This is a genomic window from Caproiciproducens galactitolivorans (genome assembly GCF_026672255.1).
Taxonomy (GTDB): Bacteria; Bacillota; Clostridia; order Oscillospirales; family Acutalibacteraceae; genus Caproiciproducens; species Caproiciproducens galactitolivorans_A.
Window position 1 is genome coordinate 1 of the sequence record NZ_JAPOHA010000001.1, and the last position, 57671, is coordinate 57671.

The following is a 57671-nucleotide window of genomic DNA, read 5'->3' on the forward strand; positions in this document are numbered from 1 at the left end:
AATATATACAGGAGCTTTATTTTTGTCCATATCTAAAGATTTTTATCCACCAGCAGAGCTGGTGGATTTTATACCATGAAAAAACAACCGGCTCGCTGAATTTCAGTGAGCCGGTTGTAATTTATTTCATCTATGTTATAATTTTATTTGGAATCTTTCTTTGCGCCCATGCGCGTTTCGGCATTTTGAATCAAATTAAAAAGCGATGAAGCGAACAGCGGGTATTCTTCGGAAATCTTTTCGGGGGAAAGCTCCGGAAGCTTGTCCTTTTCCAGCCCTTTCAGGTTTTCAACGCTTTCACCGTCCGCAACGCATCCGGCGTTCGAGAGCGCGATATCCTGCGCGGCGCTGGAACGTCCGTCGCTCAGTTTCTGTGGAACCGAGAACATCCCCTGCGGGTTTTTGGAATTTGCGGAATACAGCAGGCGGAAGCTCTTGTAAATGGACAGGTTCAGGTATGCGGATACTTCGGAGGTCAGGGACTTGTTGCCTGCCTTTTGAAGAATCCCAAATATAATATTCAGCGAATTGGCAATCAGCTTTTTATTCAGTACCGGCAGAAGGCTGCCCTTTAATACGTTTTCCTTGCCGACGGAATCCGGCTCCGGAATATCTTCCACCTTAATGGTTGCCCCGCTGCGGTGCGGAGACCTTCCGAGCAGATAATCACAGGAGACATCATAAAAATTCGCCGCTTTCACGACGAAATCCAACCCGCATTCACGAATCCCTTTTTCATAGTGGGAGAGCAATGCCTGTGAAACATCCAGTTCCTCGGCTGCTTTTTTCTGGCTTAATCCGCGTTCCTTACGCAGCAAAGTTATAATTCTTGGAAAACTATTATTCATATCGATATCCCCTGTCGAATCGTGGAAAAAATTAACACCTTGTAAAGTATATACCCAATATAACGCTTTGTAAAGCCGCTAGATATCGTGTTGATTTGGCGAATCCTTTCATTATGTATGAATTTTGAGATTATTAATCGAATTTTGGAAATAAAAGGAGACTGATTATGAAGTCCTATACCATCCATTTCATCCGCCACGGAATTACAAACGGAAATCTTCTGAGGCAGTATATCGGCAGCACAGACCTGCCGCTTGCACCGGAGGGCGTGGAACAGCTCGAAAAGCTGAAGCAGATTTGTGCGTATCCGAAGGCGCAGGTTTACTATTGCAGTCCGCTGTTACGCTGCGTTCAGACCCTTCGCATTTTGTACCCGGAGGCGCAGCCGGTGCTGGTGGACGACCTGCGGGAATGTGATTTCGGGGACTGGGAAGAAAAAACCGCCGAGGAAATCGCGGCGCAGGACGAACGCTTTTCCGAATGGATGGCGGGCGGGAAAGCGGTAACCCCGCCGAACGGCGAATCGGGCGGCGTATTTATGCAGCGTGTGTGCGCCGCGTTTGAAAAGATTGTGGAGGGCATGCTGCGTTCCGGCACGGACAGCGCCGTGATTGTTGCCCACGGCGGCACAATTATGTCGATTCTTTCCGCCTACGGGCTTCCAAAGGCCAGCTTTTACGATTGGCTGACGGAGAGCGGATGCGGCTATTCTCTGCGTATTACGCCGGGTCTGTGGATGCGTTCCATGGTTGCCGAAGTGTACGAAACCATTCCTCCAAGGGGAAATTCCGAGCAGGGCGACGGTAAGCTGGTTCTGGATTTGGCCCGCGAAGCCGCAGAAAGGGCATACGGCAGGAAGAAGGAAAAATAAAAAAGTCCTTGACAAGGGCAGCCGCATAAAATATAATAGTAAATAATTTAATATATTGCAAAGGCAATGAAGGGAATAAGACACAGGCGGAAGCATTGCAGAGAACCGGCGGATGGTGCGAGCCGGCGTGAAGTCCTTGTGTGTATAGCTCATCCCGGAGCCTCCGGCTTTGATGGAAATTAGAAGCGGACGCAGCGGCAGCGTTACAGGCCGGAGCCTTGTTGGAGGCTGCAGAGGGTTCCTTTCCGGAACTGAATTTGGGTGGTACCGCGGATAAGTTTATTCGCCCCGAACACAGAATGACTGTGTTCGGGGCTTTTTTTATTTCCCGAAGATGGGCTTCAGTTGCTTTTTTGACGAAAATGCGAATAAAACGGACAAAGGAGTGTTTGACGATGTATGAAGGCTGCAAAAAGTATATTCCGTTTCAGCCAATCCGCCTGCCGGACCGTGAATGGCCCGACAAAGTCATAGGGGAAGCGCCGGTTTGGTGCAGTGTTGACCTGCGCGACGGCAACCAGGCGCTGATCGATCCGATGAACCTGGAGGAAAAGCTGCTGTTTTTCCAAACCCTTGTGGATATCGGTTTTAAAGAGATCGAGATCGGATTCCCTTCCGCTTCGGAAACGGAATATGAAATCCTGCGCACGCTGATTGAGCGCGACTTGATCCCGGACGATGTGGCCATCCAGGTGCTGGTGCAGGCCAGGCCGCATCTGATACAGAAAACCTTTGAGGCGATTAAGGGCGCGAAGAATGTTATTGTGCATTTTTATAATTCCACGTCAACCCTCCAGCGCAAGGTCGTTTTCAAGACCGATATGCAGGGCGTGATCGATATCGCCGTGGAAGGCGCGAAGCTGGTTAAGGAACTGACCGAAGCGGAAATTAAGGAGAGCGGGGCGAATATCCGCTTTGAATATTCACCGGAAAGCTTTTCCGGTACCGAAATCGAGAATTCCGTTCGGATTTGTGAAAAGGTAATGGATGCGCTCGGCTCCACCCCTCAAAACAAGCTGATTCTGAATCTTCCCAATACGGTGGAAATGGCAACCCCGAACTGCTACGCCGACCAGATCGAATATTTCTGCCGCCATCTGAAAAACCGGGAAAGCGCGATCATCAGCATTCATCCGCACAATGACCGCGGAACCGCCACGGCGGCGACCGAATTCGGCATGATGGCCGGAGCGGAGCGGGTAGAGGGGACGCTGTTCGGCAACGGGGAACGCACCGGAAACGCGGATATCATGGTCGTTGCCATGAATCTGTATTCCCAGGGCGTTGACCCGAAACTCGATTTTTCCCATATTCACGACGTCCGCGAAGTATTTGAGAGATGCACAAAGATGAAAGTGCATGAGCGCCACCCCTACGCGGGCGATCTGGTGTTTACGGCGTTTTCCGGCTCCCATCAGGACGCAATCAAAAAGGGCGTGGACTACATGGCGAAAAGCGGTACCCCGTTCTGGGAGGTGCCGTACCTGCCGATCGATCCGGCCGACGTCGGGCGCGAATACGAGCCGATTATCCGCATCAACAGCCAGTCCGGAAAGGGCGGCGCGGCGTTTGTCATGCAGCAGTATTTCGGCTACGAGCTGCCGAAAGCAATGCATCCGGAGTTCGGCGCGATGGTCAAGGCTGCCTGCGACGAAGCGGGACGCGAGCTTCATCCGCAGGAGGTTTTCGATATTTTCCGCCGCGAATATCTGGAAATCAATTACCCTTATAATCTGAAGAAATATAAGCTTTATGAAGAAAATGACATCAGCGGCGATACGCAGGTGCATTTTGAAGGGGTCATCCGCTTTAAGCATGAGGATCATCCCATCAGCGCCGCAGGAAACGGCCCGGTCAGCGCCTTCTTCCACGCGCTGGAGACGGTCGGCATAACGGAGTATCAGTTCGTTTCCTACCGCGAACACGCCGTTTCCGGCGGCGCCGACTCCAAGGCGGTTTCCTATATCCAGCTGACCGGGCCGGACGGCAAGCCGCTGTTCGGCGTCGGTATGGACAATAATATCAGCCTTGCTTCCATTAAGGGAATTATCTGTGCCATTAACCGCGCAAAAAGCGCAAAAGAATCAGGAGGGAATACCGATGAAAACATATAAAATTGTCTTGTTAAAAGGGGACGGAATCGGGCCGGAAATCGTAACGCAGGCGGTAAAGGTTTTAAACCGCGCCGCAGAAAAATTCGGCTTTGCGGTTGCCTATGACGAGGCGCTGCTGGGCGGCAGCGCAATTGATGCGACCGGCGTTCCGCTTCCGCAGGAAACCATTGAGAAATGCAAAGCGGCGGATTCCACGCTGCTGGGAGCGGTCGGCGGGCCGAAGTGGGATGCCATGCCCGGCCATTTAAGGCCGGAAGCGGGCCTTTTAGGCATCCGAGGTGCGCTGGGATTGTACGCGAACCTTCGCCCGGCTGTTATTTTTAAGCCCCTGCGGGACGCTTCCCCGCTCAAAACCGAGATTATCGGCGACAACCTTGACATCATGGTCGTGCGTGAGCTGACCGGCGGCATTTACTTCGGAGAGCGCGGCGAAAAGACGGTAAACGGCGCACAGGCCGCCTACGACACCGAGATGTACTCCGTTCCGGAAATCGAGCGCATCGCGCGGGTAGGCTTTGAAATGGCTGCAAAACGCGACGGGAAGCTTTGCAGCGTGGATAAGGCGAATGTTCTGGAATCCTCCCGGCTTTGGAGAAAAACGGTTGCGCGGATCGGAAAAGAGGAGTATCCTAATATAGAGTTGTCCAATTTATATGTCGATAATTGCGCCATGCAGCTTGTACGCAACCCGAAGCAGTTCGATGTGATTGTAACTTCCAATATCTTCGGGGATATCCTTTCCGACGAAGCTTCCATGATCAGCGGCTCCATCGGGATGCTGCCTTCGGCAAGCCTCGGTTCCGGGAAAGCCGGGCTGTATGAACCCGTGCATGGTTCCGCGCCGGACATCGCCGGGACGGGCACCGCGAACCCGCTCGCGACCATTCTTTCCGCCGCGATGATGCTCCGCTATTCGCTGGAGGAGCCTGAAGCCGCCGACAGCATTGAAAACGCCGTTTGCGAAATTCTAAAAACCGTCCGTACGCCGGACATCTATACCGACGGAATGCAGAAGGTAACCTGCGAAGAAATGGGAGATTTCGTGTGCAGATTACTCTAAATTAGTATATTATAACAGAGATTATACAAATAGTATTACAACTGGGAGAGAAAGATGCAGCAAAATGAAGCTCTAACCTTTCAAAAAGGATTAAAAGACGGTTTACCCATTTGCCTTGGCTATGTCAGCGTATCGTTTGCGTTCGGTATGATGGCGACGCAGGGGGGGCTGCCGGTTTGGGTCGCACTCCTGATATCCATGACCAATCTGACAAGTGCCGGGCAGTTTGCGGGATTGCAGCTGATTTTAACGGGCGGTCTGTACATAGAAATCGCCGTAACCACTTTTGTGATTAATATCCGCTATATGCTGATGTCGCTTTCCCTCTTCCAAAAGGTGGACGAAGCCATGTCCTCCTTACAGCGGTTTGTGCTTTCCTTCGGCGTGACCGACGAGGTTTTCGCGGTTGCCATGCAGCAGAAGGGCAGCATCAACGCGCGGTACTTTTCCGGCCTGATTGTTACCCCCTATATCGGCTGGGCGGTCGGAACGTTTTTGGGCGCGACCGCGACCGGCCTTTTGCCGGGGAGCGTGCGCACGGCGCTGGGAATCGCCATTTACGGCATGTTCATCGCCATCATCATTCCGCCTGCTATAAAGGCAAAGCCGGTTGCGAAAGTGATCCTGATTTCGGTCGTCCTGAGCTGCTTTTTTAAATGGACTCCGTATTTAAACCGGATTTCCAGCGGCTGGGTGATTATTGTGTGCGCGGTGATCGCTTCGGCCTATGCCGCCTTACGCTATCCGGTGCAGGAAGCGGAGGTGCAGGAATGAATTATCCGCGGATTTTGACCTGCATTTTCATTATGGCGTTCGTGACGTATGTCATCCGCATGCTGCCGCTTGCGATCTTTAAGAAGAAAATCAACAACCGTTTTATCAAGTCTTTTTTAGCGTATGTTCCGTACGCCGTGCTTGCGGCAATGACTTTTCCCGAAATCCTGTATTCCACCGCAAACCTGTACTCGGCCTGCATCGGACTTGCCGCCGCGCTTTTCCTCGCTTACCGCGGGCGCGGGCTGTTGACCGTTGCTTTGGGCTCCGCCGGTGCGGTTTTTGTTGCGGAACAAATTCTCCGCGTTGTAATGAAATAAACGATAAGAAAAAGGGCGCCGCTGCAAACGCAGCGGCGCCCTTTTTCGTTAATAACCGAATTTGCCGGTCAGCGATTCGTCGTTTTCCACCCATTCATCCACATAAACCGAGGAAAAACTGCCTTTCGTATTCCGTGCTACCACACGCGCGATTCCCGCGTTGATAATCAGCCGTTTGCACATGGAGCAGGGGGAAGCGTTTTCCACATAATCGCCGGTTTTCATATCCCGGCCCACGAGGTAGAGCGTACTGCCGATCATATCGCGCCGGGAAGCGCTGATGATGGCGTTAGCTTCCGCATGGACGGAACGGCAAAGCTCGTAGCGCTCGCCGCGGGGAATATTTAACGATTCACGCACGCAAACCCCTTTGTCAATGCAGTTGCTGCGGCCGCGCGGAGCGCCGGTGTAGCCGGAAGATACAATTTCGTCATGCTTTACAATTATGGCGCCGAAATTCCGGCGCAGGCAGGTGCCGCGTTCCAGTACGGTTTCCGCAATATCAAGGTAATAATTTTCTTTATCTGTTCGAGTCATTTGAATACCTCCCGCTCTTTTTTAACCAATCTTATCATATTGTATTTTCGATGGATAATCAATGGAATTGTGTGAATTTATATGATATAATCATAAATTGAGGAAATGAAAGGGATTTTCCGGTATGAAGTATCGTGCCGATCGGATGATCTCTTTATAATCTTATAGATACGGAGAAATAAAATGAATTTATGGGATATGAATACAATAAAGGGCGTGCTGTCGCGCCATGGGTTTCATTTTTCCAAATCACTGGGCCAGAATTTTCTGATTAATCCGGATGTCTGCCCGCACATGGCCGCCGAATGCCGCGCGGACGGAGGCGGCGTGCTGGAAGTTGGGCCGGGAGTCGGCATTCTGACGGCGGAACTCGCCAAAAGGGCCGGGAAAGTCGTTTCCGTCGAACTGGATAAGCGGCTGATTCCCGTTTTGGACGAAACGCTGGCGGATTTCAGCAATGTGAAAATCGTTCTTGACGATATCCTGAAAACCGATTTAAAAACGCTGATGGAAACCGAATTTCCGGGACAGGAGATTGCCGTCTGCGCCAATCTTCCGTATTATATTACCTCGCCCGTGATTATGCGGCTTTTGGAAGAACGGCTGCCCATTCATTCCATCACAGTGATGGTGCAGAAGGAAGCGGCGGAACGCCTCTGCGCGCAGCCCGGCAGCCGCGCCTGCGGCGCCGTCAGCGCGGCGGTCCGGTATTTTGCGGAACCGGAAATCCTTTTTCAGGTGGGACGCGAAAACTTTTATCCGCAGCCGAATGTGGATTCCACGGTAATCCGTCTGAACGTATTGAAGGAACCGCCCGTCCGCGTTGACGAGGAAAAGGATTTCTTCCGGGTGGTTAAGGCCGCTTTCGGCCAGCGCCGGAAAACGGTTCTCAATGCGTTGTCGTCCGGATTATCGTTTCATCGTGAAACCATTGCCTTGGCGCTGGAGCGGGCGGGAATCGCCTCCAACGCGCGGGCCGAACAGCTTACGATGGATCAGCTTGCAGCTTTATGTAATGAATTATCATCGGAAAATGAATGAAACGGGGGATTCGAATGAGCGACGGAAAACTGGCCGTTCTGTTTTTTGAAGTAGCAATGGTATTGACGCTGATTTCCATGGTGCTCGGCCCGTTCGAAATTACCGGCTGGGCGCTGGCCACGGCGGCGGTAGCCTGCGTTGTGTCTTTCAGCGGGATGTTCCTTGCGTTTGAAAGCTGGAAAGAACCGATCGAGGAAGAAACTCCGAAGGCGGCGAAGGAATCGGAAGATCAGAAAAAAGAATAAAAAAGACCGGTCGGGGCGATAAAGCTTCCGACCGGTTTCTTATTAATAAATGATTGCACCGTATTTTGCGGCGAGCGGTTCCATCAGTTCGGTCTCAATGGAGCAGGCGGAGTCAATAATGAGCCTGCCCTGAAAATAGCGAAGCGCCGCGTCGAGTACCGGAAGGCTGTTGCAGTGAACGGCGATCGGCAGCCGCGTCATGGTGCTGTTTTCGCAGAGCAGCATCGCGTCGTCCAGGCTGTTCACTTCCACTAAAGCGGCGTTTGCCCGCTCGTCGTCCAGATCAATCAGATCGTCTCCCAGAGAACTGGTGCATTCAATGGGTTCGCTGAATAGGATGTCGTCGCCCAGGAAGAACGCTTCGCGTTCATTTGCGGCGGCATAGCAGTCGGGTTCGGACAATTCCAACAAAGGCGCAAATTCCTTCATTACCTCCGCCAGGGCTTTCAAGTGCTCCGGCGTCGTGCCGCAGCAGCCGCCGACGATTCTTGCGCCCGCCTTCATGATTTCGCGCATTTCTTCGGCAAAATCCTCGGGCGAAAGGGCGTTTTCGCCGCCGGGAGAATTCCACATGGCAAGGCCGGTGCTTGGCTTTGCAAGGATCGGAACGCTTACGTGAGGAAGGATTTCTTCAATATATTCCAGCATGGACTTCGGCCCGAAAGAGCAGTTTAGCCCAATAGCGTCCGCGCCCATCGCCTGCAGGGTAATCACCGTTGGAAGAAGGCTTCCGCCCGTCAGCGTGTGGCCGCTTTCGTCGATGGTAATGGTAACGAATACGGGCAGATTGGTGGTTCGCGCCGCTAAGACGGCCGCGCGCATATCCGCAAGCGAGGTCTGTGTTTCAATGATAAAGAAATCGACGCCCGCATCATCCAGAGCGCGGACTTGTTCACGGTAGATATCATAGATATCGTCAAAGTCCGCTTCACCGAACGGCGGTACAAACAGCCCGGTAGGGCACAGATCCCCGCCGACCAGCACACCGGCCGGTTTCGCGATGCTTAAAGACAGCTCGGCCAGCTTTTTGTTCAGTTCGGCGGTTTCCTTTTCCAGTCCGTAGTTTGCAAGGCAGGCGCGGTTTGCGCCGAAAGTCGGCGCATAAACGGCCTGCGCGCCTGCGGCGATAAAATCGCTTTGCAGTTTTAACAGCTTCTGCGGGTTTTCCGAAATCCATTTTTCCGGGCAAACGCCCTTCGGCATACCGGCCGCGGTCAGGTTGGTGGCCGTCGCGCCGTCCAGCAGCATGGGCAGTTTAAAAGGGAAACTCATTGCTCTTCATTGCTCCTATCGTATAACCGGTTACATGCTTTCCGGCGCCGATATTTTAAACATGGAAAGCACGTTGCAGATCACAATGGATACCGTATTGCATAAATACAACCTTGCGGCGGCGAGGCTTTCGTTTTCGCCCTTTACGCGGCAGGTGTTGTAAAATTTGTGGAACAGTGTCGCCAGCGTAATGACATAACGCGTAATCCGTGCGGGATCGTAGTCCTGCGCGGCGGCGACGATTTCGCCCGTGAAGGCGGAGAGATGACGGATAAGCTCGATTTCTTCCGGTGCGGTCAGAAGCGCCAGTTCCTCGTCGGTGCAGTCGCGCAGGTGAATCCCTTCGGAAGCAAGCATTTTAAAAATGCTGCAAATCCGGGCATGAGCGTACTGCACGTAATAAACCGGGTTCTGCGAATCCTGCTGTACCGCAAGGTCAAGGTCGAAATCCATTTGCGAGGTGGCCTCGCGCATGTTGAAGTAGAACCTTGCCGCGTCCACCGGAACCTCGTCCAACAAATCGGCAAGCTGAATTGCTTTTCCGGTACGTTTGCTCATGCGAACCACTTCGCCGGCTTTCACCAGACGGACAAGCTGGATTAAAACAACGTCGAGCTTGCTGCCGTCCAGACCGATCGCGTCCATCGCGCCCTTCATACGGGCCACGTGTCCGTGGTGGTCGGCGCCCCAGACGTCGATGCAGCGGCTGAATCCGCGTTTCTCGAACTTATTACGATGATACGCGATATCCGCCGTAAAATAAGTCGGATTTCCGTTCTGGCGGACAAGAACTTCATCTTTTTCCGCGCCGAACTTTGTCGCGCTGTACCAGACGGCGCCGTCCTTTTCGTAGGTTAATCCCTTGTCCTTCAAAATCTGAATGGTTTCGGTGAGTTCGCCGTCGTTGTGCAGGCGGCTTTCAAGGAACCATTCGTCGTATTCGATTCCGTATTTTTTCAGGTCGGACTTCATCTTGTCGATATTTTTCGGCAGTGCGAAATCAATCAGCGCTTTTTCCCGCTCCTTTTGTTCCGCATTGACGTATTTGTCGCCGTAAACCGCTGCGAACTCGGAAGCGCGCTCTTTTATGTCGTCGCCCTGATATCCGTCCTCCGGAAATTCCACCGCGCCCTCGCCTTTGAAAATCTGAAGATAGCGCGCGGAAAGGGAATTGCCGAATTTTTCAATCTGGTTGCCCGCGTCGTTTACATAGAATTCGCGCCACACGTCGTAGCCCGCCGCGTCGAGCACGGAGGCAAGGCAGTCGCCCAGAGCGCCGCCGCGCGCGTTTCCCATATGCATGGGGCCGGTTGGGTTGGCGGACACGAACTCGACCATAATCTTTTCCTTTTTGCCGAAATCACTGCGTCCGTAATTGCCGCCGCTGGACGTAATATCCTTTAAGACCTGCGTATAAAAGTTTTGATTCAGAAAGAAATTAATGAATCCGGGCCCGGCAATTTCAAAGCGGTCGAAAAAAGTGCCTTCCAGCACGATGTTGTCTGTAATAATTTCCGCGATTTTCCTCGGCGCAAGATGAAACGCCTTGGCGGAAACCATGGCGGCGTTTGTCGCCCAGTCGCCGTGTGCGCGGTCGGCCGGAACTTCTATGGTAAACGGCGGCATTTCCGCCTCGGGCAGGCTTTTGCCGGCCTGGGCTTTTTCAATCGCGCGCTGAATTGCGCTTTTCAGTTCATCAGTTGCCTGCAGCACTATTTTTGACATCTTTTTTATTTGCCTCCTTGACGGTTATAAACAGCTCGTTCAAGCTTGATAAATTCGAGTTAATATCCAGGGTATAATAGATTTCCAGTTTGCCGCCCAGGTCGCCCAGCTCGGATTTCACCTTGCTGGTAAATACGCCGACCATCATGTTTCCGAAGCCCGTATCGTACTGGCAGAGATGGCGTTTTCCGCTTTCCAGTATCAGGCGGGTACGGTCCGCGCCTCCGCGCATCAGCGTAACCTTTTTATTGCCGTCTACCTTTAAAACCGAGGTTTTGGCGGCATTGCTGTTTTCCGTATCATATTCTTTATAAACAATGTACTGGCTGTCGCCTTTTCGGACGTACGAACCCAGAGTGGTCAGCTCGACCTCGCCGGTTTCGTCATCGATTCTTTGCCGCCCCTTAATGGAAATAAGGTAATTTTCCAGCATCCGTTACTCCTTTGCTTTCAATCGTATTTTGTCTTTTCATACAGGTCAATATCCACATGACTGACTTCGTTCTTGATGTTTCGCCCTAAAAAGATTCCCGCAATCTGCGAAAATCCTTCGACCCGGTCGCTTACAAAAAAGGAGCAGTCGCCTTCCTCTGTCCGGTCGCTTAACAAATCCTTTTTCTTCAGCGTTTCCGCGCAGAAAAGGGCGGTTTCGCGGCCGCTGTCAATTAAGGTTACGCCGCTTCCCAAAACGCCGGAAATAATGTTGCGGATAATGGGGTAGTGCGTACAGCCCAGAATCAGCGTGTCGATACCCGCTTCTTTCAGGGGAGTAAGGTAGCGCTGTGCAACTAATCGGGTTATTTCCTCGTTGTCGTCAATAAATCCGTTTTCCACCAGCGGAACGAACAGCGGGCAGTCTTTCTCAAAAACCTCAATCTGCGGATCAATCGCCTGTAGTTCCCTTCGGTACGAACCGCTTCGAATCGTCGCTGTGGTTGCGATAACGCCGACCTTTTTGTTTTTGGTAACCGACGCCGCGGTTCGTGCAGTGGGTTTCAGCACGCCGGTATACGGCAGGCTGAGTTCGTCCCCAATACCGCTTGCAACGGAACTCACCGTACCGCACGCGGCGATAATCATTTTTACATTGTTGGACTGCAAAAAGGCCATATCCTGTTTTGCGTATTTAATAATGGTTTCACGGCTGCGCGATCCGTAAGGAACGCGGCCCGTATCGCCGAAATAGACGAAATTTTCATTCGGCATGATTCGCAAAAGCTCTTTTACAGCGGTCAGCCCGCCCAGTCCCGAATCAAAAACGCCGATCGGTCTGTTATCCATTCTTTTCCATCGCTCCAAAAACTAATACTTTGTCTTTACTTCAAAAGCAAGTTTGATTAATTTATCCAGTAAGTCGCTGTAAGAAAGGCCGCTTGCCTCCCAAAGCTTCGGGTACATGCTGATCGATGTGAAACCGGGCATGGTATTGATTTCATTTAAAATGACCTCCCGGCCGTTGCGGACGAAAAAGTCCACACGGGAAAGGCCGCTGCACCCCAGCATGCGGTAGGCTCTTACCGCCGTTGCGCGGATTTCCTCCGAAACCGTTTCATCGAGATGCGCGGGAATATAAAGCTGGGATGTTCCCGATTTATATTTATCATCATAATCGTAAAATTCGGCGGAAGCGGCAATTTCACCCACAACGGATGCCTCCGGTTCTGCGTTGCCGAGCACGGCGCATTCGACCTCCTGCCCGACGATGGCTTCCTCCACGATGATTTTTTCATCTTCATTTGCCGCTCTTGCAACCGCTGCGTCCAGTTCCCCTTCATTCATGACCTTGCTGACGCCTACGGAGGAGCCTGCGTTGGCCGGTTTTACAAAGATCGGATAGCCGAGTCTCGCCTCAATTTTTACTTTGATCTTAGCGGCACCGGTTTTGTATTTGTCGGCGTAAAACCAAAGGTACTTGGCCTGATGGATGCCCGCCGCAGTGAGAAGCGTATGGGTAACGGCTTTATCCATGCAGTCGGCGGAAGCAAGCGCGCGGCAGCCGACAAAAGGAATGCCGCTGAGCTGCAGAAGCCCCTGTATGGTTCCGTCCTCGCCGTTTCTCCCGTGCAGCACCGGCAGCACGCAGTCAACCTTGATTACGTCGAACCCCATTCTGCCGTCGGCTACAATTCCGCCGATGCTCCGGTCGGGGGAAAGAAATGCGGGCTGGTTCAGCGTATTGTGTTCCCAGCTTCCGTCGGCGATTTCTTTCGCCGGGCCGGAAAACAGGTACCAGCGCCCTTCCCTGGTGATGCCAAGGCAAACAGGCTCGTATTTATCCTTCGGCAGATTATTGATAACGGAAGCCGCGGAAATACAGGATATTTCATGCTCGGACGAGCAGCCGCCGAAAACAACGGCAATCTTCTTTTTACTCATTCTATCTATCCTCCAAAGATTCGCTCTTTTCCTATTTTATACACATTACTACAAATACATATCATACCACAAGGCAGGTATAGGCGCAATTGGAATTTAATTAAATTGTATGGTGACAAAAAAATGTTTATGTAGTATAATTTATAAACATAATCAAAAAGAATAATTCATCCTATAAATTTGGATTCAGGAGTGATATTTTTGGAGCAGAAGGCATTTGACCTGATTGCTGAAAAAGTCGGCGCTGCGTTAAGCGGACAGGGGTTCGCAAGGGCTGCCGGCGAACAGCGGGAAGAAAGCGGAAGCTATGTGCTGTATAAAGGGGAGAACACCGCTTACAGCATCCTTTACAATCAGGACAAAAAGCGTTTTGAACTTAGAAGCTGTGAGATAGAGAACGGTGAGCCGGACAAGAAGTGGAAATCGGTTTCAATTTGGCTTTTTGACCCGGAAGCCGATGATTTGGCGGCGGCGGAAAGCATTGTAAACGACTTTGTGGAAAGTGTCAGTGCGCCGAAGCCGGTAGTTGCAAAGCCGAAGAAAAAACGGAAGAAAGAAGACGAAGATACAAACGATCCGGTGTTCTTCTTTAATCGTTTTGTCGGTATTTTCCCGGAGCTGAAAGAAGAACTGAATACGGAGCGGGAAGAATACGGCGACGTGCGCGCGGTTACGTTCGCAAAAGAGCATCTTGTTTCCCGAATCGAAGCGCTGTGCGCGCAGTCCGAAAAACAGGACGGCATTAAGCGCTGCTGCGATCTGCTGAACGATATGTATGCAAACGGCGACATGGACGTCCGTTCCATTATTATTATTGTCATCCTGAATGGGATAGAAGATCCTGCCGCGATTGAAAATATGAAGCCGCTTTTCAGCGACGATCTTAAAAAGAGCTATACCGCCGGTTTAAAATTCAAGGGCAAAACGGTAAAGCCCGAGAAAAAGAAGAAAGAAAAAAGATTTATAGCGGACAACCTGAATAATATGAAATAAAAGTACCGGGAATGAGGCGGGTGCAGCCGCTCCCGGACGCACAGCGTCTTTGGCCTTTTTCCCCGCCCGTATAACGACGTTCCTCTGCGGACGGCTGCAAAGAGCCTTTTGCCCGCCCAAACGGCTTCGCGTGGGGGTTGCAAAATAAAATGCTTATGATCCCATACAGCAAGTATGTTCCCTCATTTGCCGCGCTTGCCGCCTTGGTACGGTTTCTCAGCACCCGGCAAGTTTTTTGGCACTTCAGGCGGGGGGCATAGCACCCAATAATCAGAAAAAACTTGACATTTCAATAAGGATTATGCTATGATTAAAATACCTCATAAAGGGGTTATTTTTTTGCGCCCTTTTAAGAGGGAGGCTGAGGCCAGAATTGGCCTAAATATTTTTCCGTATAACGGGAGGTGCCGTCATGAGAGTTAAAATTACATTAGCCTGCACAGAGTGCAAACAGCGCAACTACAACACAATGAAAAACAAGAAAAATGATCCGGACAGGCTTGAAATGAACAAGTACTGCAGATTCTGTAAGAAACACACTCTTCACAGAGAAACAAAGTAATCTGGACGGAGGGACAAAAAATGCCAGAGACGACTGAAAAAAAAGAGAATGTTTTTGCTAGAAAAGGCAGGGATATCTCAAAGTTCTTCCGCGACTGCAAAAGCGAGGTTAAAAAGATAATTTGGCCGACGCCGGAAGCTGTTTTCAGAAATACCGGTGTTGTTTTGGCAACAATATTCATTATCGGCCTGTTTATTTTTGGACTGGACACAGTGCTCATGAACCTGCTTGGCTTGATTATGAATATTGCAAAGTAGGATAAGCGGAGGGATTTACTATGCCTGAAGACGCAAAGTGGTATGTTGTTCATACCTATTCCGGGTATGAAAACAAGGTAGCCTCCAATCTTGAAAAGACCGTGGAAAATCGTCAGCTCCATGATTTGATTCAGGAAATCCGCGTACCGACGGAGACTGTTACCGAAGTGAAGGATAACAAACGGCGTGACGTAGAGCGTAAGATTTTTCCCGGTTATGTTCTGGTGAAGATGCTTCTTACCGATGAGTCGTGGTACGTTGTCCGCAATATTCGGGGCTGTACGGGTTTTGTAGGCCCTTCATCAAAACCAATTCCGCTTACGGATGAAGAAGTGGCGAAATTGGGCGTTGAGCAGAAACAGGTTGAGGTGTCCTATGGCGTCGGCGATTCCGTACACATTATCGACGGTCCGCTGGAAGGTTTCGTCGGTACCGTTGAGGAAATTGACGCCGACAAGAACCGCGTCCGTGTAACAGTATCCATGTTCGGGCGCGAAACACCGGTTGAGCTTGAGTTGGATCAGGCTGAAGCGATGGAATAATATTCACGGTAATATGCGGGAAACCGCTTATTATGAGGGGCAATGCCCCTGTGGGAGGAACGGATAAATTTTTTCGTCCGCTCCGCCATCTACCACGAATTTTGGAGGTGCAGAAAAATGGCTCAAAAGGTTACGGGCTTTATTAAGCTCCAGATACCTGCTGGCAAAGCGACCCCGGCGCCGCCTGTCGGACCGGCTCTCGGTCAGCACGGTGTCAACATTATGGCTTTTACAAAGGAATTCAACGAGCGCACAAAGAATGACGTAGGACTGGTTATTCCGGTTGTTATTACGGTTTATGCGGATCGTTCGTTTACTTTTGTTACAAAGACCCCGCCGGCCGCCGTCCTTATTAAAAAGGCCTGCGGAATTGAAACTGCTTCGGGCGAACCGAACAAGAAAAAGGTTGCAAAGATTACCCGCGAGCAGATTAAGAAAATTGCTGAAACAAAAATGCCCGATTTGAACGCGGCTTCCGTTGAAACCGCTATGAGCATGGTTGCCGGTACCGCGCGCAGCATGGGCATTGAAGTCGTAGATTGATCACCCGGGTGGGAGGAACTTTTCTACTCCGATTTTACCACTCAATAGGGAGGAAAACCAATGAAACACGGTAAAAAATATGTTGACGGCTTAAAGCTGATCGACCGTACAAAACTTTATGATGCAAACGAAGCACTTGATCTCTGCGTAAAGACCGGAACATCCAAATTTGACGAGACCGTTGAAGTTCACGTCAAACTGGGTGTAGACAGCCGCCACGCCGACCAGCAGGTCCGCGGCGCAATCGTTCTGCCGAACGGCACCGGTAAAAAAGTCCGCGTACTTGCCATCTGCAAGGGCGACGCTGCGAAGGATGCCGAGGCTGCCGGAGCGGAGTTCGTCGGTGCGGAAGAAATGGTTCAGAAAATCCAGAACGAAAACTGGATGGATTTCGATATTTTGATTACAACACCGGACATGATGGGTCTGGTCGGCCGTTTAGGTAAAGTCCTCGGCCCCCGCGGCTTGATGCCGAACCCGAAGGCCGGTACGGTAACACGTGACATCGGCAAGGCAATTGCAGACGCCAAAGCCGGTAAGATCGAATATCGTCTCGATAAGACCAATATCATCCACTGCACCATCGGCAAGGTGTCTTTCGGCGGTGAGAAGCTGCTCGAAAACTTTAATGCCCTGCTCGGCGCGATTGTAAAGGCAAAGCCGGCCGCTTCAAAAGGCCAGTATATTAAGAGCTGCGTTGTTGCTTCAACAATGGGCCCCGGTGTCCGGATTAACCCGAACAAGGTTGGCTGATCACAAAAAACTTGACAGGCCCTGCGGTCTGTGCTAGTATATTAATGCTGTTCTTTATTCCAAAGACAGCAGGCGCGTTCGCTTAATGGGTTTTTCCCAGCCTGCCGAGGAGAGAGCTGTTCATACACGCTGTGTATTTACGCCCTTCCCGCGGTATGTGGGAAGGGCTTTTTATGTGTCGCATTCCAGCTATGGAGGTGAATACATTTGCCAAGTGAGAAGATTTTAGAGAAAAAGAAGCAGGTAGTTTCCGCTCTTGCCGACAGCCTGAAAGGTGCGTGCACAGGTGTTATTGTCGATTATAAAGGCGTAACCGTTGCACAGGATACAAAGCTCCGTAAGGAACTGCGTGAGGCCGGCAGCAACTACATGGTTGTTAAGAACACATTGCTGCGTCTTGCACTGAAAGACGCCGGTATTGATGGCCTTGACCATATTCTTGAGGGAACGACCGCAATTGCGATCAATAACGAAGATTACGTAGCCAGCGCAAGAATTCTTTCCAAGTTTGCCGCAACAAGCAAGACGTTTGAAATCAAAGCAGGTTTCGTTGACGGCGGCGCAATTGATGCGGAAGCAGTTAAGGAATTGGCGGAATTGCCTTCCAAGGAGGTTTTGGTTGCAAAAGCTCTGGGCGGCCTCAATGCTCCGATTACCGGTTTCGTTACTGTGCTTAGCGGCACAATGAAAGGCTTGGTTGTTGCTCTGAATGCAATTGCAGAGAAACAGGCTGCCAACGCATAAGGACCCATATTATTATTAAATTATTGGAGGTAACTAACAATGTCTGATAAAGTTGTAAAGTTAATTGAAGATGTCAAATCCCTTACCGTTCTTGAGCTCTCCGAGCTCGTAAAGGCTCTCGAAGAGGAGTTCGGCGTTTCCGCTGCTGCTCCGGTTGCTGTTGCTGCTGCTGCCGCTCCGGCTGCTGCCGCTGCTGAGGAAAAGACTGAGTTCGACGTTATCCTCAAGGCTGTCGGTGCAAACAAGATCCAGGTTATCAAGGTTGTCCGCGAGATCACAGGTCTTGGCCTGAAGGAAGCAAAAGAAGTCGTTGACGGCGCTCCGAAGGCTGTTAAAGAAGGCGCTTCCAAGGACGATGCAGAAGCGATCAAAGCAAAGCTGGTTGAGGCCGGCGCAGAAGTCGAACTCAAGTAATTCGATTTTTGAATGGTTAAAGCCCCTGCTGCCGAAAGGCAGCAGGGGCTTTTTGCAGTTTACCCCTCCCTGCCGGAGGGTTCTATTAATCTTTAAATTTTATGTTCACCCTAAGCTTATCTGATTACATATTCCTGTATTTTTTTACCCGGCGCAGATTTTTCTTTTTACGGTTATAAATTAAAGCTAAAATAATATAAATGATAACAAGCAGGACAATGATAATCGCAACGACGATAAACCAGGTGGATGTGAAAATCGATTTCACCGTATTTGCGGAATGCAGAAGTTCGCTCCGTTCCACGCTTTCGGAAGCGACAAGGTTAATGGTAGTCAGCGGCTGGTTGGCATAGCTGAGGGTCGCCGTACCGATCACCTGCCCTTTCTTAACCGGGGCGCTTATCGTATCGGGGATATGTTTTGTAACAATGATGCTGCTTGCCGAAACATTACTCGGAAGCATGGCGGAGTAGTTCTTTTCCGCAACCAGCAGCAATTTGTCTTTATTCCAGGCATCTTTCAGCTTCACTTCGCCAACCGAATCCCCGGTATTCAGGACGCTTTTCAGTTCCAGATTGCGAAAAGCCCACCGGAACAGCGCCGCCGTATCCAGCATTTCGCCGCGTGTTTTAATTTCCTTGCCGCTTGCGGTTACGTCGGGGGCTCCCAGCGCTACGCAGAGGTAGGTGTAGCCTTCCGCCGTCGCGGAGGAAACCAGGCAGTAACCGGACTGATCGTGATGCCCCGTCTTAATTCCGCGGGCGTAGCGGTAGTAATACTGGCCGCCCAGTGCGTTGCGGTCGATTAAATAGTTGGTCGTGGAAAGCGTACGTGATTTACCGGCATCGGGGCCGCCGGCCGGTTTATAGGTGTAACGCGTCTGCGAAGTGATCTCGGTAAAATGCGGCAGGCTCATGGCATATTTTGTGATCTTGTACAAGTCGCGCGCTGTGGTATAATGATTCTCATCGTGAAGGCCGTGCGGATTTGCAAAGTGTGTTCCGGTACAGCCAAGTGCCTTTGCCTTTTGATTCATCCTGTCCACGAAGGAATCAACGTCGCCTTTTCCAACATAATCCGCCAGTACAAGCGCCGCGTCGTTGCCGCTTGGAACGAGCATGCAGTTCAGAAGCTGGAGCGCGGTCAGCTGATCGCCTTCCTTAATTCCCGAAAGCGAGCTTCCCGTTCCCAGAAGCTTATCGACAACTTGTTTGGTAACCGTTATTTTTGTGCCGTCAAGGTCCTTGATCTGTTCACTGGCGATAATAAAGGTCATAATTTTGGTAGTGGAAGCCGGTTCCCGGCGCTTGTCCGGATTCTTTTCGTAAACGATGGTGTCCGTATCCAGATTGACCAGTTCAATGGCTTCGCAGTTGGTATCAAATCCAATATTAAACGTTGCGGCATGGGCCGTAACCGATGATAAAAAAACAAATAATGTCAGGAAACAAGCGGATAGTTTGAGAAGCTTTTTTTTCATGGAACTTTTTCCTCCGATGTGATATTATATGTTTAAAGTAAATGACAAAAGTTAAATGCATGAACATGAATAAGTATAACAGCAATTCTGCAAAAGATAAAGTCCGTTTGGAATTGTTCATAATATTGTAAGATTTTGATGGAGGCTTGAAAGTGATTTACATAACAGGGGACACACACGGGGAAATGTGCCGCTTTGATTCCGGAGAAGTAAAAAAATTAAAAAAAGGCGATACGCTTATTGTTTGCGGGGACTTCGGCTTTATCTGGGACGGAGACGCAAAAGAAAACAAAAACCTGCGGAAATTGGGTAAGAAAAAATACAACATTTTATTTTTAGACGGTACGCATGAAAACTTCGACCTCCTTGAAAAATATCCCGTAACCGAATGGAAAGGCGGCCTTGTGCGGAATATCAGCGGAAATTTATACCATCTGATGCGCGGTCAGGTCTATACGATAGAGGATAAAAAGATTTTTACCTTCGGCGGCGGGGAAAGTACGGAAAAGCAAATGCGCATTGCCGCCGGAAAATGGTGGGAGCGTGAAATGCCGAGCATGGAGGAAATGGCTGCCGGTGTAAAAAATCTTTCGGCAGCCGATATGACGGTGGATTATATTCTTACCCATGAGCCGGCTCCCCGCGTAATGACCAATACGGTCAATCCGCCGGAGAGTACGAATCAATTGCAGGCGTATTTCGAACAGCTTTCAAAACAGGTAAAATTTCAAAAATGGTTTTTCGGTTCCATTCATATCGACCGGAAAATTACATACCGGAATTACGCCGTGTTTGAAGACATATTGCCCGTGGAAGAGCCGCAGAGAAAAAGATACAGATAATTCAGAATAAAGAACAGCCCCGGAATCGTAATCGAAACCGGGGCTGTTTTTGTGCTGTGCAGAGAATATTCTTATGCAAAGGTCTTTGCAAAGGAAAGCAGTTCGTCTCAGGACATGCCTTTTGCACAGATATCTATGTTGACGCCGTTGACGTTCCGGATGATTTGGTTACCGTCGAAGGACGGGTTTGCTTGGCGTGTCCAACGGAATCGATTTCAGACGGCATGTGTTAATCCGTTTTATTCTCAAAAAGCTGACGCACCTCCGCGCGAAGTCCGCGGTGGGAAGGGGCTTTCAGGTCGGCGTCCGTACGAAGAATTTCCCGCGCAACGGCCTGCGCCTGTTTTAAAACGTTCATATCCTGCGTCATATCGGCGATTTTTAATTCCGGAAGGCCGTGCTGCCGATGGCCGAAAAAGTCGCCGGGGCCGCGCAGCTTTAAATCCTGTTCGGCAATCCGGAAACCGTCGTTCGTCTGGCACATGGTTTTTAAGCGTGCCACGGTGTCCTCGTTCTGCGCGTCGGAAATTAAAATACAGATGGATTTATCGGTTCCGCGCCCGACGCGCCCCCGAAGCTGATGCAGTTGGGACAGCCCATAGCGTTCGGCGTTTTCGATCATCATAACGGTCGCGTTCGGCACATCCATGCCAACCTCGACGACCGTAGTGGAAATCAGCACGGAAATCCTGCCTTCGGAAAAGTCCGTCATAACGGCTTCTTTTTCCTTCGGTTTCATCTTGCCGTGGAGAACGCCGATTTTACAGCCGGGAAGCCATTCTTTGCGTGTCTTTACCGCGTATTCGTTCACGCTGGCCATGTCGTTCGGACCTTCTTCGATCATGGGACAGATAATATAGCACTGGCGGCCCGCGTCAATTTGCTTTTTAATAAAACGGAACGCCCGCAGGCGCTTATCCCCGGTAACGGCATAGGTGTCGACTTTCTGCCTGCCCGGCGGCATTTCATCCAGAACCGAGAGATCCAGATCCCCGTAAATCATTAAAGCAAGCGTACGGGGGATGGGGGTGGCGCTCATGACGAGCATGTGCGGATCGTCGCCCTTGGAGGCAAGCGCGGCGCGCTGGGATACGCCGAAACGGTGCTGTTCGTCGGTAATGACCAGCCCAAGCCGCTGAAAGGCAATGCCTTCGGAAAGAATCGCGTGCGTACCGATTACGAGCTGGATTTCGCCGGACTGAAGGCTTTCGGAAATCGCCCGCTTTTTTGCGGCGGTAAGGGAACCGGTCAAAAGCACCGTTCGCACTCCCTTTAAAAGACCGGACAGGGTAGCAAAGTGCTGCCGGGCGAGGATTTCCGTAGGGGCCATTAGTGCCGCCTGCATGCCGCTGCGAACCGCGCAGTAGCAAAGCGCCGCCGCGACTGCGGTTTTACCGGAGCCGACGTCCCCCTGAATCAGGCGGTTCATCGGATAGCCGCTCATCATATCGCCGACGGCTTCTTTTACGGCCCTTCGCTGCGCCCCTGTAGGCTCAAACGGAAGCAGCGCAAAGTATTCCGCCGAGTCGTCGCGGGGGAGCCTGAGGCGGCTCTCGGTGCGGCTGCGGCCTTTTAAACGGAGCAGTCCGAGCTGAAGCACCAGCAGTTCTTCGAAAACCAGGCGTTTCCGCGCGATTCCCAAATCCTCCATGCTGCGGGGCCGGTGAATATTTTCCAAGGCATAGCGCAGCTGGCAAAGTCCGTACTGCATGCGGATATCTTCCGGAATCGGGTCCTGCATTGCGTCGGGCAGAAGTGCAAACGCATTCTTTACCGCAGATTCGATCATACGGCCGGAAAGTCCTTTTGTCAGCGGGTAGATCGGATGGACGGCGGGACAGTCCGACGCGCTGCAAAACTGAGGCGCACTCATTTCACGCTTTAAGAAATTTGCTTTTACCTTTCCGTAAAAGAGATATTCTTCTCCCTCTTTCAGCATCAGCGGAATGTAGGGATTGTTGAAATAGGTGAGCTCCATGTCGCTGTCGCCGTCGGTTATCTTCACCTTATAAAGGGTCATACCGCCGCGGATACGGGTTTCGGAAGGGCGTTCCAAAACGGTGCCGCGTATGGCGCAGGGAACGTCCAGGGGAGCCTGTTGGATTGGTATCGGATTGCTCCAATCCTCGTAGGCGCGCGGATAAAAACGCAGCAAAGCGCCGACGGTCGGCGCGCCAAGCTTTGCAAACAGCCTGGCGCGCTTCTCGCCGACGCCTTTTAATTCCTGTATTTTTTTATAAAATAACGAACGCATTATTCGATTGAAACAATGAAATAATAAATCGGCTGTCCGCCGTTGACAAGCGTTACCTCGGTTTCGTTTGAAACCTTGCTCTTAATCCGGTTGTAGGCGTCGTTTGCCTGTTCTTCGGTCACGTCCGAGCCGTAAATGATGGTGATAAAGGAAGTAGAGCGGGTCACCATGGAGCGGGTCAGCTTCACGCAGGTGTGGACGATGTCTTTCTCGATCAGTTCCAGCTTGCCGTTGTTCAGGCCAAGGATGTCGCCGGATTTAATCTTATGTCCGCCAAACTCGGAATCCCGCGCGGCGAAAGTAACGGTAGCGGTTTCCACGTTCCCGGCGGCTTCCATCATGCTGACGGTATTCGATTCGGTTGAAGCGTCGGGGTCGAAAGCCAGCATGGCAGACAGCCCCTGCGGAATGGTGCGTGTCGGCAGGATGATTACCTTGCGGTCTTTTACAAGCGGAACGGTCTGTTCGGCAGCCATAATGATATTTTTATTGTTCGGCAGTACAAGGACGGTTTTCGCGGGGGTCGCTTTTACCGCCGCCAGAATGTCATTGGTGCTGGGGTTCATTGTTTGTCCGCCGCTGACGACATGTGTGCAGCCCAGATCCGTAAAGAGGGTTTTTAAGCCCTCGCCGGCAGCAACTGCAACAAACCCGATTTCGTCCACAGGATCAGCGGGGGCTAAAGGGGCGGAAGCAGCTTTTGCTTTGGCCTGGTCGTTCGCTTCGGCAGCTTTGCGATGCTGTTCCTTCATATTTTCCACTTTGACGGTCAGAAGCTGGCCGAACGCCAAAGCGGCCTGCAGCGCATTGCCCGGCTCTTCGGTGTGAACATGGACCTTGATGATCTCTTCATCGTCGACAACCACGACGCAGTCGCCGATGGTTTCCAAATAGGAACGCAGTTCCTGCGGAGCTTTTTTGCAATTCTCGTCGCGTCCGACAATAAACTCGGTGCAGTAGGTGAAACGGATATCCTGATCAAATTCAGCCGCCGCATTGCGGAAAAAGTCGCTTTCCAGAGACTCTTCTTCCTGCGCGTCGATTTCACTTTCAAGAATCGTGCCGTCGCGGAAAACGCTCAGCATGCCGTCGAAGATATAGCACAGGCCTTTTCCGCCCGCGTCTACAACGCCCGCTTTTTTCAATACGGGGAGGAGTTCCGGCGTCTTTTCAAGAGCCTCTGCGGCGCCCTTGCAGATGGCGCTCCAAACGTACACGGCGTCGTCGTCAATTGCCGCGGCTGCCTTGCCTTTTTCGCTCGCAACGCGGGAGACAGTCAGAATGGTTCCCTCCGTCGGCTTCATAACGGCTTTATAAGCGGCTTCCACGCCGATTCCAAGAGCATTGGCAAGATCCGCGCCGCCGACTTCCTCCATACCCTCCAACCCTTTGGAAAAGCCGCGGAACAAAAGGGACAGGATAACGCCGGAGTTGCCCCTTGCGCCGTGAAGCATGGCGGAAGCAGCCCGATGGGCAATTTCACCCGCCGTGCCGTTTCCGTTCTCCGAAAGCTCTTTTGCGGCGGAGCTCATTGTCATGGACATGTTGGTGCCGGTGTCACCGTCAGGAACGGGAAAAATATTCAATTCGTCGACGGATGTCTTGTGTTTTACAATATTATTAGCACCTGAAATGATAGCGTTGCGCAGGTCAGTTCCATTTATCACCATTCAGCACTCCCTAAAATTCACATATTTGCCTACTATATATTTCATCATAATATTATATCATAGAGCAATCGTAGATTCAATCTTTAAATTTTGGGCAAAAACGGCGAGAAATAGTGGAATTTCTCAAAAAAATATCCCCACAGAATGTGAGGATATAATAGGGGTCGGTGTTACCTCGGTTCTACAATTAATTTGATTGCCGTGCGTTCCTCGTTGCCGATTACTACGCTGGCAAAGGCAGGAATGCAAACGATGTCGATTCCCGACGGGGCTAGGTATCCGCGCGCAATTGCGATGGCCTTGATAGCCTGATTGGCTGCGCCGGCGCCGACGGCCTGCAGCTCGACGGATCCCTCTTCGCGAATTACTCCTGCGACAGCACCTGCGACGGAGTTGGGAGCTGATTTTGATGATACTTTTAAGATTTCCATAGGCATCCTCCAGACTATAGCAAAATCATAGTACCATCATAGAACGAATTGAAAAGATTTGCAAGTATTATTTACTAAAAACAATTAAATTCGTAAAATAAAACTGTAGAAACCAACGAACAACTTTTATGCAATTTGAATCCGTTCCACCGAAAGCGTATTTCCGGTCTTGTCGTCGATATGAAATAAAGCGCAGTCCATCTTGCAATCTCCTTCGGCAAGCGCAAACCGAACGGGCATTTTCGTACGCATCTTTTCAATGACGAGTTCCGGCTGGACGCCGAGAACCGACTGGATCGGGCCCGTCATGCCAAGGTCGGAAAGATAGCCGGTACCCTTGGGCAGAATGCAGTCGTCCGCCGTTTGCACATGGGTGTGCGTGCCGAAAACGGCGGAGACCCTCCCATCCATATAGTACCCGAAGGAACGCTTTTCGCCCGTCGCTTCCGCGTGAAAGTCGATCAGCGTAATGGGGGGAACACCTTTTGCAAGAATCCGGTCCGCCTCGTCAAAGGGAGAATCCAGCCCATCCATGTAAACGGTACCCATCAGATTGATCACGCCGACCTGCGTTCTGCCCATATCCACAACACAGAAGCCTTTGCCCGGGGCACCGGAGGGGAAATTCGCGGGGCGCAGGAGATATTCACACGAGTCATATAGTTCGTAGCTTTCCTTTCGGCGAAAGCTGTGATTGCCCGCCGTAATGACGTCCACGCCGCTGTCGAACAGGAACTGAACCGACACGGGCGTAAGGCCGTTGCCGTCCGCGGAGTTTTCCCCGTTGGCGATTACCAGGTCAATTCCCTTCAGCTTTTTTAAAGAGGGAAGATGCGCGCGCAGAAAACGGCAGCCAATGCTGCCCACCACGTCGCCAATGGCAAGTATATTCATAGTATAAGCCTACCTTCTATCGAAATTCCCATTGCGGGAGTTGGAGTCCTGTAAAATATTGTAACAGTTTATTTTTTACCTGTAAATCCTCAAAAATACGAATTCTCGGATTTTGCAGGATTTGAGTTTCAAAAATTCACAAACGAAGGTTATGGAGTACGGTTTGCCTGCAAACGGATGAAAATCACGGAAATAATTTTTGGGGGAACAGCCTTCTTGCTGTTCCCCCAAAACTTCTCCCCAATTATGCGCCATTGATAGGCTATTTCGCGTATTCAATCGCGCGGCTTTCACGAATTATGTTTACCTTAATCTGTCCGGGATACTCGAGATCACTTTCAATTTTGTTACAAATATCGCGTGCCAAAAGCACCATCTTATCGTCGGTAATCATATCCGGTTTCACAATTACGCGAATTTCGCGTCCGGCCTGAATGGCGAAGCACCGTTCAACCCCTTCAAACGAGGAAGCGACTTCTTCCAGCTTCTCAAGCCGTTTGATATAGTTTTCCAGGTTTTCGCGCCTTGCCCCCGGCCTTGCGGCGGAAATTGCGTCGGCCGCCTGAACAATGCAGGCGATCACCGTTTTTGCTTCCACATCGCCGTGATGTGCCTGAATCGCGTGAATAACGGTTTCGCTTTCCTTGTATTTGCGAGCCACATCGACGCCAATGTCGACATGGGAACCTTCGATTTCATGATCAAGTGATTTGCCGATATCATGCAGCAAACCGGCTCGGCGTGCAATGGCCGGGTCCAAACCGAGTTCGGAAGCCATCACACCGGATAAAAAAGAAACTTCCAGAGAATGGTTTAAAACATTTTGTCCGTAGCTGGTGCGGTAACGCAACCGTCCCAGTAATTTGATCAGTTCGGGGTGGATTCCATTCACTCCGGCTTCAATAACAGCACGCTCGCCTTCCTGTTTGATGGTGGCATCCACCTCGCGGCGCGCCTTCTCGATTGTCTCCTCAATCCTTGCAGGATGGATTCTGCCGTCTGCAATCAGATGCTCAAGCGCTATGCGGGCAACTTCCCGGCGCACCGGTTCGAAACAGGAAAGGGTAATTGCCTCCGGTGTGTCGTCGATGATGAGGTCAACGCCTGTGAGCGTTTCAATCGCCCGGATATTCCGGCCTTCACGCCCGATGATGCGGCCCTTCATTTCATCGTTCGGCAGCGGTACAACGGAAATGGTTGCCTCCGCCACGTGATCCGCGGCGCATCTCTGAATTGCCATGGAAATGATTTCTCTGGCGGACTTGTCTGATTCCTCACGGGTTTGCTGTTCGATTTCCATGAGTTTGACGGCCTTTTCATGCGTAAGCTCGTCTTCCAGGTTTTTCATCAGGTAGTCTTTGGCTTGATCAACCGTAAATCCGGATATGCGCTCCAGCATATCAAACTGGCTCTTCTTGACGGCCTCGGCTTCCGAAAGCCGTTCGTCCGCCTGCTTGTTTTTATTTGTCAGGATTTCATCCTTGGCTTCCAGGCTTTCCATCTTTTTGTCAAGGGTTTCTTCTTTTTGCTGTATGCGGCGTTCCTGACGCTGTACTTCCTTCCGGCGCTCATTCAATTCGCGCTCGGATTCGGTTCTTTGGCGGTGAATTTCGTCTTTGCCTTCCAGAACAGCTTCTTTTTTCTTCGCTTCGGCTGTTTTAATGGCATCGCTGACAATTCTTTTTGCTTCCTGCTCAGCAGAACCGATCGTGAACTCAGCCTGTTTTTTTCGATGGCTGACTCCGCCGAAGAACGCAGCTACGCCTGTAACCAACGCGCAGACAAGCGCGATGATAATACATGTTGTTAAAGTAACTGTGGTCAATCGTTGGCACCTCCTTGTCTTTCTTACTTTTCATATTTTTCGATTTTAAATCTTTTAGAATGGGTGCGTTAAGCCCATTAATGCATATTCGTGCATCATATCCATAATTGTATTACTTCCGGTACCCGGATGTCAAGAAATATTGATTACAATCGGAAGGATTTGTCTATATAATTTCATAATCAAGTTTTGTTGAAAATTATCATTATAGCAAATAGAGTGCCGAAAGCGGACGATTTTCAAAAGATTTCTATTGACAAGGCTGCAAACCGGTGCTAATATACGGGTATATAGCGAATATGTAAATACGTTGACGAGGAAGCCTTATTTCCAATAACTGTACCAGAGAGCGGGCGCATATGCTGTAAGTACCCGCAGCAGTTCGAAATCGGGACACCGCCTCCGAGTGCGTGCCGAAAGCGTTGCATAAGGCATGCCGGCCGGCGCCGTTATCTGCCGCCATGAGAACGGTTTTCTTTTCCGAAATCCGTTGAAATTGGGTGGAACCGCAAACAATTGCTTTGCCCCATACTGTGGGGTAAAGCTTTTTTTATTTTATAAATCATCTAAGGAGTGAATGATATGATAAAAGTAAGTTTAAAAGGCGAACCAAGAGAGTTTGAAAGCGGCATAACCGTTGCCGAAATAGCGAAATCCATCGGCATGGGGCTGTACAAGGCCGCCTGTGCCGGAAAAATTGACGGCAAGATCGTTGATCTTCGCACGCCGGTCACAGCGGACTGCGGGCTGGAGATCCTGACTTTTGATCATCCGGAAGGAAAAAAAGCATATTGGCATACGACCGCCCACATCATGGCGCAGGCGGTAAAGCGTCTGTTCCCAAGCGCGTGCTTTGCGATCGGGCCGGCGATCGAGAACGGCTTCTATTATGATATCGATTTGGAGCGCTCCCTTACCCCGGAAGACCTGCCGAAGATTGAAGCGGAAATGAAAAAGATTATTAAGGAAAATATTCCGATCGAACGCTTTGAACTTTCTCCTCAGGAAGCCCGGGAGCTAATGGAGAAGGAACATCAGATCTATAAACTGGAACTGATTGACGAACACGCCGGAAAAGGGGAGAGAATCACTTTCTATAAGCAGGGCGATTATACGGACCTTTGCGCCGGCCCGCATCTGATGAGCACGGGCTGTGTCAAAGCCGTGAAGCTGACCGCGAATACGGCGGCCTACTGGCGCGGGGATTCCAAGAATAAAATGCTTCAGCGTATTTACGGGATTTCCTTCCCGAAGAGCAGTGAACTGGAAGAATACCTTACAAAAATAGAGGAAGCCAAGAAGCGCGACCATAACGTGCTGGGCCGCCAGTTGGGCTACTTTACAACCTGCGACCTGATCGGGCAGGGCTTGCCGATTCTGCTTCCGAACGGCGCGCGCGTGATTCAGCTTTTACAGCGCTTTGTGGAGGACGAGGAGCAAAAGCGCGGCTGGCTGCTGACGAAGACGCCTTATATGGCGAAGAGCGATCTTTATAAGCTTTCCGGGCACTGGGATCATTACAAGGACGGCATGTTTGTTCTTGGCGATGAGGAAAAGGACGATGAAGTTTACGCTTTGCGTCCGATGACCTGTCCGTTCCAATATCAGGCCTATCTGAATAAGAAGCGCTCCTACCGCGATCTGCCGCTTCGTTATAACGAGACTTCCACCCTGTTCCGCAATGAAGCGTCCGGCGAGATGCACGGTTTAATCCGTGTACGGCAGTTTACGATTTCCGAAGGTCATCTGATGTGCACCCCTGCACAGCTGGAAGAGGAGTTTAAGAAATGCCTGGAGCTTGCAATATTTATGCTGAAGACCCTTGGCCTTTATGAAGACGTTTCGTACCGCTTCTCCATGTGGGACCCGAACGACCGTGCAAAGTATATCGGCACGGAGGAACAGTGGAACGAGGCGCAGGGAGTCATGCGCAAGATTCTGACCCACCTGGACATTCCGTTTGTAGAGGGAGTCGGCGAAGCCGCGTTCTACGGCCCGAAACTCGACATTCAGATTAAGAACGTATTCGGAAAAGAAGATACTTTGATTACGATTCAGATCGACCAGATGCTGGCGGAGAAATTCGGGATGGAATATGTGGACGCGGACGGCAAAAAGAAGAATCCGTATATTATCCACCGTACTTCCATCGGCTGCTACGAGCGCACGCTCGCATTGCTGATTGAAAAATATGCCGGTGCGCTTCCGATGTGGCTGATGCCGGAACAGGTCAGGGTACTGCCGATCAGCGAACGCTTGCAGGAGAACGCCGACAAAGTGGTTGAAAAGCTGCAGGCTGCCGGACTTCGGGTGACCTGCGATACCCGCAATGAAAAAATCGGTTATAAGATTCGTGAAGCCCAGCTTCAGAAGATTCCTTATATGCTTATTATCGGGGATAAGGAAGCGCAGGAAAACAGCGTAGCCGTGCGCAGCCGCAAGGACGGCGATATCGGTTCAATGACGATTGACGCGTTTTTAGCAAAAGCGATGGAGCAGGTAGCTTCCAAAGCGATTGACTGATCATAATGCATTTCAAAACCGGATGGATTTTCCATCCGGTTTTTGTTTACCTTTTTTATCAAACCGGTTTTCATGTGATTATGTTAACTTGTGAAACCACGGATTTTTCCACCGTTTCTTTTCAACAGGTTGTCTCATAAGTTGAAAATTAGGGAGAGCTAAGGATACGCCTAAGTTTAATTGTTGAAAACTCTGTTGAAAATGTTGAAAAGTCAAAATTCCTCTGCGTTATATAAAAAAAAGAGAAGTTTTATGTAAAGTAAAACGACGGAAAAACGAGTTGCTCCTTTCCATAAAAATTTTTTTGTTAATTTTAAGATAATGGCTATATTTGCAAATTTTCTATGCTATAATTAATTACATGCTTTCAGTACGGTAAAATGCGGATGAAATTGACAAGGGGGCGAGAATTTGGGAAAAATCGTAATGGATAAAAAAAGATGGATTATTTTTTCCGTTCTCGTTTTAACGGTTGCCATTGCGATTTTTATCAGTGTGTTTTTTGTACTCAAAAATATAAAGGAAAATTCCAAAGGCCCGGCGCCGTCGAGGATAACAGCCGGTATTATCAGCGAGATGCATTATACCGACCTGGTGGAAGTCAGCCCGAGCCAGCTTTCAAAGCATTACAGTATTCCCGAAGGCGTTATCGAAGACAGTTCGCTTTATATGAGCAAGTCTTCCGACAGCGCGGCGGAACTTGCATGTTTTTTGCTGAAAGATAAAAATAAGTTTGAGGATTTAAAGGCCGCCGTAACGGACCACATCAATTCCAAGGCGGCAGGTTTTAAAGACCTGAATCCAACACAATACAACTTGTTGAAAAGCTTTGTAATTGTACGGAATGGAAAATATGTTCTTGTCAGCGTGGGAAGCAATTCTTCGGCTGACGGTAAATTCTTCAATGATTTGCTGAAATAACTTTTTACTTGATTCTGCTGACGGTTTATGTTAAAATAAAACTCACGCGGAAGTGGTTCAATGGTAGAACATCAGCTTCCCAAGCTGATGACGCGGGTTCGATTCCCGTCTCCCGCTCCACCGGACTGAGTCTGGACGCAATGCGCGTTCAGACTCTTTCCTTTTATATGGCTTATCGCTCGCGTTTAGACCCTGCGTCTAAATCGAGCAAATAACACAAAGAAACAACAACATGTAAGGATTCAAGCCTGCATGTTGTTTTCTTTATTTTGGGATAATATAATTAGGATTGTTTCTATAAATAACTTTCGGAAAGCGTGTCACGATGGTACGCTAAATTTTTTAAAAATATTTGTAACGAATGAGAGTTTGGAAAGTCATATATACGAAGCGAGGTGAAACTGTGACGGATTTTAATGAAATATATACGCAATATTTTAGAGATGTATATAAATACGCTTTCTCATTAAGCAGAAATAAATCGATAGCCGAAGAAATTACCCAGGAAACTTTTTTTAAGGCATTGAAAAATATCGACAAGTTTGATGGAAAGTGCAAGTTGTATGTCTGGCTGTGCCAAATTGCAAAAAACACATATTTTTCTTTTATAAAAAAAGAAAAACAATATGATCATTTAACAGATATAGAAAGCAATTTGCGCGATGAGGATATCGAAAAACAACTTTTCACAAAGGAAGCTGCATTGGAAATTCATAAAGCACTTCATAATTTGCAGGATCCGTATAAGGAGGTTTTTACCTTGCGGATATTTGGAGAATTGTCTTTTTTCCAAATAGGAGAAATATTTGGAAAAACAGAGAGTTGGGCAAGAGTCACTTACCATCGCGCAAAAATAAGATTAAAGGAGAATTTGTAATGCAGATAACTTGTGAAATCATCCGGGATTTACTGCCTCTTTATCATGATCATGTATGCAGCGAGGATAGTTGCAAGCTGGTAGATGAACATTTAGCCACTTGCGCAAAGTGCAGAATGGAATTGGAACAAATGAATACAGAAATTAAAGTAAAGAATAATCTTGACGATGTGAAAGTGATAAAAAATATTTCAAAAAAATGGAAAATGGATCGCGTATCTGCTTTTTTGATGGGGAGTCTATTCCTTTCCATTCTTGCCTGTATTGGATGTGTTGTGTCGTTTCACATCATTGGAAGCTATGTTGCGGCGGATGGAACATTAGTTGAGCCATTTGCCTTGATTCCACTTTCTTATATTTTTGGTTTTATTGCGTTACTGTCCGGCGTTGTTTTAGGAATCACTTATATGGTAAAAAATAAAAGAAGACCAAAATAATGATCAAGGTATTCTAAGCATTTTGTGCACAAATAGCCAGTATCTGGAATGAGCAAATAACACAATGAAAAAACCGCATCGGGCAGCCATTTTCCGGCTGTTTGGTGCGGCTTTGTTTTTTAAATATTCCATGATTATTTGATTTTTCGCGCCGAATTCCCAACTTCATTTATGTGCCATTAATGACAAACTTTGCATAACTGAGTATGTCCGGCTTTTTGGGCTTGTGCCAAAGTTCCGCTGTGTATTGCTTTGGATTTTTTCAGCGTCCTGCAATTTTTAGAACTATGATAGATTTTTGTATCATCTACCCAATATACTGTTTGAACCTTTTTTGCTGTGCTTGTGTTTTTAGCAACTTTCTTAGCAGATTTCTTAACCGTTGCCTTTTTTGAACCTTTTTTAGCCGGTTTTGCTGCCTTTTTAACGGTTGCTGAGGACGTAGCCTTTGGGCGGGGTGTTGTCGCACGCTTGGCCGCAAAAGCGGTATTCGGCACCAAAGAAAAACACATGACAAGGCATAGAAGCAGACTGACGAATTTCGTTTTCATTTTCTTTTCCTCCAATTCTTGAATTTCCACCTTCTGTGGAATATTTATGAAAGAAATTCCCATCCAGAATTTTTCTCTTTAGCTCTTATGATTTGCAGTAGCGTGAGGTCCTTTTTTCCCCATTTAGCCTACTTGTATTTCTATATTAATTATATTAAATCATAATATATTGCCAATTTCAATAGATTTTTAAGGTTTAGAAAAATAATTGCTAAAGGGTTGGCGTCGTAGTACGGCAAGGAGAGCCGCGCAGATTTTTGCAAAATTCTCCATTTTACAGTTCACTATGGCACCTTTAAAGATTTTATTTCATATGATGTAGCAGCATAAAAAATAAGAAGGTGCATACAGTATGAGCCCATATTTAAACGACGATGTAGCATTAAAGGATTACGGCCCGGTACCGATCGTAGTTAACATTGAAAAGGTCACCAAAAAAAACGATAATTATCGTACCGCATTATGGACGGGAAGACACTTGCAGCTTACCCTGATGAGCATAAATGTCGGTGAAGATATCGGATTGGAAATCCATCCGAATGTTGACCAGTTTATCCGGGTTGAACAAGGCGAGGGGCTTGCAAAGATGGGATATAATAAAAATGATTTGAGCTTTCAAAAAAGTGTCAACCCGAGCAGCGCGATTATCATTCCCGCGGGAACATGGCATAATGTCATCAATGTAGGAAATGTACCGTTAAAAGTGTATTCGATTTATGCGCCGCCTCAGCATCCCTGGGGGACGGTCCATAAAACAAAAGCGGATGCTATGGCAGGCGAATAAAAACACAGGCCTCGTCTTTTGGCATGCGCTTCCAATACAAAGAATCAGCATCTTGCTTAACCGCAAGGTGCTTTTTTATGCTTATTTTGAGGAAAACATGATGGGAATCGATCTCCTCTCCCAAATATTACCGCTTAAAACAATCTATAAAATGAATTATAATACTATGTGATCGTTATAGACATTGAGAAAGAACGGAGGTATTATGGCTGAATTATCAAAATTATTCCCATGCAGTGTAGGTGACACGATATACTCTTTTAAATGGGATATACGGGATTCGAAATACGTACTGTCGGAAGAAACATGTTTAGGCTTCAATATTCGCTCAAACGAGGGATACGATATCTTACTAAAGGGAGAAAAATTTGAATATTTGCGAAGCGATGGAAAATATAAAGAGAATTGGTTTACATTACGCGATGAGGCAGTGGCAAAATTGGAATTGCTGAATCAGAAATAGGTTTTCACGCAGGAATTTACCCCCGTAAGCACCTTGTTTTAAGAGAGAATGAGGATAGAGGGTTCTTTTCGCATGAAACTTGTACATAAAATGAAAGGGTACCGGAAAGCAGACCGGTGCCCTTATTTTTTATTACGGCGTTTTTTCTTATCCGGTTTTAAAAAGATTGCCGCGGTGCCTAACAAAAGGCCGAGCAGCATGGATATCAAAAATTTCATACAGTGCAACTCCTTTTTCTGTATTTTGCTCCTTTTTGCCGGAATTAACCGCACGCGCAGGCCGTTATAGAGACGGTGCGGCGGAAAGAGATTGCCCGGCCGTTTTCGGCATTCAATAAGATGAATATGGAAAATCTTTGGGAGAATTTTACGCGGTTCTAACACAACCGGGGGATCGGTACAATATACTTAGAATAGCGTTTGAAATAAAGCCGATACTATTTAGCGTTAAAGGGAGAAATGCATGAAAACAATTTATCTGATTAAGAGTCCAAAAGAAAACATTTCCGAAGTGGTTTCCATCTGTGAACGCTTCCCGCAAAAGACAACCCTTACGGATGGGGAAAACTATGTTGTAAATGCAAAATCCATCATTGGGGCTGCCTATGCGGCGGTGGAGTGGCAGACGGTTCGATTGGAAGTAAAGGAGGAAATTCCAGTCCTCGAAAGATTGCTTAAACAAAAGGACCTAGTTGAGGGATTTTAAAGAGAATGCAGGATGGTTAACAAAGATTTACCTGCCGGGCGACCGGCGGGCATTTTTATAGCCGGAAGCAGAAGGCAATTTGGGACGAAAAACAGGCAAGGCCGCTTTTGCGGCCTAAGCCGCGATGAAGCAAGAACAAGGTTTTCGGTTCGCCGCCTCATGAGGGACTAAAAAACCGCCCTTTTTACAGGGCGGAAAAAATAAAGGAGTAATTATTACATATTAATCATACAGGAAAGGAATTAAAAAGTAAAGAACCTGAAAAATATTTTTTGATATTCTTAAAATAAAAAGAAAATTCAACCGCAAATAAAAAAAGCCGCCCTAACGCCTGGGCGGCTGTAAGGAAATTGGAGGTTTATCAAAAAAGTTATGTAAGCTGTTTGACAATTAAATAGTAACAAATTTGTAACTATTTTGCAACGGTAATTTTTGGAACAGCTTAGTAAATCTGCCTGCATCCGCGGATGGAACTGTCGAGATGCTCATCGGTGCAGCGCCGGGTGGCCTCAACGTCGCGCGAGGCGACGCATTCCGCAAGGGAGCGCGTGTTGTCGGAAAGCACATCCGTGCCGTAGCGGCGGCAGTACCGCAGCCAGAGCTGGGAGACGATGGGCTTAAAGGAGATGTAAATGAGCGGCAGGATACTGTTTTTGCCGACAACGGCCAGTTCGTGATGGAAGTTAAAAGCGGCTTCTATCGTTTCGCCGACCGAACCGGCAGCCTCTGCATTGGCTGCAAGAAGCAGAAGGCGGTCCATATCCTCATCCGTCGCCTTTCGGATTGCGGCGTCCGTCGCCAGATGCTCCAGCGCGCGGCGCACTTCCAGAATGGAGCGAATCTCCGCGCGGCCAAGCGTTTCGCTGTGGTATTCCATAATGGCGTTCAGCGTGCTGATGTTGCCGTTACGGCCGTAATCGGCCACAAAAACACCCTGCCGCGGGCGTATTTCGAGAAAGCCCTGCCGTTCCAGCTCCGTAAGGCCGCTGTTGACCACGGCGCGGCTGACCTGCATTTGCTGTGCGATTTCCCGCTCCGGCGGCAGCCGTGTGCCGACCGAAAGCTGCCCGGAGAGAATATTCTCGCGGATTTGGCAGACGAACAATTCCTTAAGACTCGGGGCGCTGAGCTTTTTGAATTCCATGGAAATGCCTCCTTCGTGGGACGTGGTATGACCAATACCAGTATGATTTTACCATACAATACAACCGGATTCAATGAGATATATTCAGTTATAATGCTAATTTTTAAGCGTAATTATTGCATATTTTATATATTTATTATAATATTTACATATGGATGAATGGTTTGATGATTATCTGGTAAAGCCACGGCTTGGCCTTACCTCAAAGTCATCGTTCCATTCGGAAGGGAGCGTGAAAGAATGAACGGATTTAAGGTCCTTCAGGTCAAGCAGAGCGTTTTTGCAGATAATGACCGGCGGGCGGAAGAACTCCGGCAGGAGCTGAAAAAGCAGCGGGTTTTCCTGCTCAACCTGATGTCGAGCCCCGGGGCGGGAAAAACAACCCTTCTGTCCCGTACGATTGAGGCACTGGACGGAAAGCTGAAGGTTGGCGTGATGGAGGCGGATATCGACTCGGATGTGGATGCAAGGACGATCGAAAGCTTCGGCGCAAAGGTGATCCAGCTGCATACGGGCGGCATGTGCCACCTCGACGCGGACATGACGCGGCAGGGCCTTGAGGCGCTCGGAACCGGCGATGTGGAGCTTGCGGTTCTGGAAAACGTGGGCAATCTCGTCTGTCCGGCGGAGTTCGACACCGGCGCGGTAAAAAATGCGATGATTCTTTCCGTACCGGAGGGCGACGATAAGCCGCTCAAATACCCCTTGATTTTTTCCGTGTGCGACGTAGTCCTCATTAATAAAACCGACGTCCTTCCATACTTCGATTTCGATATGGAAAAATGCGCCGCCAACATCCGGATGCGCAATCCGAAGGCGAAAATCATTCCGGTCTGCGCGCGCACAGGAGAAGGAATTGACGCGTGGGTCGGCTGGCTGTGTGACGAGGTTACGAAGTGGAAAAAGCCGTAAACGGATTCCGATAAAAACCTGAATGGAGGGAAGCGACAGAATGGCGGAATTAAGACCGAAAATCGTGAAGCTGGCAAAGATGGTGGGCGGCATCGCCGGCGCGAGGAATAAAATAGATGAAAACGCCCCGGAATACTACTCGCTCAACGCCGTGGTTACCGACGAGATGGCCGATGTGGCGCTGGCGATCGGACTGCGTCAGCCGCGTACTCTCGAATCTATTGTCGGGAAATGCGGAAAGTCCCAAAAGGAAACGCGGGAACTGCTGGCAAAACTGGCGGAAACCGGCGTTTGCAAGGTCTGGGCGGACAAAGAGGACGGCAAAGACCGTTACTTTGTCAATATCTTTGCGCCCGGCATGCTCGAAATGATGGTGAACAACCGCGAGCAGCTTGCGGCGCACCCTGAAATCGGAAAAGCTTTCGAGGAATATACCCGCAGGCGGCTTGCGCCGATGGCGGCGCTTTTCCCGGAGGGGCTTGCCATGATGCGCGTCGTCCCCATTGAAAGCGCGATCAAGGATATTCCCGGCGTCGAGCCGTGGGAACATCTTTCCTATTATCTTGATAAATACGACACCTACAGCGTGTCGGACTGTTCCTGCCGTCAGTCCCGCCGGGTGCTGGATGAGGGCTGCGGCCATCTCGAAAAGGATATCTGCATCCAGATGGGTACCGGCGCGGAGTATTATATCCGTACCGGACGCGGGCGGCAGGTCAGCCGCGAGGAAGTCGAGGAAATCTTAAAATTTGCCGAAACCAATGGACTGATGCACCAGATGCCCCATACGGACGGCCTCGGAGAATCCGCGGCGATCTGCAACTGCTGCGGCTGCGCCTGTTTTTCCATGCGTCTGGCAACGCTTTTTCATACGCCGGATGGTATCCGCTCCAATTTCACCGCCGTGTCCGACCCGGAAAAGTGCGTGGCCTGCGGCCCATGCGTTGAAAACTGCCCCACCAACGCGCTAAAGCTTGGACAGCGTCTGTGCGCCAAACAGCCTGTTCCGGAGCGCACGGTACATACGGCGCGGAATCATGTCTGGCGCGAAACGGACTGGAACAAGGACTACCGCGAGAACCGCGAGGATGTCGCGGAGGAGGGAACGTCTCCCTGCAAAACCGCCTGTCCGGCGCATATCGCCGTTCAGGGATATATCAAGCTGGCGGCACAGGGCCACTACGGAGAAGCCCTTGAACTTATCAAGAAAGAAAATCCGTTTCCGGCGGTCTGCGGCCGTATCTGCCCGCACGCGTGCGAAAGCGAATGCACCCGCGGTGAGATAGACGAGCCGATTGCCATTGATGAAATCAAGAAATTCATTGCCGACAAAGAGCTTGACGGCTCCTCCCGTTACATACCGCCCATGCGCTATCATCTGGGAAACAAGGTTGCTGTTGTCGGCGCCGGCCCGGCGGGGCTTTCCTGCGCCTATTACCTTGCCGTTGACGGGTACCGTGTGACCGTCTTTGAAAAGCAGGAAAAGCTGGGCGGCATGCTGGCACTGGGAATCCCCTCCTTCCGTCTGGAGAAAAACGTACTCAATGCCGAAATCGACGTATTGCGCGAAATGGGCGTGGAATTCAAAACGGGCGTTGAAGTCGGCCGCGATATCACGCTTGATGCGCTGCGCAAACAGGGCTATGAAGCATTTTACCTCGCCGTCGGCGCGCAGGGTGGGCGCAAACTTGGCGTGGAGGGGGAGGAGGCCCGGGGCGTTCTTTCCGGCGTCGATTTCCTGCGCGAAGTCAGCCTGGGGCATAGCGCAAAGCTTTCAGGCAAGGTCGTCGTCATCGGCGGCGGCAACGTGGCCATTGATGTCGCGCGCACTGCGACCCGCGAAGGAGCCGATTCGGTTTCCCTTTACTGCCTTGAGAGCCGCGAGGAAATGCCCGCGCTGGACGACGAGAAAGAGGAAGCGGAGCGGGACACCGTTCTTTTCAACAACGGTTGGGGGCCGAAACGAATTCTTACGGAAAAAGGAAAAGTTACCGGGGTGGAGTTCAAACGCTGTGTTTCCGTTTTTGACAAAGAGCATCGTTTTTCTCCGCAGTACGATGAGAACGACACCGTCACCGTTGCGGCGGATGCGGTTCTGCTCTCCATCGGCCAGTCGATTCAGTGGGGCGGTCTGCTCGAAGGAAGCCGCGTAAAGCTTGGAAGGGGAAACACCGCGCAGGCGGACGGCCTTACTTTCCAGACCGACGAACCGGATATTTTTGTGGGCGGCGACTGCTGCACAGGCCCCAAATTCGCCATTCACGCCATCGCAGCAGGAAAAGAGGGCGCGATTTCGATTCACCGCTTCGTACAGCCCGGTCAGACGCTGACACTTGGCCGCGACCGGCGAAATTATCATGCGTTTGACAAATCGAACGTCGATCTGCCGAACATCAGCTATGACAACACCCCGCGCCAGCGCGCCGGCCATTCTCCGGAGAAAAAGGACCGCTTTGCGGACGACCGCCTGACTTTTACGGAAGAACAGCTGAAAAAGGAAACAGAGCGCTGCCTAGGCTGCGGCGCGGTGCAGGTGGATAGCTATATGTGCGTCGGGTGCGGTATGTGTACGACAAAATGCAAGTTCGACGCCATCCATCTGGAACGAACGCATCATTCAATACCCGGTACATACGAGAAGCTGCCCGTTAAAATTGCGGCCAACGCCGTGCGGCGCAGCGGAAAAATCGTCGCCGCTTCGGTAAAAGAACGGTTCGGGAAGGACTGATTCCATGCATGAACTGGGCGTACTCAATGCGCTTGTCCACACGGTGGAAGGAATCGTGCGGGAGGAAGGGCTGACCGAAGTCGAAAAGATCGTCATCGAGGTCGGTGAGCTTTCCGGAATCGTTCCCCGCTATATCGAGCAGTGCTATCCCGCCGCTGTCTACAAAACCTTTATGGAAAAGACGGCGCTGGAGCTTGTGGTTGTGCCGGGTATCGTCAAATGCCGCGAATGCGGGCGCGTTTTCAACGCGGCGGCAAACGACCTGTACTGTCTTGATTGCGGCGGGCAGAATCTGGAGATTCTTGAGGGCAACGATATGATTGTCAAAGAAATCGTCTGCCGGTAGAAACGGCATATTATTCATTCGTTTTAAGGAGGAATCTGCTGTGTTCGTGTTTTATGAAGGCGTTCCGACCCTATTGGTGCTTCTTGTCTGGCTCTGTGTTTTTGCAAGTCTCTTTGCGCTCAACGAGGTGAGCCGCCGCTATAAATGGGTTGGTTTCAGCTTCTTTGTTGTTCTGCCCATTGTGCTTACCGTGATGTGGCTGACGGTTTTCCGCGACAGCGCGTATATGGACTGGTTCCATCTGGCAAAAGTCTATTCCGCGACGGCCGGAAGCATCGGCTTCTGGTGTATTCGCCATATCAAAGGGCTTTCCACCAATAAAATTGCCCTTTGCTTTCCGCCCCTCATTCTCGCGATCAATATCTGCGAGGCTGTCACGCGCGACTTTCAAGTCGGCCATTATACCACTCCCGTCGTCGAATACGCCAATAATCAGATTCAGTACTACATCGGCGGCTCGTGGAACTATATGAACGGAATCGCGGGGATTCTTAACATCGTTACCATTACCGGCTGGTTCGGCATCTGCATCCGCAAGGAAACCGCAAAGGATAAAAGCCGCGACATGCTCTGGCCGGATATGCTCTGGTTCTGGATTGTAGCGTACGATGTCTGGAATTTCGCCTATACCTACAACTGCCTGCCAACCCACGCGTGGTACTGCGGCCTTGCGCTGCTTCTTGCGCCGACGCTTTGCGCTTTTACAGTCGGAAAGGGTGCGTGGCTCCAGCACCGTGCGCAGACGCTGGCCCTGTGGTGCATGTTCGCCCAAACCTTCCCCGCTTTCCAGGATGCGAGCCATTGGATGGTGCAGTCCAGTGCAAGCCATACGATTGCGCAGTCTGCCGTCAAAGAGGGGCTTCTCGCGGCGAACGGTTACACCATGAATGCCGCTCCCGGCATCTATACGGTCGCTTCGGCTTCGCCGGACACGACGGCGCTTTTTGTTTCCAGCCTTCTGGCGCTGCTCATCAATGTGGCGGTCTTTGTCTACATGATTGCTCACATTGCGAAAACAAAGCGCAATCCGTATACTTCGGAGCTTTATACCGACCTTACGGTTCACGGCAGTATTAAGGATCTCGCCGCTTAACCTTTATGAATGCCAAGTTTCCCAAATTATATGGTATGATCATGCGAAGTTCGGAAGATTCCCGGACTTCGCATGATCTTTAATGGAAAGAAACTTTGCGGGAAGAACTTCTGATTGACAACAGCAATCCTTCATGATAGAGTTAATTTCTGTAATAAAGGGCCTGAAATGCAGTTTATTCGGAGGGAAAAATGTTAGAGAAATTAACGGACAGAATTTACTTTCTGCCGGGAGAAAAAAAGACGGACAGACCGTATTTGTATTATATAAACGGGGATACGATGAGTCTGGCAATCGACGCGGGAAATTCAAAACGGCATGTGGAAAAATTCTATCATGAATTGGAAGAACGCGGATTCCGGAAACCGGACTATACCGTCATCACACACTGGCATTGGGACCACACTTTTGGGATGCATGCGGTTGCCGGGAAAACAATCGCATCCGTTTTAACAAACCAAAAGCTCAGAGAAGTTCAAAATTGGGAATGGACAAAGCAGAAAATGCGGGAGCGGGAGGAAAGCGGAGAAGACATCGCTTTCTGCAATCAGTGTATTTTGTGCGAATATGAAAATCTGAAAGACATCGTTGTTGTTCCGGCGGAGATCGAAGTAAAGGAGAAAACGGCGATTGACCTCGGGGGGATTCACTGCGTGCTGGAACCGCATGATTCCACGCATTCAAGGGATTCGTTATTCCTCTATATTCCGGAGGAAAAAGTCTTAGTCGTTGGGGATTCGGACTGCGAGGATTATTACGGCGACGGAAAATATGATCAGGAACGATTAAAGAATTTGACAGCGTACATTGAAAAATTTGATTTTTCAACCTACGTAATCGGCCACGATGTTCCCCGGAGCAGGAAAGAGGCCACGGACTTTTTAAAGTCACAGATGGAATTATTAGAATAGGTACGGGCGGAGCCGCTTACCATTGTATTTATTTCTGATGCGAATGGCATATATCGGCAGAAAATATCCTAGTTGACAATTTCGTATTCTATGCTATTATAATAAGAAGAATAGGATGAAAGACATTGACAGAGACAGTAAGCTTTCATTAAAAATCACAGCGAACCGGGGACAGTGCAAGCCCGGTATGAGTAGATGAATCCCTGAAAATCCCTCTGGAGTTGCGAGCTAAAAGGCTAAGGCCGAGTAAGTGAAGCCGGTTTTCCGCCGTTAACGGGAACACATATGATGGTATGTAGGAATAGGTGGTATAACAAAGTTTCGTCTTTGTCCTGTGAATACGGGGCAAAGGCTTTTTTATTTTATAACCACACAGAAATACCAATACGAAGGATCGGAGATTACAGTATGTACAAAAAAGTATCAACAGACCTGAATTTTGTCGAGCGTGAAAAAGCAGTTGAAGCTTTTTGGGAAGAAAATCAAATTTTCGAAAAAAGCGTTTCCCTGCGGGAAAAGGGAAAGTCTTATATCTTTTTCGAGGGCCCGCCGACGGCGAACGGAAAACCGCATATCGGCCATGTTTTAACCCGCGTCATTAAAGACCTGATTCCGCGTTACCGTACCATGAAGGGATATCAGGTGCCGCGAAAGGCCGGCTGGGATACCCACGGTCTTCCGGTCGAGCTGGAAGTGGAAAAACTTCTGCATATCAACGGCAAAGACCAGATTGAACAGTACGGGCTGGAACCGTTTATCAAACAGTGCAAGGAAAGCGTATGGAAATATAAAGGCATGTGGGAAGACTTTTCCCGTACCGTCGGCTATTGGGTCGACATGGATCATCCGTACGTTACGTATGACAATGATTATATTGAGTCGGAGTGGTGGGCGCTCAAACAGATTTGGGAAAAGGGCCTGCTCTATAAAGGATTTAAAATTGTACCGTACTGCCCCCGCTGCGGAACGCCTCTTTCCAGCCACGAAGTGGCACAGGGATATAAAAATGTAAAAGAGAAATCGGCGATCGCAAAGTTTAAAGTGAAGGACGAAGACGCTTATATTCTTGCATGGACAACCACGCCGTGGACCCTGCCCTCCAATGTGGCGCTTTGCGTTAACCCCGACGAGGCTTATGTAAAAGTAAGCTGCAAGGGGGAAACCTATTATTTGGCACAGGAGCTTGCTCCCGCTGTTCTGGGGGAAGAATTTACCGTTTTGGAAACCTATACGGGAAAAGATCTGGAATACAAGGAATACGAACCGCTCTATCACTTTGTTCAGCCGGATAAAAAATGCTGGTATGTTACCTGCGACCGCTACGTAACCCTGACGGACGGTACCGGGGTGGTACACATTGCGCCCGCCTTTGGTGAAGACGACGCGAACGTCGGCAGAAATTATGATCTCCCGTTCGTACAGCTTGTGGACGGCAAAGGCCAGATGACAAAGGAAACGCTTTGGCCGGGCGTCTTCTGCAAAGACGCAGACCCGAAAGTATTAAGAGACCTGAAGGAACGCGGCCTTTTGTTTTCCGCGCCCGCCTTTGAGCACAGCTACCCGTTCTGCTGGCGGTGCGACACTCCCCTCATCTATTACGCCAGAGAATCCTGGTTCATTAAGATGACAGCGGTCAAAGAGGATTTGATTCGCAACAATCAGACGGTTCACTGGATTCCGGAGAGTATCGGCAAAGGCCGCTTCGGAGACTGGCTGGAGAATGTGCAGGACTGGAGCATCAGCCGCAACCGCTATTGGGGCACCCCGCTGAATATTTGGGAATGCTCCTGCGGGCATCGCCACGCGATCGGCAGTATTGAAGAATTAAAAAGCATGTCTCCGGATTGCCCGGAGGATATTGAACTGCACCGTCCCTATATCGATGCGGTTACCATTACCTGCCCCAAGTGCGGCAAACCGATGAAACGCGTTCCGGAAGTGATTGACTGCTGGTTCGATTCCGGTTCCATGCCGTTTGCGCAGCACCACTATCCGTTTGAAAACAAAGACGTATTTCATCAGCAGTTCCCGGCGGATTTCATTTCGGAAGCGGTGGATCAGACCAGAGGATGGTTCTATTCCCTGATGGCGATTTCTACGCTGCTGTTTAACAAGGCGCCCTTTAAAAACGTTATTGTTTTAGGACATGTACAGGATGAAAACGGGCAGAAAATGTCAAAGTCAAAAGGGAACGCGGTCGATCCGTTTGACGCGCTGCAAACCTACGGCGCGGATTCCATCCGGTGGTATTTTTACAGCAATTCCGCTCCCTGGCTTCCGAACCGGTTCTACGCCAAGGCGGTAACGGAGGGCCAGCGCAAATTCCTGTCCACCCTTTGGAACACGTATGCGTTCTGGGTTCTGTATGCCGAAATCGACAAATTCGACGCAACAAAGTACAAGCTGAATCCGGAAAAGCTGACCGTAATGGACAAATGGCTTCTCTCAAAGCTGAATACCCTGATTCTGGATGTTGATCGCTATCTTGGAAATTATCAGATTCCGGAAACAGCCAGAGCTTTGCAGAGCTTCGTGGATGAAATGAGCAACTGGTATGTCCGCAGAAGCAGAGAGCGCTTTTGGGTTCCGGAAATGACGGAGGATAAAATCAACGCCTACCTTACCCTGTATACGGCGCTGGTAACGGTTGCAAAGGTGGCGGCGCCGATGATTCCGTTTATGTGCGAGGATATCTACCAGAATTTAGTCCGTACAGTGGACCCGGACGCACCGGAAAGCGTTCATCTGTGCGATTATCCGGTCGCCGACGAAACCATGATCGACAAAAAGCTGGAAGACGACATGGAAGAAGCCGTGCAGGTAGTAACGCTTGGCCGTACGGCAAGAAACGCGGTGAATCTGAAAAACCGTCAGCCGCTTGCGAATCTCTATATCGGTGCAGCGCACGACGTAGGCCCGCTTTATCATGAAATTATCCGGGAAGAGCTGAATATTAAGGAAGTGCATTTTGAAGAAGACGCTTCCCGCTTTACCTCTTACCTCTTTAAGCCGCAGCTTCGGACTTTGGGCCAGAAATACGGCAAAAAGGTCAACAATATCCGTACCGCCCTGCTGGAATTGGATGGCAATCAAGCGAAAAAAGAGCTTGATGCGAACGGCTATTTGGCTTTGCAAATTGAAGGGGAAGAAATCCGCCTGACCCCGGACGACCTGCTTATTGAAACAGCCCAGAAGGAAGGCTTTGAATCCGTATCGGACAATGGAATTACCGTCGTACTGGATACAGCGCTTACGGAGGAATTGCTGGAGGAAGGTTTTGTTCGGGAAATCATCAGCAAAATCCAGTCCATGCGCAAGGAAGCAAAATTCAATCTGACCGACCATATTGTTGTCTATGAAACCGGAAGTAAAAAAGTGGCGGACATTATGGCGAAAAACAAAGAAGCCATTCGGCATGACGTATTGGCGGACGAAATCCGTCTGAATGAAATGGACGGCTTTACCATGGAGTGGAATATCAACGGCGAGAAAGCCGCTTTTGGGGTGAAAGTAAAGTAACCTCGTTTAGCGATAGGACAAGTTTGACTCCATTTTAAAGACAGATCGTGCATGAAAAGTATAGTATTGTAAAAATAAAATTCCGCAAGGTTCAGCAAATGCTGGCTTTGCGGAATTTTTTTGCAGGATTAAAAACGAAAACATCATTTGGGAACGCAATGCGACGTTTGAAGTTTAAGAAAGAGATTCCATGAACGAATCTTGGTTCTATAATGGAATTTAAATGCGAATTAGCGAATTAAAGAAATAAAAAATGAATAAATTATGAATAATTTGTTGAAATTAATTTCCTAAGGGAATATAATGTAAATATTGGTAAATAATTGGCAAAATATTATTCTAATATTAAATATCAAATTTTGTTAATAGCTGATTAAGGAGGGCATTTGTTCTCTCTTAATATAATACAATCATTAAAGGAGCGATGAAACATGTTTTGCCCTGAATGCGGAACAAAAAATCAGGACGATGCAGTGTTTTGCGAAAATTGCGGTGTGGATATTTCGCAGGCACTGAAACAAAGCCAAGCGGCTCAGCCAACGAACGAAAATGGGAACCCCCGACAACCCCAGACCGATCCCCCTAAGTCTGCCGAAAATCAAAATTATACCTATTCGGCGTCGGCAGCAGTCGCTGCGCCGCACACACCGATGACGCTTCGGATGAAAATAATATTGGCGTCTATCCTGCTGGCGGCTGTCTTAGTGGCTGTGTTTTTTTATGTGGGCGGTCAAATGAGCAGCCCGGAAAGGGTGGCTCAGAATTATTTTGAAGCATTGAAAGTAAATGACTGGGATAAGGCGTATTCCTACTTAAATATTACGGAAAGCGATTTTATTAACAAGGGTAATTTTGTGAAAATGCAGAAGGAATCAGGCACAAATCCTGGAATCGTAAACTACAGCATATCCAGTAAGAAGGATTATACAAGTGATGAAAGCAATGAAAACAGTGCGCTTACGAAAAACATTGAAATGCAGTATACAACAAAAACCAGTCCGGAGCCTCAAACGACGGATATCAAACTGATCAAACAACCTGAAAAAATGTGGCTCTTTTTTGATAAATGGAAAGTATCCTCTACAGGTTATATTGAGCCGGAAGTTACCATTACCGTGCCTTACGGGACTACAGCCTATTTAAATAATACAAAGATTTCCGACAAATACAAGGATAATTCTTCCTCTTCCAACGGCACGGCGGATTCATCCGAAAAACAATCTGTTACTTATAAACTCAAGAATATTTTTATCGGAAAGTACGATCTGAAAGTTACGTCCCCTTACATAGAAGATTTTATGGATCAGATGGACCTAAACGAATACTCCAGTTTCACTGTGAGTAACCTGACACTGAAAAAAGATATTCTCGACGCCGTCTCAAAAAAGCCGGAACAAATCATTAAAGATATCTATGCGGCTGCTTTGGCCGGAAAAGATTTTGACAGTGTAGCAGATTATTTTGTTACAGACGAGGATGCACGGATAAACCTAAAAAATGAGTACAGTAATCTTCAGAGAATCATTGCAAAAGGTACCGACGGCGGCATTAAAAGTATTACTTTCTCTGATTTTGACCCTCAGGTAACGAATTCTCAGGCAGACTCCGACATGTCTATAAAAGTTGACACGAAATTGGATTATTCCTATACAGCTTGTTATCCGAGCTACGGCGGGACTCAGCAGAGCTATGACGGAAAGGATGCTTCCGATTTAGCGTTTACATTCCAGCTATCAGGTGATAAATGGTTGGTTAGCTCTGCCGACGGGTTCACATTACCCTATTACAAGACAAACGATTCAATATATTAAATTCAGGAGGCTAATCATTATGGCTAAATTTTGCGTTTATTGCGGAAGACCACTTCAGGAAGGCGAGGTATGTACGTGTAAAAATCAAGCTGCCCGGCAAATGACACCTCCTTCCACTCCGGCTCCCGATACGACACCATCTGCCGCACAGTCCGCTCCGGTTACGCCGGGAGCTGCGCAGGTTTACATAAAACACATATGGGAACTTATTAAAAAATCCTTTCAGGCACCGTCGTCCATGCTGCGGTCATTTGCCGCTTCGGGGGACAGCAAAACAGCATTTGGCTTAATCGGAATCCGGGCGCTTGCTTTTGCATTATTCATGTTGGTTTTATGTACAAGAATTACATCGTCCATAATGGCGATAGTCGGTAAAATTTATTCCGGAATTCAGGATTATATACAATTTCCGCTTGCAAAGGTATTTTTCCTCTCTTTGCTGATTTCATTTGGAGTCGCTTGCCTTTTTGCCGCTTTGCTTTTGCTCTTCAACAAATACGTTGGCAGAGCGGAAACTACATACAATAATATGCTGTGTGTAGCCGCGGGAAGCGGAATTGCGGTAATTCCATTCCTTTTGGCTGGAATTCTGCTGATGTTCTTAAACTTGAATCTTGGTTTTTGCATTGCCTTTTTTGGCTCTGTTTTGGGACTGATTTTTGCATTAGCAGCATTGCCGGGGGCTTCGCAGATTGATTCCAATAAATCGGTTTACGTTCTGTTTGCTGCATCTGTCGTCTTGCTTATTGCAGTTTATATTCTTATTAAATTGTTTTTCCCAGTGTTTTTGCCGGATGGACTGGTTAATGGAGTGAAGGACTTGGGTTCAGGCTCTCCTTTTTCAAGTATAAACCCATCTTTGTTTAAATAAGAATATTTCATATGAAGTGCTCATTTTAGCGCGATTAAGGTATTCTTCAATTTTGCAATCTTCATTGACCGGTTGAATTTTCCGGAATCTTTAGAATGAAAAACCGCGCCAAATCGTTGCTTTTCAGCTATTTGGTGCGGTTTATTTCAATCCTTTATTTCTATTTGTTACTTTTCAGTCCGAAACACCCTCCACTTGATTTTTGAAGGCGGGACTGGTACAATTTAACAGTGATTTATTTCATACTGTCAGCCTACTGATGGTGACCGCTCTTCCCGGGGTCCATCCGGGAGGGGCGGTTGTATTCTTTTATGAATTTAATAAATGGTAGAGATGCCCCCGTCAGATGATATCTGGCGGGGGCGGGTGTTTTCCCACATTGGAAAATATTTTATACTTCTTCTCGGGCACACTTTTATTATGTTATAACTTTTCGGTTTTATACTCATGATTTGGGCGTATAACATTGCTTTTTGGTACAAACAAGGCCTAGTAAAAAATAGATAAAAAATATATATTAACATGCTGTTGACAATGCAATACTACTATAATATAATGTAGTTGAACGTTAAACCTTTCAATTTTAAGAAAAAGGGGATAAGGTAATGAAAAAGTTTCTAAGCGTTGTTCTTTGCTTTGCGATGATTTTATCATTAACAATTGGCTGCACAACTCAAAAAAATGCTGGCACAGGCTCTTCCGCGGAACCTCAATCAGGGACGGGGGACAAAAAAGTGACTGTTAAACTCGGCATTTGGCCTGAGGATACACTGGCTGATGATATTAAAATGCACGAGGGCTTTGTAACCGAGCTTAAAACAACACATCCCAATGTTGAAATTGTTCCGTCATATTACAAATATGCGACAGACACCTTTGTTTCTTTGGCGGCTTCCAACAAGCTGCCGACCGTTTTTGAAACATGGTACACCGAGCCGCAGAAGTTGATTGAGGGTGGTTTCGTTGCGGATATTACAGATGTTTTAAAAGAGAAACACTGGCCGGATCAAATGAATGATTCTATCAAAAAATTGCTTTCAAAAGACGGACGCATTTACGGCATCCCGAGAGACGGCTACGCGCTGGGCTTGATGCTCAACGTCAATATGTTTAAAGCCGCGGGTTTAGTCGATGACAAGGGCTATCCAATTTACCCGAAAACGTGGGATGAACTGGCGGTCACCGCACAAAAGATTAAACAAAAAACAGGTGAAGCGGGCTTCTGCCTCCTTGGCAAAGATAATGCCGCGGGCTGGCACTTCAGCAACATTGCCTGGGATTTTGGTGCAACGCTGACAAAAGAGAATAATGGCAAATTTACTGCAAACATCAACACGCCGGAAGCAATTGCTGCAATGCAGTATGTCAAAGATTTAAAATGGAAGTATGATTGTCTAACCGCTGACCCGACAAAAGAAGACTGGGCATCCGGTTTTGTGAACTTAGGAACAGGCGCAGCCGCAATGTACATAGGTGCGAATGACGCCGTAAACCAACCGACACAGGTGAATAAATTACCAACCAAAGACCTGGCTCTCGTACCAATTCCTGCCGGTCCAAAGGGACAGTATTCTCTTTCCGGCGGAACTCCGTATATGTTTGCAAAAAATGCAACAAAAGAAGAAATCAGCGCCGCGCTGGATTATATTGAAATTATGGGAAAATCTCCGATGACCAGCACGAACGCACTAAAGGGTATGTATGCGGATGCGAGAAGCAGAGTAAGCAAAGGCGTTCCGGTACTGCCAGTCTTTCCAGCGTGGACAGATCCTACTTTCCTTGAAGCAAACGCGAAAATTACGAAAGAAAATAGCAATATAGACATGAAGCTTTATCAGGATTATTTTGATGCGGTCAAAAAGCCGGGAAACCTGCATTTTGAAGAAGTTGGCTCCGCGCAGGATCTGTATTCCGAATTGACAAAAGTAATTCAAGCTGTTGTTACGGATAAAAATACGGATATTCCCAAAATGATGGCAGCAGCCAATACAAATTACCAGAAAATCCTTGATGAAAAGGTCAATAAATAATACCGTTATCACCTCCGTTTTTAAGGTTGGAAATGTTGAAGGGGGCCGTTTACAGCGGCCCTCATTCATTGAAATAATGTAGTGAAGTAATTTACGGTGGAGAGTGAGTTTCAAATGCGTGAAAAAAAGTCTTCCTCTATTTTGCATAGTATATCTGCCTGGCTGATTATGCTGCCTGGATTAATTTTATTTGCTTTTTTTGTATGGGAGCCATTGCTGGAAAGTATTCGCCTTTCACTTTATACTGCCAAAGGGATTCATTTGATGGATTTTGTTGGTTTGAAAAATTATATTGCGGTTCTTCAGCATCCTGATTTTTTACCGGCCATCCGAAATACATTTTTATATACTTTTTGGTCTCTTATCATTGGATTTCTAATTCCGATTATTATGGCGACTTTCATTACGGAAACAGTACATATGAAAAGCTTTTTTCGAGTAGGCGTTTATTTTCCGAATATTATGCCGGGACTGGCAACCGTGATGATGTGGGGATACTTGTTCAGACCGGGTAAGACGGGAGTGTTCAACATTTTGTTGTCCGCCCTGGGGATTCAACCGTTTGATTGGCTGGCAAGCCCCGCGTGGACGATCCCATTGATTGTTCTTACAATGACATGGAAAAGTGCAGGTTCAACAGCTCTGATTTATATGGCAGGCATGGGCAGTATTAATCCGGAACTTTACGAAGCCGCCACCATTGACGGTGCTACGCCGTGGAAGCGCTTTCTCCACATTTCCCTTCCGAGCATTTTTGGGTTGGGAAAAACATTGCTGATTTTACAAATTATATCTGTATTCCAAATTCTGTATGAACCATTGGTTATGACGAATGGCGGGCCGAATAACGCGAGCATTTCGGTAATGCAGCTTGTGTTCCGATATGCGTTTGAAGATTACAACTATCCGATGGCAGCGTCTTTATCGGTGATTATCTCAATCATTCTTGTGCTTCTTACCGCAGTCTACTTTAAAGCGACGAAAGGAAAAAAGCCTGAGTATTCCACAAATTGATTAAGGGAGTGCCAAACGATGTCTTTCTTTAAAAAATATAGAGATAAACAGGATGGTACCATCCGATTTTATGATATAAAGTCTTCCTGGATAAAGTTTATCAGTATACTAATTTTCCTGGCTTGTATTATCATGGTTGTTATTGCAATTTTTCCCGCCCTGTGGGTGTTCCTCGCAAGCTTTAAAGATATTCAGGAATTTCGCCGTACGCCAACGCTTTTTCCGAATAAATATAATTTTAATGTTTTTTTAAAAACTTGGAATGAACTTCATTTTCTAAAGTATTATTTAAATTCCTTTATTGCTGTCGCGGGCAGCACGATCTGCGCAATCTTTTTTAACGGACTTCTGGCCTATGGGCTTGCTATCTTAAAGCCAAAGGGCTATAAGATTGTGACAGGACTGGTTATGTGGAGCCTGCTCATTCCGGCTACTACGAGCATGGTTTCGCTTTTTGTAAATATTACACGTGTAGGATTGGATGGCACCTTTCTTCCTCTTTGGCTGGCCGCCGGAGCAAATGCTTTTTATGTACTGCTGTTCAAACAATTTTTTGAGCAGCTTCCTAAGGAATTGATTGAGGCGTCCGAATTGGATGGGTGCAGTAATTTCAAAATCTTCTATAAGATTGTTTTTCCTCTTTCGGTTCCTATTGTAATGGTTGTGGCAATTTTTGCGGCGTGTGCCGCGTGGTCGGACTTTTTGCTTCCCTATCTTGTCCTTTCTAACACGGATAAGGTAACGGTCATGGTTCGCCTATTCCAATTCCGCACCAGCAACACGAACGATGTGGATGTTCTGCGGGCAATCGTTTTCTCCATTATTCCGCCGATCATACTATTTACAATCTTCCAAAAACAAATTACGCAGAGTGTGGTCTCTGCGGGAATTAAGGGGTAATTATGGGAAAATCAGCAGATACATATTATTGCGTTGACCCTTGGAAAATCATAGAGAACGGATTTTCACCGGAACACGCAATGGTCTCAGAATCAATCTTTTCACTTGGAAATGAGTACACCGGTGTGCGGGGATATTTTGATGAAGGGTATTCCGGAGACCGACTCCTTGGCAGTTACATCAATGGTGTGTTTGAAGAAAAAAAGCTTGAAACAAGCAGCTACAAGGGAATTGTAAATACAATGACCTACATGGTAAATGCAGTAGACTGGCTCTATACCCGCCTGCAAATTGATGGGGAGGAACTGGATTTAAACATCGCGGATTACAGGAGTTTTGTCCGTATATTGGACTTAAAAACAGGAGTTTTAATCCGTTCCTTTGTTTGGCGAACCAAAACAGGCAAAGAGGTTGAGCTAACGTTTGAACGCTTTCTATCCATGGAAGAACCTCATATGGGCGGTCAAAGAATACGTGCACGTGCTCTGAATTTTAACGGTAATCTGCAAGTTCTGGCGGGGCTTGATTTTTCACAGCCGCATAAAAGTGTGGGTGAAAATAGGTGGGACTGCATTTCTAACAAAGCAGAGGGCAATTGCTGTGAAATTGCAGCGCAAACAAAACAAAGTAAGCACAAGGTCATCTGCCAATGCCGATTTTTGGGAGACATGGAACAAATGGCTCCCGTACAGGCGGGAGAAAAAATCAGCCTGCTATCCTTTACACTACCCTTAAACCAGGGGAGCCAGACTCAATTTTCGCGTATTATGCAAATTCTTTCCTGTACGGAGAAAGCAGTCGCGCCTGAGAAATTTGAGCGTCTGTCTGCCGCTAAAAAAGATACTTTTTTAGCGGCAGAATATGATGCACTGAAAGCAGGAAGCTGTAAGTGGTGGGAACAGATGTGGCGTCGTTCCGACATTCAAATTGAAGGTGACGCGGTAAACCAACAGGGAATTCGCTATTGTATTTTTCAAATGCACCAAACCTATCACGGGGAGAATTCAAAATCGGTTATTGGCGCAAAGGGGCTGACCGGCGAAGCATACAGCGGCAACACTTTTTGGGATACGGAAACCTATTGTCTGCCCTTTTATCTTTTTAATAATCCGCAAGCAGCGAAAAAGCTTCTGATGTTTCGGTATCATTCCCTTCCTCAAGCACGGGAGCGTGCCAAAGCACTGGACTGTGAAGGCGCCTTTTATCCGATTGCCACAATAGACGGCAGGGAGTGCTGTAATCTTTGGCAGCATTCCAGCTTACAACTGCAAGCCTCGACCGGAGTAGCCTATGGAATCTGGCATTATGTAAATGTGACTAAGGATGAGGATTTTATTGATACTTACGGCGTGGAAATGCTTGTTGAAATTTGCCGTATGCTTGCAACGAGAGGGGATTGGAGCCAGAAAACGGGTAAATACGGATTTTATGGTGTAATGGGACCGGATGAATTCCAAATGATGGTCAACCATAATTGCTATACCAATTTTATGGCAAAGAAGACATTTGAATATACCATACTGGTTATAAACAACATGAAGGCCACGCAGAAATTTGCGGATCGTTTAAAAATCCTTTCCGTCGACTCTCAGGAACTTTTGAAATGGGCTGATATGGCAAGAAACATGGAGATTCCATATGATGAAGACACTCGGATTTTTGAGCAGTGTGAAGGATTTTTTACCCTCCCTCATATTGATGTCGACAAAATCCCAGTTACGGAATTTCCGCTTTACAGCCATTGGAGCTATGACCATATTTACCGTAACGATATGATTAAGCAGCCGGATGTACTCATGATGATGTTTCTGTACAATGCGTGCTTTACAACGGAGCAGAAATTAAAAAATTATGATTATTATGAGCCTCGGTGTATCCACGAAAGCTCGCTTTCTCCCTCGGTACATTCCATATTAGCCTCAGAATTGAAAAGGCATGAGGATGCATATCGCTTTTTCGAATTTGCAACGCGTTTGGATCTGGATAATTACAACCGCAATACCAGTGAGGGACTGCATACAACCTCCATTGCGGCGGCGTGGATGAACATTATCTATGGTTTTGGCGGCATGCGTTCCGATGGGGATATCCTGTCTTTTCACCCCACTATCCCCAAGCAGTGGAGAAGCTACTCGTTTCAAATTTTGTTAGGCGATGATACTCTGTTTATAAAGGTGGAGCAAGAAAAATTGCGTATTCATACGAAAAATGGTTCGAAACAAACCATTTCTCTTTATGACAGGAATACCGTAATCGGGCAGGAAGAAGTAGTAGTGAAAATACCCGAACAGTGGAGGACTGCGATAGATGAGTAACTGGACGATCGAAAGCACCGATTTTAACGCGGAGAAGGCGGCTGATCTCGGAAATCAGTATTTCATAGGAAATGGTTACCTCGGCGTACGGGGAACCCTTGAGGAGTACGGCAAAAATGAGCTGACTGCAATTAATTTAGCGGGAATTTACGACCGGCACGGTACAGCCTGGCGAGAACCCCTAAACGCCCCAAACGCGCTTTTAACATGGGTGGAAATCAACCATAAAAGTTACCGTCTGCCAACTTGTACTCCATGTGAGCACCGCCAACAGCTCGACTTTGAATGCGCCCTGCATAGCCGAAAAACGGTATGGGAAACGGAATATGGAACACTCGGCGTCACCGCACAGCGTTTTGCAAGTATGGCAAACCCACATTTGATCTGTATGAAATACAGAATTTCTACGGATTCCTGTGTGGATGTGATCTTGCACACAGGAATCGATTGTGATATTTGGGACATTCACGGTCCGCACTACGAAAAAACGGAAATGGGTGTAAATGGAGAAACTCTCACGGTGCTTGCCACAGCAGGGGAAACCAAAGCACAGGTTGCCGTAAGTGAACTTGTTTTATGCGACTTTCATGGGAATCAAAGCATCCATTACGAAGATAAGGCAATTCTGCGTGAAATACAATTTGAGGCTGACGGAAAAAGAAGCTATACGCTTTATAAATTTATTTCAATTTATACCACGCATGATGGTGGAAATCCTCTGCATGATGCACTTGTCTGTTCCAGTTTATCCGCCAAAACAGGGTATGAGAAGGAAAAAGCAGTGCATATCCGCCGATGGTCGGAACTATGGAACGCCACCTGCGTGAAAATTGACGGTGATGACACAGCAATGCAGGCTTTGAATTATTCGATTTATCATCTGCATTGTATTGTGCCGCGACATGCGGAAAGCATGTCAATTCCAGCGCGTGGGCTTTCCGGCCAAATGTATAAGGGTGCGGTATTTTGGGACACGGAAATGTTTATGCTGCCTTTTTACCTTTATACGGAACCAAAGGCCGCACGGCTTCTGCTGAAATATCGAATAGACACGCTGCCCGGTGCGCGTGCCAAAGCAAAGGAATACGGCTATCGGGGTGCATTTTACGCATGGGAAAGTCAGGAGGGCGGCTACGATGCCTGTTCCGATTACAATGTAACGGATGTGTTCACCCAGCGTCCTATGAAAACGTATTTCCGGGATAAGCAAGTGCATATCTCCGCGGACATTGTTTACGGTATTGTACAATATTTAAAGGTGACCGGGGATATGTCGCTGCTTGATGAAGGGGCCGCAGAGGTTATTCTGGAGTGTGCAAATTTTTACCGCTCCATGCTGGTGAAACGCGCGGATTCCGGCTGCTTTGAAATTCACGATGTAATCGGGCCGGATGAGTACCATGAGCGTGTCAACAATAACGCCTATACGAATCGAATGGCAAAATTCGTATTTCATGAAGCTGCAAAGCTGATTCATAAATTGTTTCTGGGTTCTTCTCCGTTGCGTATAAAACTGGAAGAACAATTCGACTTAAAAGGTATGCTTCAGAAATTTGAAGAATCTGAACACCGGCTTTATATCCCTCAGCCCGACCATAAAACAGGGATCATTGAACAGTTTGACGGCTATTATAAATTAGAGGATGTCTCTGTTGACGCAGTTCGCGGCCGCCTATTGGATAAGCGGGAATATTGGGGCGGCGCCTATGGAGTTGCTTCCCACACACAGGTTATTAAACAGGCGGACATTGTTGCCATGCTGAATCTGTTTTCCGGAGAATACAACAACCGTACTTTAAAAAACAACTGGAACTTTTACGAGCCTCGCACGGAGCACGGATCTTCTTTAAGCGCCTGTATGTATGCAGTTCTTGCATGCCGTTTTGGTGAACCCGACCTTGCATATCCCTTTTTCATGCAGTCAGCCTGCGTGGATTTAAAAGGCGGGGGAAAACAGTGGGCGGGGCTGATATATATCGGCGGAACTCATCCGGCAGCCTGCGGAGGTGCGTGGCTGACGGCGATACAAGGCTTTGCCGGCCTTTCAGTTCAAAGCGGGGTGCTGAAAGTGCAGCCCCGCCTGCCGTCAAAGTGGAAATCCATGCAATTTAAAATTTATTTTCAAGGCTGCATTTACTCTATTGAGATAAAGGGCAAAGACTATAAAATAAGTGTGGAAAATAAAAAACGGGGTTTCCCGTCTCGAATTATATTCTTTTAACGCTTTTTCTCTCAATAAGATGTACCGGTAATATTTTCTGATGTTCCTCTACTCGATTATTGTTTAACCTGTTCATCATAAATTCTACGGCCGCCTTACCCTTTTCAACGGTATCCTGATGAATGGTCGTAAGCGTCGGCGAAATCAATTGGCAAAGAGTAACATCATCAAAACCGACAACGGAAATATCATTTGGCACATTAAGGCCGATATCGTGGAGCCCGGCGATTATGCCGGCGGCAAGAATATCCGCGGTGGCAAATACGGCGGTAATTTCCTTGTGCGCCGCAATCTGCCTGCTTAGCAGCATATCACTTTGCACATCAAATTCTCCCTGAAAGAGAAATTGCTCTTGATACGGAATATGAAATTCGTCAAGCGCCTGCCGGTAGCCTCGCAAACGCTCTTCAACAACACCATGGCTTCGTATCGGCGGGGAGGCAAAGGCAATATTGCGATGCCCGTTCTCTATTAAATACTTTGTTGCCAAATAACCGCCTTTATAATCCTCCAGCCCGACGTTTTGCATATTGGGATGGTTAATGTAGCTGTCAATCAGCACGATTGGAACATCGACAGAGGATAGGGTATCGAAAAATTCATCTTCAAATAAGCCGGTAAAAAACATGCCGTCAATATTCCAGTTGCGCAGGAAACTCAAAAGATCCATACTGTCTTCCACTGTGCGCAGCATAAGGTAATAACCGTTTTCCCGCAGTGTTTCTTCAACAGCGCCTATAAAAGCAGAATGGAACGGGTCGGCGATAAACCCACCGGACGCTTTTGGAACAAGATGATTAATAATCCCGATTACTTTTGAAGAATTACTTACAAGTGAGCGGGCAGACATATTGGGAGCATATCCGCTTCGCTTAATGATTTCATTAATTTGTGCAATCGTTTGTGAAGATACGCGGGAGGTTCTCCCATGAATAACATTTGAGACGGTTGTATAACTGACACCCGCTTCTTTCGCAATATCCTTAATCGTCGTCATAAAATCTACCTTTTTCTATGAAGTTGAACGTTTAATCCTTGTAACTCATCGTATCATATTTTGTAAAAATGTGCAATCGCAATTCATCATTCCTTAAATATAAAACTAAAAAATGTATTTTCAATTATTGATACTAAAAAACCGGAGGTAAAGTTGGATGATAAAAGGAGTTATATTTGATCTTGACGGAGTGCTGGTATCCACAGATAA

Annotated in this window: 52 protein-coding genes, 1 tRNA gene, 2 pseudogenes and 1 other annotated feature (1 of these 56 running past the window's edge); of the genes and pseudogenes, 39 read left to right on the top strand and 16 right to left on the bottom strand. The window is 48.2% G+C overall.

Going from position 1 to position 57671, the window contains the following annotated elements:
- Nucleotides 1–143: 143 nt before the first annotated feature.
- A complete protein-coding gene (locus OUY18_RS00005; protein ID WP_268056655.1) occupies nt 144–848 on the bottom strand; it encodes a helix-turn-helix domain-containing protein in 705 nt (234 codons plus the stop codon).
- 167 nt (nt 849–1015) lie between these two features.
- Here OUY18_RS00005 and OUY18_RS00010 point away from each other — a divergent pair, with 167 nt between their 5' ends.
- The 5 genes from OUY18_RS00010 to OUY18_RS00030 all read left to right on the top strand — a co-directional run bounded on the left by OUY18_RS00010 (nt 1016) and on the right by OUY18_RS00030 (nt 5988).
- The gene (locus tag OUY18_RS00010) at nt 1016–1720 is read left to right on the top strand and encodes a histidine phosphatase family protein (protein ID WP_268056656.1); all 705 of its coding nucleotides are present in this window, start codon (nt 1016–1018) and stop codon (nt 1718–1720) included.
- Nucleotides 1721–2115: 395 nt separating this feature from the next.
- Nucleotides 2116–3834, top strand: coding sequence for a 2-isopropylmalate synthase (gene leuA / locus OUY18_RS00015; RefSeq protein ID WP_268056657.1), 1719 nt, complete (start codon nt 2116–2118; stop codon nt 3832–3834).
- Nucleotides 3821–4894: a 3-isopropylmalate dehydrogenase gene (leuB, locus tag OUY18_RS00020; protein ID WP_268056658.1), complete on the top strand. Its 1074-nt coding sequence runs from the start codon at nt 3821–3823 to the stop codon at nt 4892–4894. The genes leuA and leuB overlap by 14 nt, the downstream gene beginning before the upstream one ends.
- 54 nt (nt 4895–4948) lie before the next feature.
- Complete coding sequence (locus OUY18_RS00025; RefSeq protein ID WP_268056659.1) at nt 4949–5668, top strand: AzlC family ABC transporter permease; 720 nt, start codon at nt 4949–4951, stop codon at nt 5666–5668.
- Entirely contained in the window at nt 5665–5988 is a 324-nt protein-coding gene (locus tag OUY18_RS00030) for an AzlD domain-containing protein (RefSeq protein ID WP_268056660.1), read from the top strand. The genes OUY18_RS00025 and OUY18_RS00030 overlap by 4 nt, the downstream gene beginning before the upstream one ends.
- A 48-nt stretch (nt 5989–6036) precedes the next feature.
- Here OUY18_RS00030 and OUY18_RS00035 read toward each other — a convergent pair whose 3' ends face one another.
- Nucleotides 6037–6525 carry a deoxycytidylate deaminase gene (locus tag OUY18_RS00035; protein ID WP_268056661.1) on the bottom strand — a complete coding sequence of 163 codons (489 nt, stop codon included), beginning with the start codon at nt 6523–6525 and terminating at the stop codon, nt 6037–6039.
- Nucleotides 6526–6708: 183 nt separating this feature from the next.
- Between OUY18_RS00035 and rsmA the strand changes: the two genes are divergently transcribed.
- Together rsmA and OUY18_RS00045 are read left to right on the top strand one after the other, a co-directional pair.
- Nucleotides 6709–7566 (top strand): 16S rRNA (adenine(1518)-N(6)/adenine(1519)-N(6))-dimethyltransferase RsmA, encoded by an 858-nt coding sequence (gene rsmA / locus OUY18_RS00040; protein WP_268056662.1) that lies wholly within the window; start codon nt 6709–6711, stop codon nt 7564–7566.
- Between the two features lie 14 nt (nt 7567–7580).
- Nucleotides 7581–7811 carry a hypothetical protein gene (locus OUY18_RS00045; protein ID WP_268056663.1) on the top strand — a complete coding sequence of 77 codons (231 nt, stop codon included), beginning with the start codon at nt 7581–7583 and terminating at the stop codon, nt 7809–7811.
- Between the two features lie 42 nt (nt 7812–7853).
- On the opposite strand, the gene OUY18_RS00050 is transcribed toward OUY18_RS00045, so the two are convergent.
- The 5 genes from OUY18_RS00050 to OUY18_RS00070 are packed head-to-tail and all read right to left on the bottom strand — an operon-like array spanning nt 7854 to nt 13184.
- Complete coding sequence (locus OUY18_RS00050) at nt 7854–9083, bottom strand: homocysteine S-methyltransferase family protein (RefSeq protein ID WP_268056664.1); 1230 nt, start codon at nt 9081–9083, stop codon at nt 7854–7856.
- 30 nt (nt 9084–9113) lie between these two features.
- The gene (argS, locus tag OUY18_RS00055; RefSeq protein WP_268056665.1) at nt 9114–10808 is read right to left on the bottom strand and encodes an arginine--tRNA ligase; all 1695 of its coding nucleotides are present in this window, start codon (nt 10806–10808) and stop codon (nt 9114–9116) included.
- Entirely contained in the window at nt 10780–11241 is a 462-nt protein-coding gene (locus tag OUY18_RS00060; RefSeq protein WP_268056666.1) for a DUF1934 domain-containing protein, read from the bottom strand. The genes argS and OUY18_RS00060 overlap by 29 nt, the downstream gene beginning before the upstream one ends.
- Before the next feature lie 17 nt (nt 11242–11258).
- Complete coding sequence (gene murI / locus OUY18_RS00065) at nt 11259–12089, bottom strand: glutamate racemase (protein WP_268056667.1); 831 nt, start codon at nt 12087–12089, stop codon at nt 11259–11261.
- 21 nt (nt 12090–12110) lie between these two features.
- Entirely contained in the window at nt 12111–13184 is a 1074-nt protein-coding gene (locus tag OUY18_RS00070) for a D-alanine--D-alanine ligase family protein (protein ID WP_268056668.1), read from the bottom strand.
- A gap of 201 nt (nt 13185–13385) precedes the next feature.
- Here OUY18_RS00070 and OUY18_RS00075 point away from each other — a divergent pair, with 201 nt between their 5' ends.
- From OUY18_RS00075 to rplL, 8 genes are all read left to right on the top strand, one after another.
- On the top strand, nt 13386–14177 hold the full coding sequence (locus tag OUY18_RS00075) for a DUF7674 family protein (RefSeq protein WP_268056669.1): 792 nt from the start codon (nt 13386–13388) through the stop codon (nt 14175–14177).
- A 412-nt stretch (nt 14178–14589) separates the two neighbouring features.
- Nucleotides 14590–14739 carry a 50S ribosomal protein L33 gene (gene rpmG, locus OUY18_RS00080; protein WP_038323165.1) on the top strand — a complete coding sequence of 50 codons (150 nt, stop codon included), beginning with the start codon at nt 14590–14592 and terminating at the stop codon, nt 14737–14739.
- Nucleotides 14740–14759: 20 nt separating this feature from the next.
- On the top strand, nt 14760–14996 hold the full coding sequence (gene secE / locus OUY18_RS00085) for a preprotein translocase subunit SecE (protein ID WP_268056670.1): 237 nt from the start codon (nt 14760–14762) through the stop codon (nt 14994–14996).
- A 20-nt stretch (nt 14997–15016) separates the two neighbouring features.
- Complete coding sequence (gene nusG / locus OUY18_RS00090; protein WP_268056671.1) at nt 15017–15538, top strand: transcription termination/antitermination protein NusG; 522 nt, start codon at nt 15017–15019, stop codon at nt 15536–15538.
- A 117-nt stretch (nt 15539–15655) separates the two neighbouring features.
- Nucleotides 15656–16081, top strand: a complete 426-nt coding sequence (rplK, locus tag OUY18_RS00095) for a 50S ribosomal protein L11 (protein ID WP_268056672.1) — start codon at nt 15656–15658, stop codon at nt 16079–16081.
- Between the two features lie 60 nt (nt 16082–16141).
- On the top strand, nt 16142–16834 hold the full coding sequence (gene rplA, locus OUY18_RS00100) for a 50S ribosomal protein L1 (RefSeq protein ID WP_268056673.1): 693 nt from the start codon (nt 16142–16144) through the stop codon (nt 16832–16834).
- A gap of 41 nt (nt 16835–16875) precedes the next feature.
- Nucleotides 16876–17017: a sequence feature (ribosomal protein L10 leader region), on the top strand.
- Between the two features lie 24 nt (nt 17018–17041).
- Entirely contained in the window at nt 17042–17578 is a 537-nt protein-coding gene (gene rplJ, locus OUY18_RS00105; protein ID WP_268056674.1) for a 50S ribosomal protein L10, read from the top strand.
- A gap of 39 nt (nt 17579–17617) precedes the next feature.
- Complete coding sequence (gene rplL, locus OUY18_RS00110) at nt 17618–17992, top strand: 50S ribosomal protein L7/L12 (protein WP_268056675.1); 375 nt, start codon at nt 17618–17620, stop codon at nt 17990–17992.
- A gap of 124 nt (nt 17993–18116) precedes the next feature.
- Here rplL and OUY18_RS00115 read toward each other — a convergent pair whose 3' ends face one another.
- A complete protein-coding gene (locus OUY18_RS00115) occupies nt 18117–19472 on the bottom strand; it encodes a D-alanyl-D-alanine carboxypeptidase family protein (RefSeq protein ID WP_268056676.1) in 1356 nt (451 codons plus the stop codon).
- Nucleotides 19473–19624: 152 nt separating this feature from the next.
- Between OUY18_RS00115 and OUY18_RS00120 the strand changes: the two genes are divergently transcribed.
- Nucleotides 19625–20314: a metallophosphoesterase gene (locus OUY18_RS00120; RefSeq protein ID WP_268056677.1), complete on the top strand. Its 690-nt coding sequence runs from the start codon at nt 19625–19627 to the stop codon at nt 20312–20314.
- Nucleotides 20315–20543: 229 nt separating this feature from the next.
- On the opposite strand, the gene recG is transcribed toward OUY18_RS00120, so the two are convergent.
- The 5 genes from recG to rny form a co-directional block, all read right to left on the bottom strand.
- Nucleotides 20544–22568 (bottom strand): ATP-dependent DNA helicase RecG, encoded by a 2025-nt coding sequence (gene recG, locus OUY18_RS00125; RefSeq protein ID WP_268056678.1) that lies wholly within the window; start codon nt 22566–22568, stop codon nt 20544–20546.
- Nucleotides 22568–24235 (bottom strand): DAK2 domain-containing protein, encoded by a 1668-nt coding sequence (locus OUY18_RS00130; protein ID WP_268056959.1) that lies wholly within the window; start codon nt 24233–24235, stop codon nt 22568–22570. The genes recG and OUY18_RS00130 overlap by 1 nt, the downstream gene beginning before the upstream one ends.
- A 173-nt stretch (nt 24236–24408) precedes the next feature.
- Nucleotides 24409–24669 carry a stage V sporulation protein S gene (locus tag OUY18_RS00135; protein WP_268056679.1) on the bottom strand — a complete coding sequence of 87 codons (261 nt, stop codon included), beginning with the start codon at nt 24667–24669 and terminating at the stop codon, nt 24409–24411.
- A gap of 126 nt (nt 24670–24795) precedes the next feature.
- Nucleotides 24796–25563 (bottom strand): TIGR00282 family metallophosphoesterase, encoded by a 768-nt coding sequence (locus tag OUY18_RS00140; protein ID WP_268056680.1) that lies wholly within the window; start codon nt 25561–25563, stop codon nt 24796–24798.
- 262 nt (nt 25564–25825) lie between these two features.
- Nucleotides 25826–27388, bottom strand: a complete 1563-nt coding sequence (rny, locus tag OUY18_RS00145; protein WP_268056681.1) for a ribonuclease Y — start codon at nt 27386–27388, stop codon at nt 25826–25828.
- Nucleotides 27389–27970: 582 nt separating this feature from the next.
- Between rny and thrS the strand changes: the two genes are divergently transcribed.
- The 5 genes from thrS to OUY18_RS00170 all read left to right on the top strand — a co-directional run bounded on the left by thrS (nt 27971) and on the right by OUY18_RS00170 (nt 32146).
- A complete protein-coding gene (gene thrS / locus OUY18_RS00150; RefSeq protein ID WP_268056682.1) occupies nt 27971–29911 on the top strand; it encodes a threonine--tRNA ligase in 1941 nt (646 codons plus the stop codon).
- 411 nt (nt 29912–30322) lie between these two features.
- Entirely contained in the window at nt 30323–30832 is a 510-nt protein-coding gene (locus OUY18_RS00155; protein WP_268056683.1) for a DUF4358 domain-containing protein, read from the top strand.
- Nucleotides 30833–30878: 46 nt separating this feature from the next.
- Nucleotides 30879–30952, top strand: a tRNA-Gly gene (locus OUY18_RS00160).
- A 283-nt stretch (nt 30953–31235) separates the two neighbouring features.
- Nucleotides 31236–31709, top strand: a complete 474-nt coding sequence (locus OUY18_RS00165) for an RNA polymerase sigma factor (protein ID WP_268056684.1) — start codon at nt 31236–31238, stop codon at nt 31707–31709.
- Entirely contained in the window at nt 31709–32146 is a 438-nt protein-coding gene (locus tag OUY18_RS00170; protein WP_268056685.1) for a DUF3955 domain-containing protein, read from the top strand. The genes OUY18_RS00165 and OUY18_RS00170 overlap by 1 nt, the downstream gene beginning before the upstream one ends.
- 179 nt (nt 32147–32325) lie before the next feature.
- On the opposite strand, the gene OUY18_RS00175 is transcribed toward OUY18_RS00170, so the two are convergent.
- On the bottom strand, nt 32326–32697 hold the full coding sequence (locus OUY18_RS00175) for a hypothetical protein (protein ID WP_268056686.1): 372 nt from the start codon (nt 32695–32697) through the stop codon (nt 32326–32328).
- Between the two features lie 367 nt (nt 32698–33064).
- Between OUY18_RS00175 and OUY18_RS00180 the strand changes: the two are divergent.
- The 3 genes and pseudogenes from OUY18_RS00180 to OUY18_RS00190 form a co-directional block, all read left to right on the top strand.
- Nucleotides 33065–33481: pseudogene (locus OUY18_RS00180) on the top strand (cupin domain-containing protein); the annotation flags it as partial.
- A 205-nt stretch (nt 33482–33686) separates the two neighbouring features.
- Entirely contained in the window at nt 33687–33944 is a 258-nt protein-coding gene (locus tag OUY18_RS00185) for a hypothetical protein (protein WP_268056687.1), read from the top strand.
- Between the two features lie 462 nt (nt 33945–34406).
- Complete coding sequence (locus OUY18_RS00190; protein WP_268056688.1) at nt 34407–34649, top strand: hypothetical protein; 243 nt, start codon at nt 34407–34409, stop codon at nt 34647–34649.
- A gap of 442 nt (nt 34650–35091) precedes the next feature.
- On the opposite strand, the gene OUY18_RS00195 is transcribed toward OUY18_RS00190, so the two are convergent.
- Nucleotides 35092–35793, bottom strand: coding sequence for a FadR/GntR family transcriptional regulator (locus OUY18_RS00195; RefSeq protein ID WP_268056689.1), 702 nt, complete (start codon nt 35791–35793; stop codon nt 35092–35094).
- Nucleotides 35794–36033: 240 nt separating this feature from the next.
- Between OUY18_RS00195 and hypB the strand changes: the two genes are divergently transcribed.
- From hypB to OUY18_RS00260, 14 genes and pseudogenes are all read left to right on the top strand, one after another.
- Nucleotides 36034–36705 carry a hydrogenase nickel incorporation protein HypB gene (hypB, locus tag OUY18_RS00200; RefSeq protein ID WP_268056690.1) on the top strand — a complete coding sequence of 224 codons (672 nt, stop codon included), beginning with the start codon at nt 36034–36036 and terminating at the stop codon, nt 36703–36705.
- A 40-nt stretch (nt 36706–36745) separates the two neighbouring features.
- A complete protein-coding gene (locus OUY18_RS00205; RefSeq protein WP_268056691.1) occupies nt 36746–39433 on the top strand; it encodes an FAD-dependent oxidoreductase in 2688 nt (895 codons plus the stop codon).
- A 4-nt stretch (nt 39434–39437) separates the two neighbouring features.
- Nucleotides 39438–39779: a hydrogenase maturation nickel metallochaperone HypA gene (locus OUY18_RS00210; protein WP_268056692.1), complete on the top strand. Its 342-nt coding sequence runs from the start codon at nt 39438–39440 to the stop codon at nt 39777–39779.
- A gap of 40 nt (nt 39780–39819) precedes the next feature.
- Nucleotides 39820–40872: a DUF5692 family protein gene (locus OUY18_RS00215; RefSeq protein WP_268056693.1), complete on the top strand. Its 1053-nt coding sequence runs from the start codon at nt 39820–39822 to the stop codon at nt 40870–40872.
- Nucleotides 40873–41063: 191 nt separating this feature from the next.
- Entirely contained in the window at nt 41064–41783 is a 720-nt protein-coding gene (locus tag OUY18_RS00220; RefSeq protein WP_268056694.1) for an MBL fold metallo-hydrolase, read from the top strand.
- A 408-nt stretch (nt 41784–42191) separates the two neighbouring features.
- Nucleotides 42192–45302: an isoleucine--tRNA ligase gene (gene ileS, locus OUY18_RS00225; RefSeq protein ID WP_268056695.1), complete on the top strand. Its 3111-nt coding sequence runs from the start codon at nt 42192–42194 to the stop codon at nt 45300–45302.
- A gap of 431 nt (nt 45303–45733) precedes the next feature.
- Nucleotides 45734–45793, top strand: a pseudogene (locus OUY18_RS13825) (zinc-ribbon domain-containing protein); the annotation flags it as partial.
- Between the two features lie 3 nt (nt 45794–45796).
- The gene (locus tag OUY18_RS00230) at nt 45797–47113 is read left to right on the top strand and encodes a hypothetical protein (protein ID WP_268056696.1); all 1317 of its coding nucleotides are present in this window, start codon (nt 45797–45799) and stop codon (nt 47111–47113) included.
- 19 nt (nt 47114–47132) lie between these two features.
- The gene (locus tag OUY18_RS00235) at nt 47133–47984 is read left to right on the top strand and encodes a hypothetical protein (RefSeq protein WP_268056697.1); all 852 of its coding nucleotides are present in this window, start codon (nt 47133–47135) and stop codon (nt 47982–47984) included.
- 605 nt (nt 47985–48589) lie between these two features.
- Nucleotides 48590–50014, top strand: coding sequence for an ABC transporter substrate-binding protein (locus OUY18_RS00240; RefSeq protein ID WP_268056698.1), 1425 nt, complete (start codon nt 48590–48592; stop codon nt 50012–50014).
- Between the two features lie 114 nt (nt 50015–50128).
- Nucleotides 50129–51028, top strand: coding sequence for a carbohydrate ABC transporter permease (locus tag OUY18_RS00245; protein WP_268056699.1), 900 nt, complete (start codon nt 50129–50131; stop codon nt 51026–51028).
- Between the two features lie 132 nt (nt 51029–51160).
- The gene (locus tag OUY18_RS00250; protein ID WP_268056700.1) at nt 51161–51928 is read left to right on the top strand and encodes a carbohydrate ABC transporter permease; all 768 of its coding nucleotides are present in this window, start codon (nt 51161–51163) and stop codon (nt 51926–51928) included.
- 2 nt (nt 51929–51930) lie between these two features.
- On the top strand, nt 51931–54243 hold the full coding sequence (locus OUY18_RS00255) for a glycoside hydrolase family 65 protein (protein ID WP_268056701.1): 2313 nt from the start codon (nt 51931–51933) through the stop codon (nt 54241–54243).
- A complete protein-coding gene (locus OUY18_RS00260; protein WP_268056702.1) occupies nt 54236–56464 on the top strand; it encodes a glycosyl hydrolase family 65 protein in 2229 nt (742 codons plus the stop codon). Before OUY18_RS00255 ends, OUY18_RS00260 begins: the two co-directional genes overlap by 8 nt.
- Here the strand turns inward: OUY18_RS00260 and OUY18_RS00265 are convergent.
- Nucleotides 56451–57461 carry a LacI family DNA-binding transcriptional regulator gene (locus OUY18_RS00265; RefSeq protein WP_268056703.1) on the bottom strand — a complete coding sequence of 337 codons (1011 nt, stop codon included), beginning with the start codon at nt 57459–57461 and terminating at the stop codon, nt 56451–56453. The genes OUY18_RS00260 and OUY18_RS00265 overlap by 14 nt on opposite strands.
- A gap of 157 nt (nt 57462–57618) precedes the next feature.
- Between OUY18_RS00265 and pgmB the strand changes: the two genes are divergently transcribed.
- Nucleotides 57619–57671 carry the beginning of a beta-phosphoglucomutase gene (pgmB, locus tag OUY18_RS00270; protein WP_268056704.1) on the top strand. The gene runs 601 nt beyond the window's last position, so the window shows 53 of its 654 coding nt (coding positions 1–53); it begins with the start codon at nt 57619–57621; the stop codon falls past the right edge of the window.

Excerpts from the sequence above, each read along its gene's own strand:
- OUY18_RS00005 (WP_268056655.1), bottom strand. The coding sequence starts at position 848 with ATGAATAATAGTTTTCCAAGAATTATAACTTTGCTGCGTAAGGAACGC.
- OUY18_RS00010 (WP_268056656.1), top strand. The coding sequence starts at position 1,016 with ATGAAGTCCTATACCATCCATTTCATCCGCCACGGAATTACAAACGGA.
- leuA (WP_268056657.1), top strand. The coding sequence starts at position 2,116 with ATGTATGAAGGCTGCAAAAAGTATATTCCGTTTCAGCCAATCCGCCTG.
- leuB (WP_268056658.1), top strand. The coding sequence starts at position 3,821 with ATGAAAACATATAAAATTGTCTTGTTAAAAGGGGACGGAATCGGGCCG.
- OUY18_RS00025 (WP_268056659.1), top strand. The coding sequence starts at position 4,949 with ATGCAGCAAAATGAAGCTCTAACCTTTCAAAAAGGATTAAAAGACGGT.
- OUY18_RS00030 (WP_268056660.1), top strand. The coding sequence starts at position 5,665 with ATGAATTATCCGCGGATTTTGACCTGCATTTTCATTATGGCGTTCGTG.
- OUY18_RS00035 (WP_268056661.1), bottom strand. The coding sequence starts at position 6,525 with ATGACTCGAACAGATAAAGAAAATTATTACCTTGATATTGCGGAAACC.
- rsmA (WP_268056662.1), top strand. The coding sequence starts at position 6,709 with ATGAATTTATGGGATATGAATACAATAAAGGGCGTGCTGTCGCGCCAT.
- OUY18_RS00045 (WP_268056663.1), top strand. The coding sequence starts at position 7,581 with ATGAGCGACGGAAAACTGGCCGTTCTGTTTTTTGAAGTAGCAATGGTA.
- OUY18_RS00050 (WP_268056664.1), bottom strand. The coding sequence starts at position 9,083 with ATGAGTTTCCCTTTTAAACTGCCCATGCTGCTGGACGGCGCGACGGCC.
- argS (WP_268056665.1), bottom strand. The coding sequence starts at position 10,808 with ATGTCAAAAATAGTGCTGCAGGCAACTGATGAACTGAAAAGCGCAATT.
- OUY18_RS00060 (WP_268056666.1), bottom strand. The coding sequence starts at position 11,241 with ATGCTGGAAAATTACCTTATTTCCATTAAGGGGCGGCAAAGAATCGAT.
- murI (WP_268056667.1), bottom strand. The coding sequence starts at position 12,089 with ATGGATAACAGACCGATCGGCGTTTTTGATTCGGGACTGGGCGGGCTG.
- OUY18_RS00070 (WP_268056668.1), bottom strand. The coding sequence starts at position 13,184 with ATGAGTAAAAAGAAGATTGCCGTTGTTTTCGGCGGCTGCTCGTCCGAG.
- rpmG (WP_038323165.1), top strand. The coding sequence starts at position 14,590 with ATGAGAGTTAAAATTACATTAGCCTGCACAGAGTGCAAACAGCGCAAC.
- secE (WP_268056670.1), top strand. The coding sequence starts at position 14,760 with ATGCCAGAGACGACTGAAAAAAAAGAGAATGTTTTTGCTAGAAAAGGC.
- nusG (WP_268056671.1), top strand. The coding sequence starts at position 15,017 with ATGCCTGAAGACGCAAAGTGGTATGTTGTTCATACCTATTCCGGGTAT.
- rplK (WP_268056672.1), top strand. The coding sequence starts at position 15,656 with ATGGCTCAAAAGGTTACGGGCTTTATTAAGCTCCAGATACCTGCTGGC.
- rplA (WP_268056673.1), top strand. The coding sequence starts at position 16,142 with ATGAAACACGGTAAAAAATATGTTGACGGCTTAAAGCTGATCGACCGT.
- rplL (WP_268056675.1), top strand. The coding sequence starts at position 17,618 with ATGTCTGATAAAGTTGTAAAGTTAATTGAAGATGTCAAATCCCTTACC.
- OUY18_RS00115 (WP_268056676.1), bottom strand. The coding sequence starts at position 19,472 with ATGAAAAAAAAGCTTCTCAAACTATCCGCTTGTTTCCTGACATTATTT.
- recG (WP_268056678.1), bottom strand. The coding sequence starts at position 22,568 with ATGCGTTCGTTATTTTATAAAAAAATACAGGAATTAAAAGGCGTCGGC.
- OUY18_RS00135 (WP_268056679.1), bottom strand. The coding sequence starts at position 24,669 with ATGGAAATCTTAAAAGTATCATCAAAATCAGCTCCCAACTCCGTCGCA.
- OUY18_RS00140 (WP_268056680.1), bottom strand. The coding sequence starts at position 25,563 with ATGAATATACTTGCCATTGGCGACGTGGTGGGCAGCATTGGCTGCCGT.
- thrS (WP_268056682.1), top strand. The coding sequence starts at position 27,971 with ATGATAAAAGTAAGTTTAAAAGGCGAACCAAGAGAGTTTGAAAGCGGC.
- OUY18_RS00170 (WP_268056685.1), top strand. The coding sequence starts at position 31,709 with ATGCAGATAACTTGTGAAATCATCCGGGATTTACTGCCTCTTTATCAT.
- OUY18_RS00175 (WP_268056686.1), bottom strand. The coding sequence starts at position 32,697 with ATGAAAACGAAATTCGTCAGTCTGCTTCTATGCCTTGTCATGTGTTTT.
- OUY18_RS00185 (WP_268056687.1), top strand. The coding sequence starts at position 33,687 with ATGGCTGAATTATCAAAATTATTCCCATGCAGTGTAGGTGACACGATA.
- OUY18_RS00190 (WP_268056688.1), top strand. The coding sequence starts at position 34,407 with ATGAAAACAATTTATCTGATTAAGAGTCCAAAAGAAAACATTTCCGAA.
- OUY18_RS00195 (WP_268056689.1), bottom strand. The coding sequence starts at position 35,793 with ATGGAATTCAAAAAGCTCAGCGCCCCGAGTCTTAAGGAATTGTTCGTC.
- hypB (WP_268056690.1), top strand. The coding sequence starts at position 36,034 with ATGAACGGATTTAAGGTCCTTCAGGTCAAGCAGAGCGTTTTTGCAGAT.
- OUY18_RS00205 (WP_268056691.1), top strand. The coding sequence starts at position 36,746 with ATGGCGGAATTAAGACCGAAAATCGTGAAGCTGGCAAAGATGGTGGGC.
- OUY18_RS00210 (WP_268056692.1), top strand. The coding sequence starts at position 39,438 with ATGCATGAACTGGGCGTACTCAATGCGCTTGTCCACACGGTGGAAGGA.
- OUY18_RS00220 (WP_268056694.1), top strand. The coding sequence starts at position 41,064 with ATGTTAGAGAAATTAACGGACAGAATTTACTTTCTGCCGGGAGAAAAA.
- ileS (WP_268056695.1), top strand. The coding sequence starts at position 42,192 with ATGTACAAAAAAGTATCAACAGACCTGAATTTTGTCGAGCGTGAAAAA.
- OUY18_RS00235 (WP_268056697.1), top strand. The coding sequence starts at position 47,133 with ATGGCTAAATTTTGCGTTTATTGCGGAAGACCACTTCAGGAAGGCGAG.
- OUY18_RS00240 (WP_268056698.1), top strand. The coding sequence starts at position 48,590 with ATGAAAAAGTTTCTAAGCGTTGTTCTTTGCTTTGCGATGATTTTATCA.
- OUY18_RS00245 (WP_268056699.1), top strand. The coding sequence starts at position 50,129 with ATGCGTGAAAAAAAGTCTTCCTCTATTTTGCATAGTATATCTGCCTGG.
- OUY18_RS00250 (WP_268056700.1), top strand. The coding sequence starts at position 51,161 with ATGGTTGTTATTGCAATTTTTCCCGCCCTGTGGGTGTTCCTCGCAAGC.
- OUY18_RS00255 (WP_268056701.1), top strand. The coding sequence starts at position 51,931 with ATGGGAAAATCAGCAGATACATATTATTGCGTTGACCCTTGGAAAATC.
- OUY18_RS00260 (WP_268056702.1), top strand. The coding sequence starts at position 54,236 with ATGAGTAACTGGACGATCGAAAGCACCGATTTTAACGCGGAGAAGGCG.
- OUY18_RS00265 (WP_268056703.1), bottom strand. The coding sequence starts at position 57,461 with ATGACGACGATTAAGGATATTGCGAAAGAAGCGGGTGTCAGTTATACA.